This is a genomic window from Bacillus cereus group sp. BfR-BA-01311 (genome assembly GCF_022664295.1).
GTDB classification, from domain to species: domain Bacteria; phylum Bacillota; class Bacilli; order Bacillales; family Bacillaceae_G; genus Bacillus_A; species Bacillus_A cereus.
Genome location: NZ_JAKUHC010000019.1, coordinates 1 through 57,671 on the forward strand (window position 1 = coordinate 1; position 57,671 = coordinate 57,671).

The window sequence follows — 57,671 nt, forward strand, 5'->3', positions numbered from 1 at the left end:
AATGATTGTCCTTTTCTTGCCATAAAAAAATCCCCTCCAGATAAAACAGTATTGAGTCCATCATATCAGATGGACTCTTTTTTTACTGTCTACCTATAGGGGATAATACCACATATAAGAGAGGCTTTTTTACTTTTTAATTAATGTACCTAATTCTTCTGTAATAGCTTGCATTTCACTAATGCTGAATGTTTCACGTTTCATAACATGATCATAAATGTCACGTAAATCTTCGTACATTTCTTCGTTAAAACTAGCAGCTCTCATCGCTCCAGCATTAACCATACGTAATTTTTCTTTAATAGCTTCGACCATGTATTCAACGTTTTCTTCTGACTTTACGGATAAATCCACCGAAGTGTCCCCCTTTAAAATAACATAAGGCTATCTTAACATTTTTTATCATTTTCGTTAATGAATCTTTTCAATCCTATTAAATTAGTAGGGATTTCCTTTATATTTCATAATTGGTTGTTTATACTATAAGTATATATGAAGAAATGCACCAAGAAGGGAAGAAACAAAAACATGGTTCAAGTATTGTTTGTTTGTCTTGGGAACATTTGCCGTTCTCCAATGGCAGAAGCGATTTTTCGAGATCTTGTCGTAAAAGAGGGACTCGAAGAGAAAATTGTCATTGATTCTGCAGGAACTGGAGATTGGCATGTTGGCCATCCGCCACATAAAGGAACACAAAAAATTTTAAAAGAAAATGCAGTCACTTTTGAAGGAATTAAAGCAAGGCAAGTAGAAAAAGAAGACTTAACAAAGTTTGATTATATTATTGCCATGGACAACAAGAATATAGCAGATTTAAAAAGTTTAGGTAAAACTGGAGGCTATATTGGTAGGCTGTCCGATTTTGTTCCAGACGGTGGCTGGACAGACGTTCCCGACCCTTACTATACAGGGAATTTCCAAGAAGTATATGACCTTGTAACAGAAGGGTGTGCAAAGCTATTAGCTTTCATTCGAAATGAACAAGGAATATGAGGAAGCTTAGAAAGAAATACTTTCTAACATAAGAAATGAAAGGGTGAAGGAATATGGCAAAGAAAAATAATATTGCTCGAAACATTGCGATTGGTGTAGCTGCAGGTGTAGCTGTATCTATGTTGAAGAAAGAAAATCGTGAAAAAGTAAAAAATACAGCAGAAAAAGCAAAAACAAAGATGATTGAAATTGGCGAAAATGCAAAGATCAAAGAAAAAGTGCAAACTGTTACAGATAAAGGACGCGAACTTGCTGATTTCAATGTGGTAAAAGCGAAAGTAGCAGAAATTAAAAAATTAACGCCATCTGTTGTAGAGACGTTAAAAGAAACGAAAGAAATTTTTAGTAAGAAAAAAGTTGAGCCAGAAGAAAAGCCAGAAACGATTGAAATTCAAGCTGTATCTCCAAAGGTAGATGAGCTGAAAGCAGAAGAAGAGCCAGTAGTTGCTGAAGATGGTGGTATGAAAGAAGCGCGTGAATTATTTATAAAAGACTCAAATGCAGTGGAAAAAAAAACTGAAGCGTACATTGAGTTAAAGCAAGATAAAGAAGAGAAGAAAAGCGTTTAAACATATATGAGAAAAATTTTAGAAAAGGTGAGAAGAAATCGTACTTATTCGTTTGGTAAAGATTTATATGACCGGACGATGCGCGATGATGTAGCGGGCTTGGCAGCACAGCTCGCTTATTTCTTCTTGCTTGCAATTTTTCCTGGGCTCGTTTTCTTAATTACGCTTCTTGGATTTATTCCCATTCAAACAGAGGATGTGCTTAGTTTATTAGAGGTTTATGTACCAGATGATGCAATGAACTTAATTGAGGTAAATGTAGATAAAGTTGTAAACCAGCAAAATGGTGGTTTATTATCATTTGGTTTATTATCCATGTTATGGTTTGCCTCAAATGGTGTTAATGCGGTTATGAATGCTTTTAACCGCGCTTATGACGTGAAGGAAACACGTTCTTTTATTACAACAAGAGCGTTATCAATTGTGTTTACATTAGCTATTATTTTTATGATTGTCTTTGCGTTAATTGTTCCGGTATTCGGACAAGTTATTGGAGCAGCAGTGTTTAAAGCACTCGGTTTATCAGATAGTTTTTCTTTCGTATGGAGCATTACACGATTAGTAGCGAGTTTCTTCGTGCTATTTGCTTTGTTTAGTTTCTTATATACATTTGCACCAGATCGAAAGTTAAAAAGAAGAGAAGTTATTTCAGGGGCGTTATTTGCTACTGTAGGATGGATTGTGGTATCGTACTCATTTGCTTATTATGTAGATAAGTTTGCGAATTACGCCAATACATATGGTGGTCTCGGTGGTATCATTATTTTAATGTTATGGTTTTACTTAACTGGATGGGTAATTTTACTTGGCGGTGAAATTAATGGTTTACTCCACCATTATAGAACCGGTGACAATAATTCCCGTAATGAATAATGAGCTCTTGTTCCATAATAAAAAGGAACAGGGGGGATATTTCATGAGTAATAATAAAAAGAACCATAATAATAAAAGTAATAATAAACAAAAGAGCAGTTCGCATCCAAAGCATAAAACGAGTAGCAGTGCGAACGGTCATAATAGCTATCATTAAAAAAAACGGGTCCTCTATGAGGGACCCGTTTTATTTGCTTCCTTTTAATAATCGTAAGCCATTCAAAATGACAAGAATCGTACTTCCTTCATGGCCAATAACACCGAATGGAAGAGCTAAAAATTGCAAGAAGTTTGAACAAATTAGCATGGCAATAACGGCTAGCGAAAAGATTACGTTTTGCTTCACAATACGATTCATTCGTTTTGATAGACGGATTGCTTGAGAAAGACGAGATAGTTCGTTCTTCATCAGTACAACATCCGCAGTTTCTAAAGCTACATCTGTTCCTTCTCCCATTGCGACACCAATGCTAGCAGTAGCTAGTGCAGGTGCATCATTTATACCGTCTCCGACCATTGCTACTGTACCGTATTTTTCTTTTAATTTTTTAATCGTTTCAACTTTTGTTTCTGGTAAGCATGATGCGTAATATTCCTTTATATTACTTTCAGAGGCAATTGCTTTTGCCGTTTCTTCATTATCTCCAGTAATCATAATTGCTTCGACACCAATGCTTTGTAAATCACGAATAGCAGCTATTGTTTCTTGGCGAAGCGTATCTTTTAAAGCGATAAGTCCAAGAATGCCTCCCTCATCACTAATATAAACGACAGTTTTACCTTCCTTTTCAAGTGAGGCAGAAATACCATTATGAAATGTTTTTGTTTCTTCACCGATAAAATCAGCTTTACCTATTTTATAAGCGTTGTTTTCGAATATTCCTTTTAGCCCAAAACCAGTTACATCTTCAACCTTTTCTGGTTTTTTTAATGTAATGTCGTACGCATGTTGTGCATATTTAACAATAGATTCAGCCAAAGGATGTGTAGAGTGACTTTCAATTGATGCTGTAATAGAAAGTACTTCTTTTTCTGTCATATTTTCTCGAACATATATATCTGTTACGGTAGGTTTTCCTTCTGTTAATGTTCCTGTTTTATCAAAGGCGATTGCTTTTACTGAAGCGAGGCGTTCTAAATGTATGCCACCTTTAAAGAGAATTCCATTTCTTGCTCCGTTAGAAATTGCAGATAACGTTGCTGGTGTAATGGCAGCAACGAGCGCACAAGGAGATGCGACTACAAGTAAGATCATAGCGCGATAAAACGTTTCATTCCAGCTCCAGTCAAGTAAGAAATGAGGAACGAACATCATAAGCGCAACAACGAGTAGTACACCTTTTACGTATGTTCCTTCAAACTTTTCGATGAATAGTTGTGATGGTGATTTTTCACTTTGTGCACTTTGTACGAGACGGATAATCTTTTGGAATAATGTTTGATCGCTCGGCTTCGTAATTTTAACTTCGATAGCACCACGTAAATTTACAGTACCTGCAAATACTTCATCGCCATGTCTTTTCTCATTTGGAATAGGTTCTCCCGTGATTGCTGCTTCATCAATATTTGTTTCACCGTTATGAATCGTACCGTCAGCAGGAACACGTTCACCTGGTTTAATTAAAATAATGTCGTTAATTTGTAACTCTCCAACAGGAATACGTTCCTCTGTTCCGTTGGAAATGCGTAATGCTTCTTCGGGTTGTAAGTCAAGAAGAGCGGAAATTTCTTTTTGGCTCTTACTTAATGTATAAGATTCCATAGCACCGCTGAGCGCAAAGATGAAGATTAAAATAGCCCCTTCTGCCCAGTAGCCAATAATTGCAGCACCGATAGCTGCAAAGAGCATTAGCATTTCAACATTTAGCTCTTTTTCTTCAATCGTATCTTCAATTCCTTCTTTCGCTTTTGCATATCCACCAACTATATAAGCAAGGATATAGCAAGTAATACCTGCATTCATTGCATCGTTCTTTGTGAATAGCCAGCCAGCTAAAATAAAAATACCAGATGCCAATGCAAATACAAGTTCATAATGTTTTTTTAATGTATCCCATAAAGAGGGATGAGAAATTGTTTCTTTTGCGTGTAACGTTTTTACTTCTGAGTTCATTACTACTCGCTCCTTCCGAATTCTTATTGAGAAAAATAATCAAAATCGAAACCCCTATAAAACGACGAAAGCTGCCATCCATAATGGATAGCAGCATTTCTGTTGAATCTGTTTTTAATAGTTATTATGTTGTAATTATTCTATAGTATATCATATGTTTTTATGAGATGGTACGGTTTTGTTTCAAGTATAAACGGAAAACTTGTGTTTTCGCAATTCCTTTGGTATATATGAATATTGTTCATAAAAAGGTCGGAAAGGAAGACAACAAGTGAAGACAGAGAAATTTTTTACCCATCCGATTGGCGTATTTATTGCTGCAATAGTAGCAACTTTTTTATGGGGAAGCGCATTTCCTTTTATTAAGTTAAGTTATGCTGAACTTGGAATTCAACCACAAGAAGTTGGAGAACAAATATTATTTGCCGGTTATCGTTTCTTGTTATCTGGAGTCATGCTCTTATTATTCTTTAAAGTGTTAGGAAAAGATATGAGCTTCAAAAAAGGAACGGGGAAACAGTTAATACAAATTGGTTTATTCCAAACGTTTCTTCAATATATCTGTTTTTACATTGGAATGAGTTATAGTTCAGGAATTGAAGGAGCTATCATTTCAGGGACATCATCATTCTTTCAAATTTTACTCGCCCATTTTTTATATAAAGATGATGCTCTCAATATAAGAAAAATAATTGGGGTATCGATTGGTTTTTGTGGCGTCGTTTTAGTAAATGTGCCGAGTGATGGTAGCTTATCATTTCATTTTGGAATCGGAAGCTTATTACTTCTTAGTGCAGCAATGCTGTATTCATATGGAAACATATTAGCAAAAGAAGGTAGTAAAACATTAGATGTTGGCTATATGACAGCATACCAAATGATGTTTGGTTCTATAGGATTATTATGTATAGGGGCTTTACAAGTTGGAGTCATGCCATTTACATTTAGTCTACATGCACTACTTATGCTGATTTATTTATCTTTCTTATCTGCAGCTGGTTTTTGCATTTGGAATACAATTATGAAGTACAACAAGGTTGGAAAAGTATCTATGTATATGTTCTTTATACCCGTATTTGGTGTGTTATTATCGAGCATGATTTTAGGTGAAGCAATTCATTCATTTGTGCTACTCGGTTTAGCATGTGTAGCCGCGGGAATTATTGTGGTAAATCGGACGCCAGCTAAGCAAAAAATAGAGAAAGAAAAACAAGTAGCATAGAAAGCAGAAAAGCGATTACAATGGAAGAACAGTACTGTTCTTCTTTTTTTATAGAAAAAGGATAATAGACTAAGTGTAACGAAAAAAGATACAAAAAGCATTTATTGAGGAGAACATATTATGAATCTACTTTACGTGGTGTTAATTGGGCAAATACTTCTTTTTTTAATTGGTGCAATTTATGCAATGCGGCAGACAAAAAGAACGAAAGATAATATGCCGTTACCTTTAGCAATCCGTCTTATTCTTAGTTTTTCTTTAACAGGTAGTGCAATTTGGATATGGTTACAAGATCCATCTGTAGAGTATAGTACGTGGGTTGCACTTGGTATGACTTTATCGACTGTGGGAGATTTGTTTATGGCTGGGCTGATTCCAATTGGTCACAGGTTAATTGGAGGGATGGTTACTTTCGCTCTTGCTCATTGTTTTTATGTAAAAGCATTTTTGCAAACAGGAATTTCGTGGAATGGTTTTTGGATTGGTTTACTCGTATATGGGCTCTTTCTAATTGTAGGATGGTTCTTCTTTATCCGAAATGATAAACAGGATAAATTGTTTACGATAGGAGCTTTAATTTACGGATTGTGGGTTGGAGGAATGGCTTGCTTTGCATTCGCCTTATATTATGAAAATACAGGAATATGGTGGATACCAGCGTTTGGTGGTTTACTGTTTGTGATTTCTGATTTTATTATTGGCGTGACAGATATCGGAGGGCGTAAATTGAAGTATGAGCCACTTTGGATTTGGTTTACATATGTAGCTGCTCAAATGTGTATTGTATATGTGGGATTATAAAAAGATACTCTCAAAATAGCGGATAGACTATTTTGAGAGTATCTTTTTTGCTTGTTTAATTTGATCAGTATTACCATTTTGAAATTTCTAATATTATAATTTTATAATTCAGAATTTTGTAGAAAAATATCGGTTGTATTATTTATAATAAAAGTAAAAAGATGATGAGATGGTGAAATGATGCAAAAGAAAAAACGTTGGCGTGAATTCTTTGGAACTATTGCAATTGCATGTTTATTGGTGTTTTTGGCGAAAATTTTTGTGTTTTTCCCTACGACTGTAAAAGGAGCATCTATGAGGCCAACGTTGCAAGATGGAGATAAGGTAATTGTTAATAAGTTAGCAAAACAATTTGAAAGCTATGGGAGAGAAGACATTATTGTTGTGAAAACAGATAATTTTTATGTCAAAAGAGTGATTGGATTATCTGGAGATATAATTGAGATGAGAAATGATCAATTATATGTAAATTCTGAAGTGAAAGATGAAGAGTATTTGGATAGTAATAAAAAACAAGCAGAAAAAAAACTTATGAATTTAACAGAGGACTTTGGACCGATTACAGTTCCTAAAAATAAGATTTTTGTTATGGGAGATAATCGCTTAATAAGTAAAGATAGTAGAAATGGTTTAGGTTTTATTGATAGAGAAGATGTGTTAGGAAAGTTAGCAGGCATTTATTATCCGTTTGAACATATGAAAATAATAAAGTAAAAAACCAAGCAAATTTTAGTTTGCTTGGTTTTTTTGTTAAACAGTAGGAGATTCGTTAGATACGAACATATCTTCATGTTTCTTTGTAGTACTTAAAACGAATTTATGTTGTAGCAATTGTAGTTTAAATAACGCCAAAGGATCATGATATGTTTCTGGATTGCTTCTTAGCGTTGCTAATGTTTGCTCGTCTTCCTTTATCTCAAGTTGAGCTGCATCTACATTTTGTTTCAATATATTAAGTGGATCTTTGAAGAACATCATGATATCACGTTCTAATGCACCTTCAAATACTTCAAATTGAAGGAAGAATTGTTTTGAAATTGTGTGAGCAATTTCTGTATAGTCTTCTGTTTCAATATATTGTTTATATTTGTTGGCGAGCATAGATTGGTTTTTTTGCATATTACCAAATAATTTTCCGGCACTTTTTAAGAAAAACTGTGTCGGTGTAAAGCGTAATAAAATATTGATGTTCGTTACTGTAATTCGATTTGTCATTCGTACAACATCTCGATTCCAATCATCTAATAATTTGAAATCGCAAGGAAGTTTCATACGTTCTTCTTTATATAATTTATTAAACGTTTCACTCATTTCATCTAAATAAGCTTGAGCTTGAATAAATTCATTATGTGCTGTTTCAATCCATTCTTGAATAGACCCAGTAAATTTAGGAAGAAGTACCTGTTGTACATGCTTTTGAACTCGTTCATTCATTGCAGCATTTAATTCTTCATGAACTAATTTGAAATCACTATCTTCTTGAACAAGATCAGAGCAGCTCTGTAATAATTCAGGAATTTGAGAATGTATATCTCGTGTAATTTCTTCTTTCGTTAAAAGATAGGATTCGGTAATAGAACGAATTTTATCTTTTTCAAGAGCAGTAAGGTTATTAATAAATCCAGTAAGTTTCACTGAGATGTGTTTATTCCAGCGTACGGATTTTACTAATGTATTTTCTAATTCCACACGTTCATTTATGAGATAAGCAATTGTCTTTTGCGTAAACCATATTAGCTTTTCTATACGTTCTTTTTCTATATCGCGTTTTGCAAGATTAGAAAGAATAGATTCTGTTACATCTCCAAGTTGCTGGCTACTCTCTTGCGAAGGAGAGTATGGGAAGAATTGTGCATCTGGAAAATGTACTTTAAGTTTACTAATTAGTTTTTCATCAGTAGTCGTATTATTTGTGTGTGATACGAAGTGAATTTGTAAGTTTGGTACTTGTTCACGTAAATAAATTAACGTATCAATTTCTTGACTATGCAATGGTGAAGAAGAATTTAATACGTATACAAGGCTATCTGCTGCTTGTAAGTATTCAAAGTATGCATTGTTTTTATCCAATTGTCCTTGAATAGATGGTGTAATAAGAAATGTAAACTTATTTTTTCTTAAAAACCTACTTGGTAGCTTAATTTCTATACATTTTTTCTCAAGTTCTGACTGAGCAGATGTAGCCGTTATTTGATGGAATTCATCAAGGTTAGGGATATTTCTTATATCTAACTCGGTAAATTCTGTTATTTCAGTTTGACTAGCGTCTTTAAATAGAATAGGAGTTGTTAAAGTTTCAGTTAAGATGTTCTCTCCCAATATTGAATTAACAAATGATGTTTTATCATGGTCACTAGTTCCAGCTATTAGTATTGGTGTGACATTTAAATCACATAGTTCATGGACGAGTAGCGTAAATTGATGACTTAAATCTACATCATTTTTCTCAGCCCATACAGCGATTGTTTCGAATAAATGAGAAACTGTTTCCATATTTACATCTGCTTCAGCTGATGTATTAGAAAGTAAGGATCCAGCACTTTTTACGAGTAATGATTCTAAAGTTGTAGGTGAGACTTCATTCCATGCTAACACTGCTGCAGAGACAACTAGAGAATCTTTTGCTTTCGTTAAACTGAACCAATTTGTTAATAAATTTGGTACAAGTCCGTTTAATTCATGCATAAAATGATTTCCGGTAATTAATGCAAAGTATGTTTCTTGGTAGCGAGTAGAGATTTCATTCCAATCGTCATTATTGTCTGTTTCAATATGCAAGAATAAATGATTAATACTTTGAATCCAAGGAAGGTATAAGGATTCATGTTGATAGCTATTCCAAAGAGCAATAACAAGTTCTTTAAATTGAGCTTGATCAACAGCATATAGAGCTTTTAAAGACTCATAGAAATATTCAGGCTTAATATTTTTTGTAAATCCTTTGTTTATGTAAGTTATTAACGTATCAAACCAGTGTAAAGATTGTGTTCGGATACCTTCTTGAACAGCTAGTTCGATAGCGTTGTTCCAATCTTCTTGTTTTTCATAGAAAGAACGTGCAATTGCAGTAATATTTGGGTAGTCCGGTTGGAATGCAACAGCTTCACTAATCGTCTTAAAAGCGAGTCCTAAACGATCTTGTTCGATATAAAGAGAAAGAAGTTGTAAGGAAACCTCCATCGTAAGAGTCGTATCTTCCGTTTGAATAGATTGATAAATTTCTTCTGCCTTTGGTAAGAATCCTAGTTCAAAATAAGCATCTGCAATATTTTTTGTCGCCCAAAGTGCAAGAGCATTATTTACTTTTTCCCATTTAAATATAGCTGCTTCAAAATCTTTATTTTGATAATAAAATTCACCTTGAGCAAATCGAATATTAGAAATGTTGGAGAATTCATTTTTAGATTCATTTATATATGCTTCACCGAGTACTTCCGATGCAGGAGTAGAAGTTTCTTCTGTTAAAAATGTTTTATAGTAAACTTTTTGAATAAATTGATTTTCAATGGTCATGTTCGTTCCCCCCTGTATAATTTAGAAAAATGATGTTGTATGTAAAAGGGTGTATGTTCTTTTAATAGGTAGAAGTTGCATTATATAGACCAAACTATGTTTTTGCTAGATATATCATTTTTCTTGAGAGTTAAACCGTTGCGAAAAGTAACTTTCCTTTATTGTAACAAAAAAACACGCATATGAATTTTTATTTTTTATCGGGTTATTTGCGGGCAATAAGAATCTAATCTCAAAATTGGTGAATGTAAGTGAGTTATGTGGAGTCGGGATGTCTGTAAAAGCAAGATTGGCATAGGTTAATAATTAGTAGAGGATGAACAAAACTCCCACTGAGTAAAGTTTTTCTTTATCTCTGTTAAAGGAAAGAATAGAAGTAGAGTTCATTATAAAAACAATGTATAGTGAATATGTATACCATGTTTGCCTTAAAGATAGAAAGGGTACAATGTGGAATAACGACCGTGCATAGGATGTGTCTTCCGAATGGAACAACATATTGGCGAGTTAATCGCGCATTATGGCTATTTTGGAATTGTTATAGCTTTGGCTGGTGGGATTGTCGGATTACCGATACCAGACGAGTTTTTATTGACCTTTGTTGGTTATAATGTTTCAAAAGGAGTTATGTCAGGAACTGCTGCTTTTTTAAGTGGGCTGGCTGGTGCGATGTTAGGGATCACGTTAAGCTACATATTAGGTTTAAAACTTGGGCTCCCTGTTTTAAAGAAATATGGGCCGAAAATTAGAATTAAAGAACATCACATTGAAAAAACACATATTTTATTTGAAAAATATGGGCCATTTCTTTTAATGATTGGTTATTTTATACCGGGCGTACGTCATTTAACAGCATATTTTGCTGGGGTATCAAATTTGACACTTTGGCGTTTTTGTTTGTACGCTTACGGTGGTGCGCTCATTTGGATAAGTGTTTTTATTGGGCTTGGCTGGAAGTTAGGCGAGAAGTGGCGCTTCGTTGAGTATAGTTTACATCATTATGGAATATGGATTTTATTAATTTCAGCCGTTGTTACATGTGTTGTATGGTTGTACATAAAGAAAAAGAAAAACCGCTAATAGCGGTTTTTTTAGCTGAAAGCAATAAATAATACACCAGCTGTAATAAAGACTACACCAACACCGGTCATAAAGTTTAACTTTTCACCGAGGATAATCATAGCGAGAATGATAGAAAATACGACGCTTAATTTATCGACAGGAGCTACTTGTGAAACCTTTCCTGTTTTGAGGGCAAGAAAATAAAATAGCCATGAAGAAGCACCTGCAATCCCACTTAATGTGATAAATAGCAGTGCTTTTTTATTTAGCAGTACGTCACCGATATTTTGAAATTTACCTTGTATGATAATAACGCCTATCATAAATAATGCCATAATAATAGATCGAATTGTTGTTGCAACGTTTGCATCGATGCCGTCTAAACCAAACTTTCCAAAAATCGATACAAGGGCAGCAGCAATTGCTGATAATAGTGCAAATAAGAGCCACGAACTCATAGTAAAATTCCTCCAATCTTACAGTATTATACATGAAAATGATTCTCATGTATAAAGTTGAAGCAATTGAGCTTATAGGAAGCACGACTTCAACTTAACTTCTTGCTCCACCTGAATTTTAAGGTGGGAGTTTTACTGCCTGTAAATAGTGGGCTAAATAGCGAAATAATCCCCACCTTATATTTTTAATAAGGTGGGGATTATTATACTACTCTGCAATTTCCTCATATAAAAAGTACGTTACATTATAAATATGTTCTACTTCATCGTCTGTCATAAACAGTAATTCGTCACGCTCAATCCCTTTTTTCTTTTCAATAAACTCAATCATGTTTTTGCGTTCTTCTCTCTTCATCAATTTTATTTCTCCTCTCAATCTGTTTTAATACAGTTTATTTAAGTTAATGCTATTATATAACAGAATCTTTAGAAAGTTCCACCTATTTTATTGTTTTTTTCAAAAGAACTTTTCGACAAAACAAGCCCACCTAAGGGGGGCTTGTTTTATTTTATAGTCGTAAAAACTCAGGCTCCGTCGTACCGGCACCATCGATGTAATAAATTGTGTCGGGGTTGATTTTTATCAATACGTAATTAGGGTCTTCAGGGCCGAGTAACCAACGTTTTAAGCTATTATTCCAAAACTTGTTTTTTAATGTCGAGTCTTCCTCAATTGAAGCCAATCCTTCAACTTCAATATAATCTTCATCTAATTTTTTCCCTTCTCGTCCGAGTAGTACATGGACATTAGGATTTTGTTCAATATCTGTTATCTTTTTTGATTGTCGATCTGTTGCAACATACAGTACAAAATCTTCATGGAAAAACATCATAAAGGCGCTATGAGGTTTCTCATTTCGTACTGTAGATAATACACCAGTACGTTGACCTTGAATAATAGTTGCGATTTTTTCTTTTAAGTGCATAATTTTAACCCCTTTTCACAATTTATAATTCTGTCTGTTTAAACAAGATAATTTAAATATCTTTCATACTGTTTTCTTCAATCCGATTTTTTAAACGTAATTGTGATGAAATCGGACAAGTTAGGAGAAGAATAATAATAATATTGAGGAGAAATACATACGATGGAAGGATGAAAAACATGTTTAATAAAATATTTCTTATAGTAGCGCTTATAGGTGTGCCACTATCTGTACTTGGAAAAACACTTCATTGGCCAGAAACAATTATGTTCGCTGTGTATTGTGTTACGATTATCGCATTAGCTGGTTTTATGGGTAGAGCAACAGAGAGTCTAGCAATTGTTTCTGGTCCTAGAATAGGCGGATTATTAAATGCTACTTTCGGTAATGCTGTTGAACTTATCATTTCAATTTTTGCACTTCAAGCAGGGTTAATTGAAGTGGTGTTAGCTTCTTTAACGGGATCTGTACTTGGAAATTTATTATTAGTAGGAGGGTTATCCTTCTTTGTTGGAGGTCTTAAATACAAAAGACAAAGTTTTAATGTATATGATGCAAGGCATAATTCAGCTTTATTAATATTTGCTGTTGTTGTGGCCTTTGTTATTCCAGAGATCTTTTCAATGAAGATGGACGCTGGCAAGACGTATCAATTAAGTATAGGTGTTTCTATTATTATGATTATCATGTACCTTGCTGCATTACTATTTAAGTTAGTTACGCACCGTGGTGTATATCAACATAAAAGTGACGAAGTAGCGCATGAAGAAGAGCCAGAGTGGTCGAAAGGGAAGGCGCTACTTATTTTAGCGATAGCAACACTAGCGGTAGCTTATGTGTCAGAGGCACTCGTGCATACTTTTGAAACTGTTGCAAAGTCATTTGGCTGGTCAGAGTTATTTATAGGGGTTATTATCGTTGCAATTGTTGGGAATGCAGCGGAACATGCGTCTGCAATTATTATGGCTTATAAAAATAAAGTAAATATTGCAGTTGAAATTGCAATAGGCTCTACATTACAAATCGCCATGTTTGTTGCTCCTGTATTAGTATTACTATCTATGTTCTTCGCGCAAAGGATGCCTTTAGTATTTACCATACCAGAACTTGTGTCTATGATTACAGCCGTTTTCTTAACGATTGCGATTTCCAATGATGGAGATACAAACTGGTTTGAAGGAGGCACTTTACTAGCAGCGTATGTCATTATGGGAATTGGTTTTTATTTATTATGAAAAATAGGCATAACAATTGCGCTCAGAGAAAACAATAAACGAAGTAGTATATATACCTACATAGGAAGGAGCCAGACAGGTGAAACGAGTATACAGCATATGTCTTTCAACTATGGTCTCGTTTATTTTATTATTTCCTAACATGAGTTTTGCAAAGACAACAGTAGGAACAAAAATGCCTTCATCTGTTTTAAATATTTCAAAAGACAATACATTTCCAAATGATGCGCAAGATTTGCCACGTTTACAACCAAGTAAATTTGCTCAAGAGCTATTGAAAACGGCTAATATTAAAATTGAAAATCCAGACTTAATTCGGATGTTTAATGAAACGACAATTTCAAATGCGCCACTTGCAGTAGGGTATCGGGCAAAAATTTATTTAGGTCAATGGGCCTTACATTATGAATCAGTAGACACATCGATTAATTGGGAATATAAACAAGTGAATCGAAATGTGTATGATAATCGCGGAGGAGACCGTTTATATCCACTTCGCTATAAGCAAGAAACACAAAAGACGGTTGAAGGCGATTTAACAGCAGATATGAAAGATGCTACAGATGTGAAAAAAATGATGCTTCTCAAAGCACTTGAAAAAGTACAATTACCTCTTTCGTTTAAGACAACTATTGGTTATGGTACTGGACATGAGCGTGTGTATAATATTAGTCCGAGTCAACTTGGATATTTATACGCTTATACACCAGCAGTAAATGAAAAGGGAAAAGTAACATTTGGAGAAGTGTATCTTGTATTAAAGGGAAATCAAAAAAGACTTGTTGTGAAAAATATTACTTCTCAAGGAATTGGAGCGGCAATTCCAATTCATGATCATTTGTTTTTTAAATTTATTTCTTCTTCTCACTCGCAATAACATAAAAAACGTCAGCTTATAAGCTGACGTTTTTTTTATAATGTAATGTTTGCTGTTTTTGATAAGAAATCTTCTGTCGGATAGTAGCTGTTTTTTACAAGAACATTTGGTCCAAGACATTTTACTGCAGGACAGTGGCAGCTTAATGATTTTGCTGTTTTTGAAGTGCTCCATTTTTCATACGCTTCTTGTAATGTGTTTGTTTGTATGTTTCCTAGAAGTGGAACATCACCAAAGTCCGTCACAATAATATTTCCATCGAAAATATTTACATTTAAACGAGAACGGCCATCTGGATCATTACGAACAGTTACATTTTTGCTCTCTTGCAATTTTTTAAATGTAGCTATGTCTTTTTCGTCATCGCTACAAGCATAGAAAGGTAAAGTTCCAAATAGCATCCATACATTTTCATCGCGAATTTCTAGTAAATGTTCAATCGCATCACGAATTTCAGCTTTTGTTAAAATCTCTAGATTACTCGCGAAGTCACTTGGATACATTGGATGAACTTCATGACGTTTACAGCCCATCTCTTCGACGATTTGGCGGTGAATATGTTCAATATGTGGTAGAGTTCTTTTGTTTAGCATTGTTTCGGCCGATACAAGTACACCTGCATCTGATAGAGCCTTACTATTTGTAATCATTCTTTCAAATAATTTTGCACGTTGTTCGTAAGTAGGCTTACGCTCCATCATTGCAAATCCGCCTTCAACGAAGTCATCAATTGTTCCCCAGTTATGAGATATATGCAATACGTCTAAATAAGGAATAATCTGTTCGTAACGTGCTAAATCTATAGTTAAGTTAGAGTTGATTTGAGTGCGAACGCCTCGTTCATGGGCATATTTTAAGAGTGGTGTTACATAGTTGTCGACGGATTTTTTTGAAAGCATAGGTTCGCCGCCAGTAATACTTAAAGAACGTAAATGAGGAATCTCATCTAATCGTTTTAATAAAAGATCCATCGGAAGCGGATTTGGGTCTTTCGGCTGTAACGTGTAACCAACAGCGCAATGCTCACAGCGCATGTTGCATAACGTCGTCGTTGTAAATTCAACATTTGTTAATAGTAGTTTGCCGTACTCTTCAAGGTCCATATACGCTTCCCATGGATCGTAAGAAGGAGTAATCGGCTTCATTTTTTGTGATATCGTCATATGAAATACTCCTTTGACTATTGAAATAACAATTTGTCCATTCTCTATAATAGAAGAATATGTGCTTTTTATAAAGTGAAACTTTTTAGCATGGAAAGAGAGAGGGCTTACATTATAGTGGATGACTGTGACAAAATTGATGAAATTTCATGCCCATAGCAATCGTTTTTGCGGTATAATAAAAGCAACTCGAATTAAAAGGAGAGTGCCTTCATGGGAAAAGCAATTCAAGATAAAGATACACAATTAGTATATTTAAAAGAACGTTTAAATATGTTCATTGAAGTAATTGATACAATTGAACCTGAAGAAGTTGAATTAGAAGATGTAGATCGTCTTCTTGCAATGTTAGATGAATTAGAATTAAAATGTGAGCAATTTAAAAAAGACGAATAATATATTAAAAAGGCTACCAATTCCAATTTGGTAGCCTTTTTCTGTTCGGGTAATAGAAGGACGATAGAAAAAGAGGTATAATCAAGTTGTGAAAAATTTCATTTATGCTCTAATAGCGTGAAACAAATAAATAGCTAAAGAGCATAACAATTGAATTTTCAGCTCATAACGTTTTGGTAGCGTTCACAATTGAGGGGGAAGTAACAATGGAAAAGCTTCAAGAAAGCATGTATCAACTAATTGTTGAAACGTCAACGAACTTACCGAAAGATGTTCGTCGTGCGATTCAACAAGCGAAAGAGCGAGAAAATGCAGGGACTCGTTCTGCGATGGCACTTGGCACAATTACAAATAATATTAAAATGGCTGATGATAACATCTCGCCGATTTGCCAAGATACAGGGATGCCAACGTTTAAAATTTATACACCAGTTGGTGTGAATCAATTAAAGTTGAAGGAAGCTATCTATAATGCGCTTGAGCGGGCGACAAAAGATGGTAAACTTCGTCCCAATTCTGTTGATTCTCTTTTTGGAGATAATAGTGGAAATAATTTAGGACCAGGTACACCGGTGATTAAGTTTGAACAATGGGAAAAAGATTATATTGATGCACGTTTAATCCTAAAAGGTGGTGGCTGTGAGAATAAAAATATTCAATATAGCTTACCGTGTGAACTAGAAGGACTTGGACGAGCTGGCCGTGATTTAGAAGGGATTCGTAAATGCCTTCTTCATGCAGTATATCAAGCACAAGGGCAAGGATGTAGCGCTGGTGTAATTGGTGTTGGTATCGGGGGAGACCGCACATCAGGTTATGAATTGGCAAAAAATCAATTATTCCGTACATTAGATGATGTCAATCCAGTACCAGAGTTACAACATCTTGAAGAGTACGTATTAGAAAATGCGAATAAGCTTGGCATTGGTACGATGGGATTTGGCGGAGAAACAACTTTACTTGGTTGTAAAATTGGTGTCTATAATCGTTTGCCAGCTAGTTTCTATGTATCTGTTGCGTATAATTGCTGGGCATATCGTCGCCTTGGTGTGAAAATCCATCCTGAAACAGGAGACATTATGGATTGGCTATATCAAGAAGGTGAAGATACACTTCAGCATGAAGTACAAGAAAAAACAGAGCAACGTGAGATTGTATTACAAGCACCAATTACAGAAGAGCAAATTCGTGAACTTCGCGTTGGTGATGTTGTAACAATTAATGGCATGATGTATACAGGTCGTGACGCAATCCATAAGCATTTAATGGATAATGATTGTCCAGTAGATTTAAATGGACAAATTATTTACCACTGTGGTCCAGTTGTTGTGAAAGATGAAAATGACAATTGGAAAATTAAAGCGGCAGGTCCAACGACAAGTATTCGTGAAGAACCGTACCAAGGCGATATTATGAAGAAATTCGGTATTCGCGCTGTCATTGGAAAAGGCGGTATGGGTGCGAAAACATTAGCGACTTTAGAAGAACACGGCGGTGTATATTTAAACGCAATCGGTGGTGCAGCGCAATATTATGCTGAATGTATTAAAGAAGTGAAAGATGTTGATTTCTTACAATTTGGTATTCCGGAAGCAATGTGGCATTTACGTATCGACGGGTTTAAAGCAGTTGTAACGATGGACTCTCATGGTAATAGCTTACATGCAGATGTTGATAAAACATCACTTGAAAAATTAGCTAGCTTTAAAGAGCCAGTATTTAAGTAAATAAAAAATGCATCTCGAATGATTCGAGATGCATTTTTTTGGTATATATAGAAAAACATGTTCAGCATGAAAGAATGTGTAGCAACAGAAACTACAAGTACGATTATATATGGAAAGGAGACTATTTATGAAATATAAATGGTTATATATCGGTCTCATTTTTTCAATTATGATGGCACTTGTTCCAGTTTCAGCACTGGCTTATACAAATACTCCACATAACTGGGGAATCCCGCGTCCTAAAAATGAAACAGTACCAGATGCAGGAAAGTTATATACAGATTTACTACAAAAAAATGGCGGGTTTTATTTAGGAGATACGAAGAAAAAAGATATTTATTTAACATTTGATAATGGATATGAGAATGGATACACAGGGAAAATATTAGATGTATTAAAAGAGAAAAAAGTACCAGCAACTTTCTTTGTAACGGGGCATTACATTAAAACACAAAAAGATTTATTGTTAAGAATGAAGGATGAAGGACATATTATTGGAAACCATTCTTGGAGTCATCCTGATTTTACAGCGGTAAATGATGAGAAACTTCGTGAAGAATTAACAAGTGTAACGGAAGAAATTAAAAAAGTAACTGGGCAAAAAGAAGTGAAATATGTACGTCCTCCGCGCGGTGTATTTAGTGAAAGAACGTTAGCTCTTACGAAAGAAATGGGCTATTATAATGTATTTTGGTCACTTGCATTTTTGGATTGGAAAGTGGATCAGCAAAGAGGATGGCAATATGCGCATAATAATGTTATGACGATGATTCATCCAGGATCTATTTTATTACTTCATGCAATATCAAAAGATAATGCAGAAGCACTTGCGAAAATCATTGATGATTTGCGCGAGAAAGGGTATCATTTTAAAAGTCTAGATGACTTAGTAAAAGGCAATCAACCGTAAGCATGTATGCTTACGGTTTTCTCATGCTATAATGATGTGTAAAAAGGATGGGGAAACGTATGTGGAGCGAACATGTTACGTTAGAGTATCCGTATCATTTTGAAGAAGTATTAAAACGTTTATCTTTTGATCCTCTTAACGTCATTCAATTAGATGAGAAAGTTATTTATATCCCGCTTTGTATAGACGAGGAACAGGTTGTTGTTCGCTTACAAGGGATTGGTACTGTTCAAAATCCACAGTTTTGGATTTCTAGTCAGGCAGGAGATCCAGAGAAAGTCATGAAACGAATGAGGGCCATTTTTCATTGGAATGAACCGTTTCAAGATATACAAAATCATTTTTTAAACACATCATTACGTCCACTATTTGAAACATATGCTTATACTCCAATTATTTTAGAATTTGATTATTTTGCTTGTCTGCTTCGCTGTATCATTCACCAACAAATAAATTTGAAATTTGCTACTGTGTTAACAGAACAATTTGTGAAACGGTATGGAACAGAGAAGAACGGTGTATTCTTTTTCCCCACTCCGGAAATAGTAGCAAATATTTCAATAGAAGAATTGAGAGAGCAGAAGTTTAGTCAGCGAAAGGCTGAATATATAGTAGGATTAGGTCGAAGTATTGTCAGTGGTACATTAAATTTAGCGAGTATAGAAAATGGGACGGAAGAAGACATTTCAGCACAATTGTTGCCAATTAGGGGAATTGGTGCATGGACAGTGCAAAACTTTTTAATGTTTGGGCTTGGACGGAAAAATATGTTCCCGAAAGCGGACATTGGGATTCAGCGTGCAGTGCAAGGTATATTTCAATTAGATGATAAACCTGATGATGCATTTTTAGAAAAAGTGAAACAAGAGTGTGAACCATACTGCAGTTATGCAGCGTTATATTTATGGAAAAGTATAGAGTAGAGGTGTAATAATGATACAAAAGCAACATGAGAGTAAGTTGGAAGTTGGTCAAACGTTTCCTGTGACAATTAAACGTCTTGGGATTAACGGAGAAGGCGTTGGTTATTTTAAGAGACAAGTTGTTTTTATTCCAGGGGCATTACCAGGAGAAGAAGTTGTTGCAGAAACAACGAAAATTCAGCGTGGCTTCGCTGAAGCGAAAGTGAAAAAAGTTCGTAAAGCTTCACCGCATCGTGTGAAAGCACCGTGTCCAGTATATGAGGAGTGTGGCGGTTGTCAGCTGCAACATTTAGATTATAAAGAACAATTGAATCAAAAGCGTGATATCGTTGTACAAGCATTTGAGAAGTACATGAAAAATAGTATGGAAGAGAAAATTCGCCCAACGCTTGGCATGGAAAATCCATGGCATTATCGTAATAAGAGTCAATTACAAGTGGGGCGTAAAGACGAAAAGGTTATTACAGGGCTGTATAAACAAAACTCACATCAGTTAATTGATATCGCTCACTGTATGATTCAACATAAAGCAACGAATGAAGCGACAAAAGTTGTAAGACGTATTTTAGAAAAATTAAATGTTTCTATTTACAATGAGAAAAAACAAAAAGGTTTAGTACGTACAATTGTAACACGTACTGCAGTTCAAACAGGGGAAGTACAAGTTACACTTATTACAACAAAAGAAGAATTACCAAATAAAGAACAATTTATTGCAGAAGTACAAAAACAGATGCCAGCGGTTAAATCAATTATGCAAAATGTAAACTGGCGTAAAACATCTGTTATTTTTGGCGACAAAACATTTAAATTAGCTGGAAAAGAAGTCATTCAAGAAACACTTGGCGATTTATCATTTGAATTATCAGCACGTGCATTCTTCCAGTTGAATCCAGAGCAAACAGTTGTTTTGTATAATGAAGCGAAAAAAGCAGCTGCGTTAACAGGAAACGAGAAGATTGTGGATGCGTACTGTGGTGTTGGTACAATCGGTCTTTGGCTTGCAAATGATGCAGCGGAAGTACGTGGTATGGATGTAATTCCAGAAGCAATTGCAGATGCAAGAAAAAATGCAAAGCGTCACGGATTTACAAATACGAAATATGAAGCAGGTAAAGCTGAACAATGGTTACCGAAGTGGGTAAAAGAAGGATGGCGTCCAGATGTAATTGTTGTCGACCCACCACGTACAGGTTGCGATGATAAATTACTGGAAACAATTTTAAAAGTGAAGCCGAAACAAGTTGTGTACGTGTCTTGTAATCCTTCTTCATTAGCACGTGATGTACAAGCATTAATGAAGAGCTATGAAGTGGAGTATGTGCAACCAGTTGATATGTTCCCGCATACAGCTCACGTAGAAAATGTAGTGAAGCTTGTTAGAAAGTAAAGTTTATTAATATTCCCTCATGGTATGAGGGAATATTTTCTATGAAGGAGAATATTATGCATAATTATAAATTAACGATTCAGTACGACGGCGCACGTTTTAAAGGATGGCAACGTCTCGGTAATAACGATAATACAATTCAAGGAAAAATCGAAAGTGTCATATCTGAAATGGTCGGAAAAGAAATTGAAATTATCGGTTGTAGTAGAACAGACGCTGGTGTACATGCTTTGAATCAAGTTGCTAACTTTCAAAGTGATGAGAAGTTAGTGGAACATAAAGTGAAAAAATATTTAAATCAATATTTATCTAACGATATTAGCATTACGAATGTGGAAGAAGTACATGATCGTTTCCATGCTCGTTACAATTCTAAAGCAAAAACATATCTGTATAAAATTTGGAATGAAGAGCATACAAATCCATTTATGCGTAAATACAGCATGCATGTGAATAAAAAATTAAATGTGAAAAGCATGAAAGCAGCTGCAAAACATTTAGTTGGTTCACATGACTTTACTGCTTTTTCAAATGCGAAATCAAAGAAAAAATCTATGGTTCGAGAAGTATATACACTTGATGTGATGGAAGAGGCAGGGTTTGTACAAATTAGAGTAAGTGGTAACGGCTTCCTTCATAATATGGTAAGAAAAATTGTCGGGGCATTAATTGAAGTTGGATTAGGACAATTAGATGCTGAAGCAATTCCAAACATTTTAGAGGAAAAGCAGCGCAATCAAATTAATTGTCTTGCTGAGGCAAGTGGGTTGTATTTAGAGAATGTTGAGTTTTAATGGCAAATAAAAAAATCGGGCTAAGTAGCTCGATTTTTTTAGTATTAAGAAGATTTTTCGTTTTTTATACGTAGCTTTAAATTCCAAAAAGCAGCAAGCATAATAGCTGCAAAGGAGCCAAAAATTGTTCCTAATAGCTTTGCATAAGGAGAGCTGCTTACATTGGCATTAATGAATAACATCATACAGAGCATGGCAGGGAAAAAGTATAAGTATTGTAATAACTTTAATTTTTTATCATTACTCATATATATATAGCCCCTTTCTAGCATGTTATATGTTTATTGTAACATATTTTACCAAGTCATTTTTTCACTTGGAGACATGTTTATTTCATATGTGTAAATGCAGTTTTTTAATTCGATATTGTAAGTTTTGCCTACTTAATCCTAAAAATTTTGCAGCTTGTGAGATGTTGCCATGATTCTCTTTAAGAATTTGGTTAATGTAGTTCTTTTCCATTTTTTCTATTGTGTGTTTTAAAGTTTTAGGTGCATCAGTATTGTGATTAGTTAGTGCATGTTGCATATTGAATTCTGTTTTTATTCGTTCGCGAAAGCGAGTAGGAAGATGAAACGCTGTAATGATGGTTTCATCTTCTATCAAGTTCATGGAACCTTCAATTATATGTTCCAACTCCCGTACGTTTCCAGGCCAATCGTATGCATAGAAAAATTCTCTTACATTTACATCTACATCGGTTACGTTGAGCCCGAATTGAGTATTATATTTTTCAATAAAGTGCTGAACAAGAGCTGGAATATCTTCTTTTCTTTCACGTAAAGGCGGAAGACATAAAGTAACGACGCTTAATCGGTAATATAAGTCTTCTCTTAATCGATTATGTGCGATGGCTTCAAAGGGATCTTCATTGATAGTTGCTATAATGCGAACATCAATTTCTTTTTCGTGTGTACCTCCGATTCTTCGTATTGTTTTTTCTTGTATAGCCCGCAGCAACTTAGCTTGAAGTATTGGGCTTAATGAATTGATTTCATCTAATAACAAAGTTCCTCCGTTTGCTTCTTCGAATAAGCCTGATTTATCTATTGCTCCTGTAAAGGCACCTCGATTTGTACCAAATAGTAGGCTTTCCATTAAGGTATCAGGTATAGCGGCACAGTTTTGTGAAATAAAGGGTTTTGTTGAACGCTGACTTTCATTATGGATGCTTTGTGCAAATAGTTCTTTACCAGTGCCTGTTTCTCCTACTAGAAGTATGGAGGAAGATGTACGAATTACTCTTTTTCCTTCTGTAATGATTGATTGAATGGCTTCAGAATCACCAATTATGTGATCAAAGGTAAATTTAGTGCTTTGTTTTCGAGAAGGACCTATTTTTATCGTTTGCTTTAAGTTACTAATTTCTTTTGATATTTCAATAGCGCCTTTAATTTTTCCATTTTCTATTATAGGGAAAGTATCGTTAATCGTTGTAATTTCTTGTCCTTTATTGTTAAAATACGTTTGTTTTATATTTTTCTTTGTTTTTCCAAATTTTAATGCCTCTATAAGAGTACTATTTTTATTTTCCTCAAATGCGAATACTTCTAAAGGACTTTTATATAGCACATCTGAGCGCTCCATTGATTCAATTTCCATCATTTTGCGGTTATAGATAATCGTCTTACTTTCCTCATTAATAATATGAATTCCGATGTCGAGTTCATTGAGTAAAGTTTCATATAGCATATTCATTTCAATGATCTGTTTTAAATTAATTTCTTCTGTACGCATAGATTATCTTCTCCTCATTCCACCCTATGAAGACTGACTTTTTATAATTTTATTAAAATTCTTATAAAATCGCAAAAATTTTTTGCTATTTTCCTTTTAAAATCTCTGAAATGATAGAAAAATTTTGCGGTTATGAAGTTTTTTTTTTGAGAAACCTTCATTTTAAATAGGAATTGGAGATTGGTACGCATTTTGCATAAATAATAATTGATATATCTAAAGGAGGGATATGCAACGTTTCAGTACCAACTAATAAGAAGGAGGAGTGTATAAAGTGAAGACGGTTATAGAATGCGTGTATAGTCCTTGTTACGGGAAAGTAGAGAAGTTATTTGTTACGGAAAGTTCTTACGTATACGAGTGGGAGAAATTAGCATTAATTGAAACAATAGATAAACAGAAAGTAGAAATTAAGATAGGGATCAGTGGTTATATTGAATCATTAGAAGTAGTAGAAGGACAAGCTATTGCTGATCAAAAGTTATTAATAACAGTAAGGGATGACCTTTTAGTAACAGGCAGTGATTAATGTAAGTGACGTGTATTTTTGCTCTTTTAAATCATTATTTTTACGGTGAATAATTTTAAAAACGCTTACATTAAATGGGTTTACAAAGTGAAAAGGGGGGATTTATATGATGAATCAAAATCAAGGATTAAAAAGAGAATTGAAAAGCAGGCACATATTTATGATTGCACTTGGAGGCGTTATTGGTACCGGTCTTTTTTTAGGATCTGGGTATACAATTCATGAAGCTGGGCCTGGAGGAGCGATTGTAGCATATCTTGTTGGAGGATTTGTTATGTATTTAACGATGCTCTGTCTTGGAGAGTTAGCTGTTGCAATGCCTGACGCAGGATCTTATCAAACGTATGCTACGAAGCATATTTCCCCTGCAGCGGGTTATGTAGTTGGATGGATGTCATGGTTAAACTGGTCAGCTACGATAGGGATTGAACTAATTGCAGTTAGTATTTTAATGAAACGATGGTTTCCTGATGTACCTTCATGGATTTGGTGCGTAGTGTTTGCGTTACTCCTCTTTGCTATTAATGCGTTATCTTCAAGAAGTTTTGCGGAAGTTGAATTTTGGTTTGCAAGTATTAAAGTAATTACGATCATTGCATTTATTATTTTGGGCGGGGCAGCAATGTTTGGTTTTCTAGATATGAAAGGAAATGAACCAGCACCGATGTTCTCTAGTTTTACTGATTATGGTGGATTGTTCCCAAATGGATTATCAGCTATTTTAATTACGATGATTGCAGTTAATTTTTCTTTCCAAGGAACGGAACTAGTCGGTATTGCAGCAGGTGAGAGTGAAAATCCAGAGAAAACAATCCCGAAGGCAATTAACAATACAGTTTGGCGTATACTTGTTTTCTTTGTACTATCTATTTTTATTCTTGCTGGACTATTCCCTTGGCAACAAGCAGGAGTAATAGAAAGTCCATTTGTAGTTGTATTTGATAAAATTGGTATTCCTTATGCAGCAGATATTATAAATTTTGTTATCATTACAGCAGTGCTATCCGTTGCGAATTCAGGATTATATGCAACTTCTCGTATGCTATGGTCTATGTCTAATCAAGGAATGATTAGTCCGATTTTTGGTAAGTTATCTAAAAACGGTGTTCCTATTTATGCATTGATTGTAAGTACAATTGTAGGTTGCCTTTCATTACTATCAGGTATTTATGCGGAAGATACAGTTTATTTATGGCTACTTTCTATTGCCGGGTTCGGGGCGATATTAGTTTGGGCATCTATTGCTCTATCTAACTTATTAGCTAGGAGGTCATACATAAAGCAGGGCGGGGATGTGAAAGAATTGAAATTTAAAACACCTCTGTATCCATTCGTACCACTGCTTGCACTAGTATTAAATGTAACAGTAATTATTGGTATGGCCTTTATTCCAGAGCAAAGAATGGCATTGTATTGCGGAATTCCATTTATGATTGTTTGTTTACTGTTTTACCGTGCGACAAGAAATAAGGCACGTAAAGTAGAATATATTGAAAAGACAAATACGACGGAAGTAGAGAGCTTATAATATGAATTAATTTGGAGACTGTAAGATTTGTAAACAGTCTCTTTTTTTGTGAAAATAAAGCTGGAAACATACTATGTATGCAAAGGGGAATTAGCGATGAATCCAGAAGTTTCGCAGTTGTTAAAACAAATAGATTCAAGAAAAGAGGAATTGTTAGAACTTACAAAAACATTAATTCGTTTTGAAACACCAGCACCACCAGCGAGAAATACAAATGAAGCGCAAGAATTTGTTGCAGATTTTTTAAGAAAACGAAATTTTAGTATTGATAAATGGGATGTATATCCGAATGATCCGAACGTTGTCGGAGTTAAAAAAGGAATAAAAAGTGACTCATATAAAAGTCTTATTATTAATGGTCATATGGATGTAGCTGAAGTGTCAGCAGATGAGGCGTGGGAAACGAATCCATTTGATCCATTTATAAAAGATGGCTGGTTAGTTGGACGTGGCGCAGCAGATATGAAAGGTGGGCTGGCTGGAGCGCTATTTGCCATTCAACTTTTACAAGAAGCTGGTATTGAATTACCTGGAGATTTAATCTTTCAATCAGTAATAGGAGAAGAAGTTGGAGAGGCAGGTACACTTCAATGCTGCAGGCGAGGTTACGATGCTGATTTTGCAGTAGTAGTGGATACGAGCGATTTACATATGCAAGGACAAGGCGGTGTCATTACTGGATGGATTACAGTGAAAAGTCCGCAAACGTTTCATGATGCAACGCGCAGACAAATGATCCATGCTGGAGGATGTTTATTTGGAGCGAGTGCGATTGAAAAAATGATGAAAATTGTGCAAAGCTTACAAGAATTAGAGCGCCACTGGGCAGTTATGAAAACATATGAAGGCTATCCATCTGGAACAACAACAATTAATCCAGCTGTTATTGAGGGTGGAAGACATGCAGCTTTTATTGCGGATGAGTGCCGGTTATGGATAACAGTGCACTTTTATCCGAATGAAACACATGAACAAATAATAAAAGAAATTGAAGAGTATATTGGAAAGGTGGCAGCTGCCGATCCATGGTTAAGTGAAAATCCGCCACAATTTAAGTGGGGCGGAGAATCAATGATTGTGGATCGTGGCGAAATTTTCCCTTCTTTAGAAATAGATAGTGAACATACAGCTGTAAAAACGCTTAGCTCAGTACATGAATCAATTCTTTCTAAAAATGCAATTTTAGATATGTCTGCAACGGTAACGGATGGTGGTTGGTTTAGTGAATTTCATATTCCGGCTGTTATTTATGGACCAGGTACATTAGAAGAAGCACATTCTGTAAATGAGAAAGTAGAAGTAGAGCAGTTAATTGAATTTACAAAAGTAATAACAGCATTTATATATGAATGGTGTCATATGAAAAAATAGATTAGTATGTTGAAATCGTACAAGTATGTATACTTGTACGATTTTTTAGTGAACTATTTCAGAGTTAAATAGAAACAACTGAAATAGTTCTTTATTTTTCTATGTCTTTCGTTTTAGTTCCATTAATTTCTCTTTTGCTAATTCAACAGCAATCGCATCATCTAAATAGCCAATTGGAAAGAGATAGTCGGGAATAATATCTGTCGATAAAATGAAATACAGTAATGCGCCACCAAGAACTGCACGCTCTTCTTTTGGAATCGTTTCATTGCAAAATTGTTGATACATATCTGTTAATTGTTCAATGAAAGGGCCAGCACTATCAATTTGTTCTAACTTGCTCGCAAAACTTTCATGAATGCGCTTTTCACCTTCTGTTGTTTGAGCATATCGTTCATAGTTTTCAAGTTCTTGTTTTACGCGAGTTGTAGTGTAGTCGAAATCGAATAAGTTAGAGGATTGCAGAGTTTGCTGAATGGTATCAAGAGATGTGTACATATCCGTCTTTTCTTTATTAATGTGAGGAGAATCAGGATACATTTCATCAAATAACAATTGGGGTGGAACTTGTAGACATTCTGCGAATTTTTGTAGGTGTTTTTGTTTTGGCGGTTGTTTACCATTCATAATTCTTGAGATTGTTGCGGGATCAATATTTGTAAGCATTCCGAGTTGGCGCATAGATAAGGCACGTTCTTTTAAAAGTTTTTTTATTAATCTACTAAGCCGCTCATTTGGATTTTCTTTAGGCATAGCGAAGGCACTCCTTTTTATTGTTGAAAAAATGTTGAGCATTTATTACATGTATATGAAACAGACAGGCACAGTTGCTCAACATTTTCATAAGATGCATGGAAAAGTGAGGAAAAGGGGTGGCTATTTATGAGTACGGCAGGTCTATTTTCAATTTTTTTAATCGGGATTGCTTCTAATTTAGATAATGCAGGTGTTGGGATTGCATATGGCATTCGTAAAATTAGAATTTCGTGGTTCAACAATTTTATCATCGCATTTTTTGGGTTTTTATTTACTTTATTAGCTGGATTTTTTGGGAACTGGATTGCGTTATTTATTTCAGAGTTTACAGCAAACCTGATTGGAGCGATAGTTTTAGGGATAATCGGGGTGTTTATTTTGTGCCAGCCTTTCTTGGGGCAAAGAAATACCGTAGGCTCTAAAGATGGTAATGTACTTATGGGAATTTTACGTGATCCAGAAAAAGCAGATTTTGATGGTTCTAAAACAATTAGTTTTTCAGAAGCAATTGTATTAGGGATTGCGTTGTCTATTAATAATATTGCAGGTGGATTTGATGCTGGGATAACAAATTTAAATCTTTGGCTTACAGCGACTATTTCTGGGGTGTTTAGTTTTATTTGTATTAGTGGTTTTGCGTATGTAGGAAAACGATTTTTAGCAGAATACTTAGGGAAATGGGCGACAATTATCGCAGGAGTATTATTAATTCTTATTGGGATCGATCAGTTGTTGTAAGGAGAGTAGAAAACAAGGTTCGAGTATTTCCTTGGAAATACAGCAAGGGATTGCATATATCGACGTACTTTTCTCCATACTAATACGGATTTCTTTTAAGAAAGGGGGATTTGTATGGGACGCGGGAAAGCATTTGATCATAAGAAAAAAGGGCATGATCATCAACCACCTAAAGGTGCGTTCATTCATAAAGATGTAAATGAACATACTTTGGAAGAGGAAGAGCTACCAGTAAATATTGAGGCGTATAAAAATAGTTTAAAAAAACATTAAAAGCACCTACATAGGTGCTTTTTTACCGTATATCTTCAATTAATTGTTCCGATTCTTCATGCATACTGTACTCACTTAATACTTGAATGCAAAGCCATTTTAATTCCTCAATCGTATGCTCAAGTTCTTCAGGAAGCACGTGATAAATGTCTTCAAGTCCCATCCCGAAATGAATAAGTTCAAGTACTTGATCATCGATGTTCCGATCCATTAATAATTCAAGTACTTCTAAATTGAATATGTATCGGTGAGCTTCGTCGAGTGAAACAACTTTTAACTTCAAGCTTTCTACAATACTCAATATAAAAAGAAGGATTGTTTTTTCAAGAACAGGTTGTTTTCCCATTTGAAATATTAGTTTCATCTTTCACACCTCCACATATAGCGCTAGGTTGTACTATATTATTCAGGAGGGGGGAACAAATATGCATGATATAGAGAAACTTTCAGCACTGTTTTTATAAGAAGATTGATAACTCGCAAAATTGAGGTTTTGGCGAAATAAAAAATCCTGCTAGTATAGCAGGATAACTCGCGATTAAAAAATGCTCCAACCTTCTTGAGCAGAAAGAAGTTCAAGAATTTTAAAACCAGCAATACTATTTCCGTTTGCATCTAAAGCTGGTCCGAAAATACCGATTCCCATGTCTCCTTTTACGCAGCCAAAAATACCACCGGCTACACCGCTTTTTGCAGGAATACCAACACGAATTGCAAATTCACCAGATTCGTTATACATACCACATGTAACCATAAATGTTTTGCAAATTTTTGTAATATGTTTAGGGATGATTTGTTTCTTTTTATATGGATCATATCCATCCATTGCAAAAATTAAGCCGATACGTGCTAAATCGATGCAGTTTACTTCAACTGCGCATTGACGAGTATATAAATCCATAAGTTCTTCAATATCACAATCGATAATTCCGTTTTGTTTCATATAATAACAAAGTGAACGGTTTAGGTAAGCTGTCTCTAGTTCTGAATCGGCAACTTTAGAGGAATAATTAATAGTAGGATTATCTGTTATTTCACGTACAAAATGAAGAATACGTTCCATTTTTTCCTCGTTATCTTTTCCTGCTAACATGCTTGTAATAGCTAATGCTCCTGCATTTATCATTGGATTAAGGGGTTTGGACGGACTTGTCGTTTCTAACTTAATAATAGAATTAAATGGGTCACCCGTTGGTTCCATTCCAACTTTAGAAAATACATATTCTTCACCACGGTCTAAAAGGGCAAGGGCAAGTGTAATTACTTTGGAAATACTTTGAAGAGTAAATAGTGTTTGTGAGTTGCCTGCATGGATATATTCTGTTTCTTTATGGAAAATGGCAATCCCTAAATCGTCTGGATTTGCATTTCCTAGTTCGGGGATATAAGTAGCAAGTTTTCCTTTTTTTGTATATGGTTTTACTTGTTCTAACAACTGTTGTAAGTTGTTTGTTTCAATGCACTGCATAGTACCAACGCTCCTATTTTGAATTAACTAAGTTTACTTTTCCCGATATGCTCGGAAATAAATAATAACATGAAAAAGTGGAATGATAAAACGAAAGTTCAATGTGCTATAATAGGTCTTTCGTTTCGAGTATTCTGTATTTTAAAAAGGAGAATTTTCCTTTTATATAACAGTTTGGAAATAGGAGATTTATCCATAAAAAGTTCGGAAATAAAAACTACACATCTATACAACTATATGTTATTATGGTTATGTAATAGAAAGCGTTTTCTAAAGCGTACTTATAATGATAACGATTTCATAAATTAAATTAGGGGGAATTAAAATGTTGCAGTTTTTACAACGTATTGGTAAAGCTTTAATGCTTCCGATCGCAGTACTACCAGCAGCAGGATTATTGCTTCGTTTAGGGCAACCAGATGTATTTGATATTCCTGTTATGGCACAGGCCGGCGCAGCAGTTTTTGATAACTTAGCACTTATTTTTGCAATTGGTATTGCAATAGGTCTTTCAGTGGATGGTAGTGGTGCAGCAGGTCTTGCAGGTGCAATTGGTTATCTTGTTATGAAAAATAGTATTGATGCACTTAGCAAAGGGTATTCAACTGCTGAATTACAAGGTAAATTAGGTAAAGTCCAAGATTTAATAGGTAATAGCGCAAATGTAGATCCATCTAAGCTTGCGGATACAATGACACAAGTATCTAAGGCTGCTGAATTATCGACTAAAGTAGATATGAAAGTTTTAGGTGGTATTATTGTTGGTGTTATAGCAGGACTTCTTTATAATAAATTCCATAAGATTAAACTTCCAGAATGGTTAGGTTTCTTTGCTGGAAAACGTTTCGTTCCAATTGTTACATCAGTTGTGATGCTGATATTAGGAATTCTATTTGCACAAATTTGGCCAACAATTCAAAATGGTATTGATGCATTAGCTCATGGAATTGTTAATTTAGGTGCAATTGGTTCAGGATTATTTGGTTTATTAAACCGTTTATTAATCCCAATTGGTTTACACCACGTAATGAACACATACTTCTGGTTTGTATTTGGGGACTTTACAAATGCAGCAGGTAATGTTGTTAATGGTGATATTGCTCGTTTCCTTGCAGGTGACAAAACAGCAGGTATGTTTATGACTGGTTTCTTCCCAGTTATGATGTTCGGTTTACCAGCAGCATGTTTCGCAATGATTGCAGCTGCTAAACCAGAAAAGCGTAAAGCAGTTACTGGTATGTTAGCTGGTCTAGCATTAACTTCATTCTTAACTGGTATTACAGAGCCTATTGAATTCTCATTCATGTTCTTATCACCAGTATTATATGGTATTCATGCTGTACTAACAGGTCTTTCTTTATTCATTACAACATCACTTGGCATTCATGATGGTTTCTCATTTAGTGCCGGTGCAATCGATTATGCTTTAAACTTCGGTATTGCAACAAAACCAGTCTTACTAGCAGGTATCGGTTTAATTTACGCAGCAATTTATTTCATAGTATTCTACTTCTTAATTAAGAAGTTCGATTTAAAAACTCCTGGTCGTGAAGATGACGATGAGTTAGTTGAAGATGGTGATGCACCAGTTGCAGGTTCAATTGGTGAAACTTACGTAGCAGCTTTAGGCGGAAAAGAAAACTTAACAGTTATTGATAACTGTGCAACACGTCTACGCTTACAAGTAAAAGATGCTGGTCAAGTAAATGAAGCAGCATTAAAACGTGCTGGTGCAAAAGGTGTTATGAAATTAAGTAATACTAGTGTACAAGTTATCGTAGGTACAAATGTTGAATCTGTTGCCGATGATATGAAAAAACACGTATAAATAATGAGATAAGAGGATGTCCCAAAAGATTGATAACATCAATTTTTTAGAGGATATCCTCTTTTTTTGTTAATAATTTAATGGGAATCTTACTTTTGTAAATTTTCTTTTTCTTTTTTGTGCATATAGGTTGGTAATATGTGCAGTGCGTGATAAAGTAGGGATGATATAGAATGGATTATCCATAATCTACTAAAACGAATCTTTAGTAGAGGAATTAAATTATTGGTGAGTAAGGGGAAAAAAGCAATTATGGATCAGGAAAAAAGTAATGCGAATGGGAAAGCACATCGGCCGATTGTATACATAAAAAGAACAATCATTCTCGTCTTACTATTATCACTTGTATATTTCATGTATACAAAAATTGTTGCGCATAATAAGAAAGAAGAAACTTTAAAAGCGGCAGCAGAAATGAAGAAACAAGAAGAGTTAAAAAAGAAAGAAGAAAAAAAGAAACAAGAAGTACAGAAGCAAAAACAAAAAGAGCAGGAAGAACAAATGAAGCAAGCGCAAGCAGCGGAGAAACCTGCTGAAGGACCACCTCAAGAAATTAATGAAAACGCTCAATTGGACCAGTATTTACAAAACGCAGGATTTAGCGGGACAGCTGTTATTGTGAAGAACGGAAAAGTTCTTCTGAATAAAGGGTACGGTATGGCAAATAAAGAGCAGCAAGTACCGAATAATTCAGAGACGACTTTTTATATTGGTTCTATTTCAAAGGCGTTTGTAGCAACTGCTATTATGCAATTGAAAGATCAAAATAAATTACAAGTAGAAGATACTGTTGCGAAGTATATTCCAGATTTTCCACAAGGTAATAATATTCAGCTAAAACATCTATTAACACATACATCAGGGATTCCCGAATATGAGCAGGGAAAAGAAGATATTTCTCATGAAGAACTGATAAAGCGGATAGGAAATCAAAAGCGTATTGGTGGTCCAGGAGAGAAGTGGAAGTATTCTGATTCGAACTACTCTATACTTGCTTATATTGCAGAGAAGGTAAGTGGGCAGTCACTCGAAGAATATATTAAACAACATATTTTTGCTACTGCCGGTATGAAACATTCTGGCTTTGGCACAGCGTTAGAACAAACAAGATTCCCATCAACGGGTTATAAAATAGTAAATAATAATATGACAACACCTAATATTCCGAGCATGTCACAACTATATGGTTGTGGTGATATATACACAAGTGCGCATGATTTATATTTATTTAACGAAGCACTATTCTCTGGAAAATTAATTTCAAAAGAGAGTTACGATCAAATGTTTACGGGTGGAAAAAAGGATTACGGGTTTGGATGGTACGTAGACCCAGGAAGCTATTCGAATCATGGTGTAATGCCAGGTTGGAATTGCTTAAACGGATTTAGTAAAAATGGTAGTGTATATGTTGTTTTATTATCTAACATTCAAAATAACATTAAATCATTTGGTAAAGTGAATAATGACATTTATTCGATATTGCGGAATATTGAAGTGTAAGAAACTATCCTTTTGGATAGTTTTTTTTATGCTCTGAAACAAATATTTCTTTTAGAAAATGTATGTCTTACCTATCACAAAAATATCCATTTTGTATACATTAAGATGTATGGATGTAAAATTTTATAATCTAAAAATAATAGGAGGAGAAGTGTATGTGTCTGTTCAGAAAATATTGGCATAAATTATCAAGATTGTTTAATAGACAATTAGATTATTTTTTAGATAATAAGTTATTGCCTGCTGTGGAAAGACTTTTATTTTCACAAAACTTCGCGAGATTTATTCAAAGAAACTCTAAGCAAGCTACGGAAGAGGTTATTGAATCAAGTAGATTTCAATCTATTATTTGTAACATTTTAAAAGAATGCAATACATCACCTTTTAAAGAAATTGCAAAGCAGTATTTAGGTAAAAACGTAGAAATTACGGTGACAGTTGGACAATTAACAGGTGTTATTGTAGCAGTTGGTGATGACTTCTTAACATTGCAAGAAGGAATAGGAACAGAGGTTTTATTACCATTTATAAGTATTATATCAATTAAAGAAGCGTAAGAAAGGAGACTTATATATGTTATTTACTGATGAATTACGTAACCATGTTGGCGAACTAGTGCAAGTTGTGACAGCTGTAGAAATCATTGCAGGCGTTCTTTTATCTGTGACGGATGGGGCAGTAATTGTTCGTACTTCTCCTTCTTATGGACCACCAGAAGATGTAGTTGTGCGTATTCCTATTATTGCTTATGTTCGCTTGGAAGGGTAAGAGTGATACAAGTATGAGAGTGTCAGTTGTTATTCCAGTGCATAATGAAGCAAGTACTTTATCAAAAGTTTTAGTAGAGGTAAGACAGCTCGAACCATATGAAGTTATCATAGTAGATAATGGATCTACAGATGGGACGAAGGAAATAGCATTACAGCATAATTGCCGTGTGATTTATTATAGAGATTCTCTTGGTAATGATGTGGGACGGGCAATTGGTGCTAGAGAAGCAAAAGGTGAGATTGTTTTGTTTTTAGATGGTGATATCGTCATGAAAAGTGAAGAATTATACAATTTTATTAAAGGAATACGACAAGGGCATGAGATTGTTTTAAATAATTTAACATGGTCCGTTTACTTGAAGATGAGACCGCATTATACGACGGTTGGAAAATATATGTTAAATCGTTATTTGAACAAGAAAGAGTTTGTTGTAGGATCTTTAATTGCAATACCACATGCGATAAGTCGTAAAGTGATTGAAAAACTGGGGTGGTGGAATTTAGCAGATCCAGCATTATTTCAAGCGATGGCGATGTCTAGAGGAGTAGATATTTCTGATATGGCTTCAGTTGATGTCATCTACACAAATAAAGTTCGACCTGTGCATACTGGTACATCACCTGGCTCTCCTTATCCGAAAGCGACTAGTCGTATTATGGGTGATCATTTGCGAGCTTTACAATACGTAATCGAAACATATGGTAAACGCGGTGGTTTTCCAGAGAACAATAGAGATAGAGAGTTTGTAGGAAAGTATAAACCAGTTTTATTACAAAAGAATAAAGCGAAATATAGTGCCATTATCCCAGTATCAGAAGAGAAAATAACCATAAGGTCTGTTATAAAAGAAGTGAAAGAAGCAGGTGTAGATGAAATTATAGTTGTCGCGAATGGAGCAGATGTTGAGACTGTTAAACAGGCAAAGCTAGAGAATGTTATTGTCGTTGAATTTACGAAGGCGCTTGGACATAATGTAGCACGAGCAATAGGTGCCATGCATGCTACGGCAGATATTTGTTTATTCGTTGATAGTGATCTTGTTATTCCAGCAAAAAAACTCACTCTATTTTTACATGCTGTTGAAGATGGAAATGACGTGGTGTTAAATGATTTACAATGCTTATTAGATATGTTTCATCCAGCAGATCCAATTAGTATGGGAAAATACTTTGTGAATTTGATAGCGAAACGACCAGATTTATGGAATAACTCACTAACTGCTGTACCACATGCCATTCATAAGAAGGTAATAGAGAAAATAGGATATGATTCCCTTATCATTCCGCCATTAGCACAAGTGAAAGCTATTTTAGAAGGATTCTCTATTACAACAGTAGAGTTAGTAGATGTTATAAAAACAAATCGAGTACGTCCAGAGCAACACGAATTTGTAAATGGGCGTATTTCAGCGTTTGATCGTATTTTCGGTGATCAACTTGAAGCGGTTGCGTATTTATTACAATGTACGGACGAACGTGGTGGTTTTACAGATGGAGATAGAGATAGAGATGTAATTCAACAATTGAGAAGGGAAGAAGAGAATACAAATGAATAGTAGTAAAGTAGCTATTATTGGGCTAGGGTATGTTGGCCTTCCTTTAGCAGTCCATTTTGCAGAAAGAGGGCATACAGTACTTGGATTAGATAAAGATATTAGAAAAATAGACTCAATTATAAAAGGAGAAAGTTATATTCCGGATGTTTCTTCTAAAGAGTTACAAAGTTTATTGACGAAAAAAAAATTAACAGTAAATACACCGGATCAAGGCATTGCTGATTTTCAAAATAGTGATTATGTTATTGTCACTGTCCCGACTCCAATTAATGAACAAAGAGAACCAGACTTAAGTGCCCTCATTTCAGCTTCGCATTATATACAACAAAACCTTCAAAAAGGACAAACCTTCATTTTTGAAAGCTCCACATATCCAGGCACACTTGAAGAAGTCATCCTACCTATTATTTCTCAAAATGGTAAAAAGGTAGGGGAAGATTTCTATATCGGATATTCCCCTGAGAGAATTGATCCAGCAAATAGTCAATATTCAGTTCAAGCTATTCCAAAAGTTATTAGTGGACAAACAGAAAAGTGTAAACAAAAGGTACAGGATTTATATAGTACCATTTTTGACGAAGTTGTACCTGTTAGCTCTCCGAAAGTAGCAGAGATGTGCAAGCTATTTGAAAATATTCAGCGCTTAGTTAACATTTCTTTAGTAAATGAACTAAACACACTATGTGAAAGTTTAGGCATTGATTTTTATGAGGCCATTGAAGCGGCATCTACAAAACCATTTGGGTTTACTCCGTATTGGCCAGGGCCAGGGATAGGGGGACACTGTATTCCCGTAGACCCTTTATATTTTCAATGGAGAATAAAAAAGAATGGGGCAATTAGTCAATTAATTGAGGCTGCACATATAATTAATGAAGAAATGCCAGAGAAAATGGTCCGGAAAGTAAAAAGTGTGGTGCAATTACCTGCAACGGTGTTAATTGTAGGGATTGCGTATAAAAAAGATGTAAATGATTTGAGAGAATCACCAGCGTTACCGATTATTCAATTATTAAGAAATCAAGGATACGAGATAGAATATCATGATCCTTATATTTCTTCCGCGGAAATTGGAGATAAGGTGTACCAATCTGTTTCTTTAGATGAAGAAAAAGTTAAAAAAGCGGATTGTATTTTAATTTTAACGGATCATTCTAATATTGATTGGAAGCTTTTTAAAGGAATGGATCGAGTAATAGATACACGCGGGATTGTAAAGAAGGTGAGTAAATGAGTAAGAAATGTTTAATTACAGGTGGGGCCGGATTTATTGGGTCACATTTAGCTGAAGAGTTGATGAGAAGAGGTTATGAGGTCACTGTTGTGGATAACTTTTATAAAGGTAAAAATAAGTACCATAAAGAGTTAATGAAAGAAATCCGTGTTATTCCAATAAGTGTTTTAGATAAAAATTCTATTTATGAATTAGTAGATCAGCATGATGTCGTGTTTCATTTAGCAGCAATTTTAGGTGTGAAAACAACAATGGAAAAAAGTATAGAGCTCATAGAAACGAATTTTGATGGGACGAGAAATATTTTACAAGCAGCGCTAAAAGGAAAGAAGAAAGTAGTTTTTGCTTCTACTTCAGAAGTATATGGTAAGGCTAAGCCGCCTTTCTCTGAAGAGGGAGATCGATTGTACGGGGCAACTTCTAAAATTCGTTGGAGTTATGCGGTTTGTAAAACGTTAGAAGAAACATTATGTTTAGGATACGCATTAGAAGGCTTACCGGTAACGATTGTTCGATATTTTAATATTTATGGTCCAAGAGCGAAAGATGGTCCGTATGCAGGAGTAATTCCGCGATTTATCCGTGCGGCACTGCAAGGAGAAGACATTCTCGTATATGGAGATGGAAAGCAGACACGTTGTTTTACGTATGTAAGTGATGCGGTAGAAGCAACAATTCGGGCAATGGATGAGAAGGTAAATGGTGAGATTATTAATATAGGTTCTGAGAATGAAAAGAGCATAAAAGAAGTAGCAGAAGTAATTAAAAAATTAACGAATTCTTCTTCGAAGATTGTCCAAGTGCCTTTTGAAGAAGTATATCCTCATGGTTTTGAAGAAATTCCAAATAGAAGACCAGATGTAACAAAATTAAAAGAGCTTGTTCAATTTCAGGCGAAAGTAACGTGGGAAAGCGGATTGAAGGAAACAATTAAGTGGTTTCGTGAACAAAACAATGGCTAAGTCATTATCTGTTATTATTCCTGCATGTAATGAGGTCGATACGATTTCAGACGTTATTCAATCGGTAAGACCATTAAATCCAGTAGAAATCATTGTAGTAGCAAACGGTTGTAATGATGGAACAGAAGATGTTGCAGATCGTTTAGGGTGTAAAGTAATCAAGCATACAGAGCTACTAGGGAACGATGTTGGACGTGCAATCGGCGCAAAACATACGATAGGTGATGTATTACTATTTATAGATGGTGATTTTGCTATTCCAACTTCAAAATTAAAATTATTCCTTAATCCGATTTTATACGATCAGGCAGATGTAGTTTTAAATAATTTGGATGCATTATTTTTAAAAAGGCAAAAAACCACTTCTATTACAGTATGGCGCCAAATATTAAATGCAATGTTAGAGCGTGAAGAATTAAAAATGAATTCTTTATTAGATGTACCTCATGCGCTGACGAAAGAAGTCGTTCAAAGCATCGGATATGAAAGTTTTGTTAATCCTATTGTGGCTCATTTACGCCTAGTTCAAAGTAAATGGAGAATTAGTCGTCATTGTGCCATTGACGTTATTACGCCGAATAAATTTCGTCCATTCCAGCATGCTGCATATGGGCCAAATCTTTCCCAATCTGAAAAAAGAATGATAGGTGATCATATAGAAGCAGTAGCAGAACGGATATTAAGCAGTGATGAGCGCGGAGGATATTATGATGGAAATAGGAAAAGGGATAGTGTCTATCATACTTTAAGTTTTGAAGAGTTTTATCAAGGGTGGGGTGTTACATCTGATTTCTATAAAGGAAAGCAACTATCGGTTGTTATTCCCGTACAAGATGAAGAGAAAACAATTGAAAACGTTATAGAAGAGCTTCGCAAAATTGAACCCTTCGAAATTATCGTTGTCGTAAATGGTTCGTCAGATAAAACGAAAAAAATTGCAAAAGACAAAGGGGCAACGACAATTGTATATAAAGAAGCACTCGGAAATGATGTGGGGCGCTCACTTGGAACGTATTTTGCAAAAGGAGAAATTGTGTTATTTATAGACGGCGATTTTGTTATTCCAGCGAGTGAGCTATATCCTTTTGCGAAAGCTATTGCAGATGGAACAGATGTTGCATTAAATGATCTAAATCATTATTTAGATTTAAGAGTACCGCTTCATCTTGTAACTGCATTTAAATATGCATTAAATTTAGCTTGTGATAGAAAAGATCTAGGCGTAGGCTCTCTTATCGCTGTACCGAATGCGTTTAGCCGTAAGTGTTTGAAAGAAATTGGGTATAGATCTTTACTGGCGCCGTGTGTAGCCCAAGTGAAAGCTATTCTTTCAGGATTTGAAGTTGCATGTGTAAGTCGTGTTGAGGTCGATAAGATGAACCGTATTCGTCCCAGTGAACATTTTGCTAAAATAGGTCATCCACCAGCTGTACTTCGAATTATAGGTGATCATATAGAAGGACTAGATCAAATAATTGCATTAACAGACAATCGTGGCGGATTCTATGATGGCAATAGAAAAAGAGATGTTTTATAGAAGTAACAAAAAAAGTGTACAACATGTGTACACTTTTTTGTTCTGTTATAAAAACTATAACAGATTAGGAGATAAGAGTATTACAGCTCTACAATGGGTATTGTTCTTATATTACAAAATAGGACTCGTATATAAGGATACCAAAAAAATACAATTAAGGAAAGGGTTAATTTTAAAGACTTTTAAATGAAGTTAACACTATATATATAGTAGTTTGCTCAATATTTCACAAACATGTCACAACTATTTCGTTCACTTTCGTAAAAAAGTAGTATTCTAAGTGTGTAAGCTGTTATATAAAAAATCTTAGTCCTGTACTAATCAAAAATGGAGGAGATTAGGATGACTCAAGTATTAGAAAATGTTAAAAACGCATGGGAAAACTTTAAAGGTGAAAAATGGAAAGCAGAGATTGATGTTCGCGATTTCATTTTAAATAATGTAAACGTTTTCGAAGGGGACGAATCTTTCTTAGCAGAAGCAACTGAAGCAACGAAACAACTTTGGGATCAAGTAATGGATTTAACAACGAAAGAACGTGAAAACGGTGGCGTTCTTGATATGGATACAAAAATTGTTTCTTCTATTACATCACATGACCCAGGATACTTAAATAAAGATATTGAAAAAGTAGTCGGTTTCCAAACTGATAAACCATTTAAACGTTCTTTACAACCATATGGTGGTATTCGTATGGCAGAACAAGCTTGTGAATCTTATGGATACGAAATGGATAAAGAACTTAGTCGTATTTTTAGAGAGTGGAGAAAAACTCATAACCAAGGTGTATTTGATGCATACACACCAGAAATGAGAAATGCACGTAAATCAGGTGTTATTACTGGTCTTCCAGATGCATACGGACGTGGACGTATTATCGGTGACTATCGCCGAGTAGCGTTATATGGTATTGATCATTTAATTGAAGCGAAAAAAGCTGATTTGAATTTAACTGGTGGTGTAATGAGCGAAGATACGATGCGTTTACGCGAAGAGTTATCTGAGCAAATGCGTGCACTTCAAGAGTTAAAAGAAATGGCTGCTTCTCATGGCTTCGATATTTCTAAGCCAGCAACAAATGCACAAGAAGCATTCCAATGGTTATACTTCGCATACCTTGCAGCGATTAAAGAACAAAACGGAGCTGCAATGAGTCTTGGACGTACTTCTACATTCTTAGATATTTACATTGAAAGAGATTTAGCAAATGGTACTTTAACAGAAGAAGAAGTACAAGAAATTGTCGATCACTTCATTATGAAATTACGTCTTGTGAAATTCGCAAGAACACCTGATTATAATGAATTATTCTCTGGTGACCCAACTTGGGTAACTGAATCTATCGGTGGTATGGCATTAGATGGTCGTCCATTAGTAACAAAGAACTCATTCCGTTTCTTGCATACATTAGATAATTTAGGACCAGCTCCAGAACCAAACTTAACTGTTCTTTGGTCTAAACAATTACCAGAGAACTTTAAAAACTACTGTGCGAAAATGTCTATTAAAACATCAGCAATTCAATATGAGAATGATGACATTATGCGTCCTGAATACGGCGATGATTACGGTATTGCATGTTGCGTATCTGCAATGAGAATCGGTAAACAAATGCAGTTCTTCGGAGCTCGTGCAAACTTAGCGAAAGCATTATTATATGCGATTAACGGTGGCAAAGATGAAAAGTCAAAAGCACAAGTTGGTCCTGAGTACGCACCAATTACTTCTGAAGTATTAAATTATGAAGAAGTTATGCATAAGTTTGATATGACAATGGAATGGTTAGCGGGTCTATATTTAAACACATTAAATGTTATCCATTACATGCATGATAAATATAGCTATGAACGTATTGAAATGGCACTTCATGATACAAACGTTCTTCGTACAATGGCAACAGGTATCGCTGGTCTATCTGTAGTAGCAGATTCATTAAGTGCAATTAAATACGCAAAAGTAAAACCAATTCGTGATGAAAATGGTATTGCAGTTGACTTCGAGATTGAAGGAGATTTCCCTAAATACGGTAACAATGATGATCGTGTAGATGAGATTGCTGTAAATCTTGTAAAAACATTTATGAATAAACTTCGTAAACATAAAACATACAGAAACTCTGTTCATACAATGTCAATCTTAACAATCACATCTAACGTTGTTTACGGTAAGAAAACTGGTAATACTCCAGATGGCCGCCGTACTGGAGAACCATTTGCACCAGGTGCGAACCCAATGCATGGACGCGATACAAAAGGTGCATTAGCTTCATTATTATCTGTGGCTAAATTACCATATGAAGATGCACAAGATGGTATTTCTAATACATTCTCTATTATTCCGAAAGCACTTGGTAAAGAAGATGATGTACAAGTACGTAACTTAGTATCAATGCTTGATGGCTATGCAGTAAAAGAAGGGCACCACTTAAATATTAACGTATTTAACCGTGAAACATTAATGGATGCAATGGAACATCCTGAGAAGTATCCACAATTAACAATTCGTGTATCTGGTTATGCTGTAAACTTTATTAAATTAACTCGTGAACAACAAATTGATGTAATTAACCGTACAATGCATGAAAGCATGTAAATGAAAAAAGGTTTCCCTTCGCTCTTAATATATAGCGAAGGGAGGCTGTTTCAATAAAGGAGGAAGTAACATGGTAAAAGGAAGAATACATTCTGTAGAGTCTTGTGGTACTGTTGATGGCCCGGGGATTCGTTATGTCATATTTACACAAGGGTGTTTATTACGTTGTCAATATTGTCATAATGCTGATACGTGGGAAATCGGTAAAGGTAAAGAAATAACAGTTGAAGAAGTGATGCAGGATGTGACATGTTACCTTCCATTTATTGAAGCTTCCGGAGGCGGTATAACAGTTAGCGGTGGAGAGCCATTATTACAGCTAGACTTTTTAATTGAGTTGTTTAAAAAGTGTAAAGCGGCTGGTATCCATACAACAATCGATTCTTCTGGTGGTTGTTATTCTGAGGAACCAGAATTCCAAAATAAGCTAGATATTTTAATGGATTATACAGATTTAGTTTTATTGGATCTGAAACATATCGATTCCAAAAAGCATCGTAAATTAACAGGGAAACCAAATGAACATATTTTACAATTTGCTCGTTATTTATCGGATAAGAATAAACCGATTTGGGTACGACACGTATTAGTTCCTGGTGTTACGGATAATGAAGAGGATCTACAAAAACTATCTAGCTTTATTCAAAGTCTGTCTAATGTTCAAAAAGTTGAAGTGTTACCATATCATAAGCTTGGTGTATATAAATGGGAGGCGCTTGGACACAAGTATCCACTCGCAAATGTAGAACCACCTACTGAGAAAAATGTAGAACATGCTAAATATATTTTACAAGCGGTCTAATCCAAATATTGGATTAGGCTTTTTGCTTTCTTTACAATAAAATCTAGAGTATATATTGATAAAAGAGTATACTGAAAGTAGAATATCCATAATTTTGTACGGAATAAATGGAGAAATTTACATAATTGTAAAGGGAAATCAAAATAGTAAAAAGAATTAAGAAGTAAAAGAGTGAGTATCATGGAATAGAGAACATTTGTAAGTTATTGCGAAAGCTCTTATAGGAAAGTATAATGTAAAGATATGAGCACAGATAGGATTAAGGGGTCAATCTTATATGCTTTGCATATCCACGACAGGTACATAGCTGAAAGGGAATTATTAGAATCTGTTTATGTAATTTTTAAGGAAAATGTTTTTCCTATTGTCGTATATGCAATATGGAGAAACAAAAAGCTAGGAGTGGATTTGTTTGATAAAAAACCCCAAGGTTTTAATATTAACTGCACATTACGGTAATGGTCATGTGCAAGTAGCAAAAACATTAGAACAAACATTTCGCCAAAAAGGAATTGAAGATGTTATTGTATGCGACTTGTTTGGAGAATCACATCCATTTATAACTGACATTACAAAATATCTATATTTAAAAAGTTATACAATAGGAAAAGAATTATATCGTTTGTTTTATTACGGGGTAGAAAAAATTTATGATAAGAAAATAGCATCTTGGTATGCGAACTTTGGAAGAAAACGTTTGAAAACACTATTACAGGTGGAGAAACCAGATATTGTAATTAATACATTTCCAATTATCGCTGTACCAGAATTGAAGAAACAAACAGGTATTTCAATTCCTGTCTATAACGTATTAACGGATTTTTGCGTGCACAAAATATGGATTCATCGAGAAGTAGATCGTTATTTTGTTGCAACGGATCATGTGAAAGAATTGATGGTTGATATCGGTGTACCTGCGGAACAAATTGTTGAAACAGGAATTCCAATTCGGAGTAGTTTTGAGTTAAAGGTAAATCCAGAAATCATATATACTAAATATCAGTTATGTAAGAATAAAAAGATTTTACTAATTGTAGCAGGTGCTCATGGGGTATTAGGAAATGTAAAAGAACTATGCCAATCATTTATGTCAGTGCCTAATTTACAAGTAGTTGTCGTTTGTGGGAAAAATGAAGCTTTAAAACAGGATTTATTAAGTTTACAGAAGCAAAATTCCGATGCATTAAAAGTGTTTGGGTATGTTGAAAATATTGATGAATTATTCCGTGTTACTTCTTGTATGATTACGAAGCCAGGCGGAATAACATTAAGTGAAGCAGCAGCGTTGCAAGTACCTGTCATTTTATATAAGCCTGTTCCAGGACAAGAAAATGAAAATGCGATGTACTTTGAAAGAAAGGGAGCAGCAGTTGTCATTCGCGATGATAGTGAGGTTTTTGCAAAAACAGAGGCATTATTACAAGATGATGTGAAGCTTCTTCAAATGAAAGAAGCAATGAAAAGCATCTATCTTCCAGAGCCAGCTGGTCATATTGTAGATGCAATTTTGGCAGAAAATCATGCAGAACCGCGTCATATACCTATTAAATCACCTGCTCTTGCACAATCTTTTACTTAATATGAAACCCTCTTTGTATATGTAAAGAGGGTTCTTTATTATTTTCAAAGAAAATTCAGCCAGTTATCCACAAAAGGATTACGCTTTCATTAAACAGTAAAGTCGGAATATTAACAACTATATCCACATTGTCCACAATTTTTAGAAAAATATCCACAATTAAAACAGCTGATATATGCTTTAATATAGAAAAATATTAAATGTTTTTGAAAATTACTAACAATTCTGTTGGTTTTGTGGATAAAGTTGTCCACAGCAAAAAAGCCCCTTATGTATGAAGTGCCCCCCGAAAACGGGACACCAATCAAAACACCTAAACCACTTGTTCCCTAAATTCTTTAGGGGATAGGTGGTTTAATTTTTCTTGAATTCGCACACAATTGTAGTAATGAATGTATTCTAGCACAATCTTTCGCACAGTTGTGTTGGATACTTTTGTTATCTTTTGTGAATAGAAAGCTTCACTTTTCAAATGACCAAAGAAGCTTTCCATGACGGCATTATCATGGCAATTTCCTCTCCGGGACATGCTGGTGATCATGCCGTTTTCTTTGGCGTACGCTTGAAATCCTTTTGCTGTATAAATACTTCCTTGATCCGAGTGAAGAAGTACATCTTTTACTTTTCGCCCTCTCATTGCTTGTTTTAATGTCTTCATCGCCAATGTCAGTGTTTGTGATTCGCTGATGACACAACTAATAATTTCACGATTAAAGGCATCCATAATCGTTGATAAATACAAGGTACGCTCTCCAAATAATAAATAAGTTACATCCGTAAACCACTTTTCATTTGGTCTGGATGCATCGAATTGGCGCTCCAATCGATGAGGGGCTACCATTGGTTCCGTACCATTGATATATTTCTTTTTCTTTCGACGTACTTTTGAAAGAATGTGATTTTGTCTCATGATTCGTAATACTTTTTTATGATTGACACACAGTCCCATTTTTCGAAGAGTAGCGGTCACTCTTCGATATCCATATCGTAATTTATGCCTAAGACAAACATCCTTTACTTTCTCTTCTATATCATCTTTTAGATCTTCCGTTCGTTGTAACCAACGATAAAATGTGGACCGAGGTAATTCTAATACGTTACAAAATTCTTTTACCGTTAGTTTTGTTCTTAAGTCGTTCCATAAAGTAACTACAGTTTCTGGTTTCAACCCCTTTCGATTTCTAGATACTTTCCCCATACAAGTAATTTGGTTTTTAAATGTTTATTTTCTAAGCGTAGCTGTTCTAATTCACTGAGCTCTTTTGGTCCTTTTCCATAAGAATATTGCTTTCCTACAGGTTGTTGAAAACGATACGTTTGATCTGTACGATACCATTTCATCCATGTCTTAATTTGGGAAACATTTTTAATTCCGAGTTTCTCCATAATTGTACGATTTGAATAACCTTCTTTCTTCATTTTAATGACTTTCCACTTTGTTTCTTCTGGGTAATGAACTCTTGTCTTCAAACGAAAAACACCTCCATTGAATTTGCATACTTAGTATGCGAATTCAGGAGGTGTTTTTTTCATGTACCACTATTCGGGTTCACTTCAGTATAAGGGGCTTTTTTGCTTACTTCTATCAATCGAGAAAATTATGTAATGAAAATGAATAATTAGGGGGGGAAACTTCTAATTATTCATTTTCACTTTAAATGCTTTTCGAGCGATATCCTGCTGCACGATCTGCTTTTTGAAATTCGCGTTGATAGAGAACTTCTTGTGTACTAGATAATGTGTTTTTTGCTTTATCACGTTTCTTTTTATCCATTACAAATCACCTCGTGTCTTAAAGTTACTATTTATCGTTTCCAAAGACATGAGGGGATATACGCATATGGAAAATGTTAATGATTGATTATCATTTCAGAAAATTTAGATTATGCTTCTTTTAATTGATGAGCATCTTGGAAGGTTGTATCTCGCATTGTAGCAAGTGTGTATTGATCTTTTGGAATTTCATATAAGTTATATACTTCTTCGTTTGCGTTAATTTCATCATATACGGCTTTTCTTGTTTCGTTTGCTAGATTCACATATTGCAGTTTTTCTGCAGCTTTAATAGAACGAATATTTATTTTACGAATACGCATGAAAATTGTTTCAATATCTAATTCATAGAAAAGTTCACTAAAAAATGAATCTTTTGCCAATTTATTATAGCCTTTTCCATGATATGGTTTGCCAAGCCATGTCCCGAGAAATCCAGCTTTTTCTTGCACATCAAATAAAGTAATTGTTCCGATAGGGTTACCCCATTCATCTAAAATTGTGCGTGAAATTAATTCACCACGCTCTTCAGCTTCAATCGTTTGTTTTGTTAAGAATAAATATTCTTCATAAGAATAAGCCTTTTGACGCACAAAAGGGAAGACAGCTGGATCCACCATTAACTCGTATAGAACGTGGCTGTCGTGTAAGTCGCGTTTTTTCAACATACTAACTCCTCCTCACACGAGGGTAGCATGACGAAAAAACACCCCACCCTCGAAATTTTTATATCAATCTTTAAAAAATTTCGGGGTGGGAATCGAACCCACTAGAACCAGTTTCTAACGCTGGTGGCGCACCATTTGCCTTCCCCATTCATCAATTTGAAAATGATAATCACGACACAAATTGATTATGGTTTCATTCAGTTTATAATCGTATAATACTTTATCTAGTCAAAAAAATAAACTAGTTTTTTTTATTTTTTTTGTAAATTATTTTTCCATCAATCATAGTTAGTACAGGCTTGGCTAAATAATGGAAAGGATGATGAGTCCATAACACGAGATCGGCGTCTTTTCCAACCTCGATGCTTCCAATTCTATCCTCTAAACGCAAATTTCGCGCTGGGAATATGGTAATTCCTTCTAGTGCTGTTTTCTCGTCTAATCCTTCTCTTACTGCGACAGCGGCACAAATATTTAAATATTGAATGGGTGTATAAGGATGATCTGTTGTTATAGAAACTTCCACACCATTTTTAGATAATATATGGTAAGTATCCCATGTCTTGTTTTTTAGTTCGATTTTAGAACGACGTGTCAGAGTGGGACCAACTGAAACCTTCAAATTATGTTTCGAAAGCTCTTCAACAAGAAAGTGTCCTTCTGTACAATGTTCAATACGTAGATCGAGGTTGAATTCCGTTGCAAAGCGTAGCGCAGAACTAATATCATCTGCTCGGTGAGCGTGGATACGTACGGGTATTTCACGACGTAATGCTTTTAAAATAGGAAGCATTCGAAAATCAGCTTCGTGCCCGTAGTGTTGTGCTTCATAGAATGATTCCCGAAGTAACCCCATAATCCCCATACGTGTAATGGATTCTTTTGTTCCATTACTATGGACTTTTTTAGGATTTTCTCCAAAGGCAATCTTTAAACCAGCAGGTTCTTGAATAATCATATGATCAATACAAGTTCCAGCTGTTTTTATTACACAAGTAGTCCCCCCGATAATATTTTGACTGCCAGGCATAACGTGAACGGTTGTAATTCCGTTTTGTACAGCGTCTTGAAAGGCGATATCCAAAGGGTGGATTCCATCTAAAGAACGAATATGTGGTGTTGAAACTTCAGATGTTTCATTGGCATCATTTCCAGCCCAACCAGTGCCTTCATCATAGAGACCAAGGTGAGTATGGACATCAATAAAGCCAGGTAAGAGATGGAGTGCTCGTGCATCTATAACGGTCATATCTTGAGTAGGTTGAATAAAAGGTTTGACCTCGGTAATTCGCTCTCCTGTAACGAGTACATCGCCTTGAAACTTTTGAGATGTAATAGGGTATACAATGGCTTGTTTGAGCAATATTTTCATAGGTACCTCATTTCTGTTACTTTATAATGCTAATGGAAGTTAAGGGAAAGTAACTGAAAGGTTATTTGTATGGTAATGCTTCGGATCCTAGAAAATGAAAGTTTTGAAAGAGCCCATGTAAAATTGTGTTTTAGAAGTACTACATTGTATGCGAAAGTATATTTTGTAATGCATGGTCTATTGCCGGAAATGTGTATTGGTATCCATGTTCAATTGCCTTAATGGGTAATACACGTTGCCCTTCTAGTACAAGTATGCTCATTTCACCTAATAAAGTTTGAATGATAAATGAAGGTACAGGCAACCAATGAGGCTTGTTCATTATAGTTGCAATGTTTTCTCCAAATTCCTTCATTCTTATGGGTGTTGGTGCTGTCATATTAAGAGGACCATCAATTTCTTTTTTGTGTATGATGAAATCCATCATACGGACGACATCGTCTATATGAATCCATGATAACCATTGTTTCCCAGAACCAATGGTGCCGCCGATATAGAATTGATAGGGAAGTAGCATTTTTGGAAGAGCTCCTCCATTTGCACCTAATACGACTCCAAATCTTGCGTAGATTGTTCGTATTCCGAGAGAACGTGCTTTAGATGCTTCTTGTTCCCATGAATATACTGTATTTGCTAAAAAGTCATTTCCAGGAGTCTCATGCTGTTCTGTAAAAGACTCTATTTCAGATGTTCCGTAGTATCCAATAGCACTTGCGTTAATAAATGTGTGTGGCTTTGTATGGAGTCCCTGCAATTGTTTAATGAGTCCTTTTGTTGTTTGAATTCTACTGTTTAAAATGGCTTTCTTTTGTTGCTTTGTCCATCTACTATTAATAGACTCTCCGGCTAGATTAATAACTACATCAATAGAAGAGAGGGGGAAGGTTTGTAAATCTGGTGTCCATTGAACATACTGAAGGTTAGGGTCGGAAGTTTCAGTAGTTTTTTTTCGTGTGAGAATGTAAACAGTATATCCTTTTTGAATAAAAAAAGTAGAAAGGGATTTACCGATAAAGCCTGTACCACCAGAAATTGCGATTTTCACAAGTATTTCCTCCTCATTATATATATTCTTGAAAAGAAAAAATGTTCCTCGACTATGTTAAAATAATAGAGAGGTGAGAGTATGGCTGTCATTACAAAAATAGAAGTACAAAAACGATCGAAAGAACGATTTAATATTTATATTGATAAAGGTCAAGGCGAAGAGTACGGATTTAGTGTGGATCAAGTAATCTTAATAAAACATGGATTACAAAAGGGCTTAGAAATTGATGAAATCGAGTTAGGGAATATTTTGTACAATGAAGAAGTACAAAAAGCATATTTACAAGCAATCTCCTATTTATCCTATCAAATGAGAACAAAACAAGAAATAGAAGATTTTTTACGAAAAAAAGAAGTGGGACAGGCCATCATCTCTGAAGTCGTTTCGAAATTATTACATGACCGATATATTAATGATAAAGAGTATGCTGTTTTATATACGCGAACGCAAAGTAATGTGAATCGAAAAGGTCCAACTGTTATTAAAAGAGAGTTATTAAATAAAGGTGTTCAGGATTTAATTATTACACATAGTTTACAAGAATATCCGAAGGAAAAGCAAATTGAGAATGCCTTGTTTCTCATAGAGAAGAAGAAAAAATCTTATCAAAAACATTCTTTTTTACAAATGAAACTAAAGTTAGATGAGATGCTTGTTCGAAAAGGATATTCTAGAGAAGTAATTCAAATTTGTTTGGAAGAATTGAAAGACGAAAAAGATGACGAAAAGCAACAAGAAGCGTTACACTATCATGGGAATAAATATTATGAGAAATATAAGAAGCATGATGGATGGACATTTGAAAACAAGATGAAACAAGCGTTATATCGAAAAGGATTCTCTATTGATGAAATCGAGATATTTTTGCAAATGAAACGCGAAGAGGAATGAGGAGAATAAGATGAATATGCCAAAACGCTACAGTGAAATGACACCGCATGAGCTAAGGGAAGAAATTGGCGCTTTGAAGGAGCAAGCAGTAAAAGCTGAGCAGCTTGGGATTGTCAATGAATTTGATGTATTAATGAGAAAAATGGCAATGGCTCGTGCTTATATGACGGATATAAACAAGTTCCATATTGGTGAAACATATGAATTAGTAGAAGAACCTGGTGTATTATTTAAAATTACGTATTTCAATGGGGTATTTGCTTGGGGATATAAGCAAAATGATAATGAAGAGATTGGCATACCAATTTCCTTATTGCAAGAAAAATAAAAACCAGAGAGCACATATCTCTCTGGTTTTCATCTTTGGTAGGCGTTAAAGGAGATAGGAGATTCTAAAATTGGCGTTTTTTACATTCATTTGCCAATATAATGAGAGACTGGGTTTGTTGCGTCTGTCCGTTAACTTGCGCTTTCGCATGTTTTGGACGAGTCCACGTATGGTTAAATAATTCAGAACGACTATCTAAGCGATCACGGTAGCTCATCTTTATCACCTCGTGTAGGAAGTTAATTTAATTTGTACTACTCTTCCTGCTGATTTGCAGCACGCATACGTTCTTGTGGGTGCGTGTTAATTGTGCCGTTAGGTCGTTTCGAAGCGAAGCGTGATTTCGCTTTCGGTTGACCGTCGATTTTGCTGTTGTTTTTTGACTCAGACCAAAATTCGGCTTGTTTACCCATTGCGAACGCCCTCCTCATTATCGGTTGATACCTTTTTAAGAAGTATCAATTATAGAATGTGCAAAATTGAAGAAACTATCCTTTAGAAATGAAGGGATAAATAGGTAAAAGGAGATTATAATATGAATGATATTTATGAAACATTAACGAAAGAATTATTAGACAAGAATGACAAGCTTTCTTACGCACAAGCTCGTGCGTGGGTTGAGTTACTATGGGAAGATTTTCAAACAACTTATGCAAAATCAGGTCGTTATCAAGGCGATGAAATGACGGAACAAGTGGTACGATCATGGATTAATAATCATGGTGTACGCCTTCATGAAATGCGGACAAATAATCCGAAGTATAGTCATTTAATTAATCAAGAAGATCATTTGAAACATTAAAAAAAGCGACTTAAGTCGCTTTTTTTAATGTGGAAGTAATTCCAGTTTTTTTCGAAGCTTTTCTTCACTAAAGATCCATCCTGTATAGGAATTAATAATATTTAAATTGTGGTCGAGCTGAACGATTGCAACAAATGGATAATAATCTTTACTTCGATATCGTAAATCAATGAATCGTACTTCATAATAATGGTCATGATCAAAAATATCCCAGCGATATACAGGAGAGAAAGATAGGAAGGCTGAGATGTTTTCATCTTGTTTAGCTGCTCGCATAATATTGTTGTCTGGGAACGGTACCCGATCGAACTTGTCATATATCATGATGTTACCACGGTGCCATCTCGCAACGTAGTAATAATCAGCCGTAACGACTGCTAAATGGTAATGATAAAATCGGTAAGAAGGAGAAATGATAATCTTTTCGACATTTTTGAAACGTTTGTGTACAACGCTTCTTATATTTCTGTGCATCATAATCCGTCCGATATAGTAAACAATCATTAATATATATGCCGCTAAAGCTGTATATCCCTTATGAGAACCGACGAGCATGCAAGCAATTGCAAGTATATGGATAAAGAAAATTACGGTATCGAATGTATTAATTATGCCAAGTGCGACCCATTTTTTTGTGAAAGGTCGTAATGCTTGTGTACCATAGGCGTTGAAAATATCTACAAAGACGTGAAGAAAGACGGCAATAAATGACCAAAGTAGTAGATGAAGATATGGAGCTTCTGAAAAGAAGGCGAAAGAGATGCCACTTATAAGGAATGACCAAAGAATTACCGCGGGAATAGAATGAGTAATCCCACGATGATTTCTTATATATTTAGCGTTATTACGCAATTTTAGAACTGTGTCAATGTCAGGAATGTTGGAACCAGCAATTGTAGCAAGCATAACAGCTTGGGGGCCAATATCACTTTGTGCTATGGCTGGATCTAATGTTGCTAAGCTACCTAAAGTGATACCCATAACAAGGTGAGTGGCTGTGTCCATAGAAATCCACCTCCGTTTTTTATTAATGTAACTCTTTTTATTCGATACCTCAAGTCCTTTGCCTTCTATTTCCTATGTCATCTTACTTAAATTTTTTCCTAAAATCTTTATAATAGTACTTATATGCAAAAAAATGAGGGGGATCAAGTTTGACACTTGAAATACTAAACAATTTTAATATAGAGCAGTTTCAAAATGATTTAATTGGTTGGTTTGAAGAAGAACAGCGTGACTTACCGTGGAGAAAGAATAAAGATCCATACCGTGTTTGGGTTTCTGAAATTATGTTGCAGCAAACAAGAGTAGAAGCTGTAAAACCATATTACGCAAATTTTATGGGGAAGTTTCCTACACTTGAAGCGTTAGCGAACGCAGATGATGAAGAAGTATTAAAAGCATGGGAAGGTTTAGGATATTATTCTAGAGCACGTAATTTACATGCGGCAGTAAAAGAGGTAAAAGAAGTATACGGCGGGGTTGTACCAAGTGATGTAAAGAAAATTGAAAAGTTAAAAGGAGTAGGACCATATACAAAAGGTGCTATTTTAAGTATCGCATATGGTATACCAGAGCCGGCAGTTGATGGAAATGTTATGCGTGTATTATCTCGTATTTTATCAGTATGGGATGATATTGCAAAACCAAAGACTCGAAAAGTTTTTGAAGAGATTGTGCGTGAAATTATTTCAGTAGAAAACCCATCTTATTTTAATCAAGGATTGATGGAATTAGGTGCATTGATTTGTATTCCTAAAAATCCATCGTGCTTACTTTGTCCTGTGCGTGAGCATTGCAGAGGATATGCTGAAGGTGTTCAAAAAGAATTACCAGTAAAAAGTAAAGCGAAAGCTCCTAAAATGGTACCTATTGTTGCAGGCGTACTTCAAACTGAAGACGGTCGTTACGTTATTAATAAACGTCCAAGTACAGGTTTGTTAGCTAACATGTGGGAGTTTCCTAATGCTGAACTTGGAGAAGGTATTCGAAATCAGAAGGAACAGCTTATAGATTATATGAAAGAAAAATTTGAGCTCGAGGTTTCTATTGATGAATACGCAATGAATGTACAACATACGTTTACACATCGTACTTGGGATATATTTGTATTTTACGGAAAAGTAACCGGTAATATTGTTGATACAGATACATTAAAATTTGTATCGAAAGAGGTATTTGAGCAATTACCTTTCTCAAAATCACACCGTACTATTTATGAAAATTGTGTGGAGAAAATTACAATGCAATAAATAAAAAAGTGTTCCCAATCTAGGGAACACTTTTTTAATCGTAAGAAATTTTTGTCCCATGAGTCCAACTAGCTTCACCTTCTTGTAAGCCGCCTCTTGATTCAATTTCTACTACAATTTCTTTGTAAATACTCTGCCCTTCTACATTTAAATAAGGCAGAACCTGTTGTAGTGAGTGATGAAAATAAGCTAATTCATCTTCTTTCCATTCATTTTTTGAAATCATCGTTAGTTCAGTCATATCGCGTCCTATATACATATTTCCACCTCCATTTCTTATAGTTTGAATAAGTAACAAAAGATATATGCGGAAATTATTCAAAAGAAAATTACGGATAGCTTCTAAGTGAATTGGTTACATTATTGATTGTGGAGGTGAGAAAGATGAGTAAAAAACAACAAGGTTATAACAAGGCAACTTCTGGTGCTAGCATTCAAAGTACAAATGCTAGTTATGGTACAGAATTTGCTACTGAAACAAATGTACAAGCAGTAAAACAAGCAAACGCACAATCAGAAGCAAAGAAAGCACAAGCTTCTGGTGCACAAAGTGCAAACGCTAGTTATGGTACAGAATTTGCTACTGAAACAGACGTGCATGCTGTGAAAAAACAAAATGCTAAGTCAGCTGCAAAACAATCACAATCTTCTAGCTCAAATCAGTAATGAAAGAAAAACACTTCTCTAATTCGGGAGAAGTGTTTTCTTTTTGCGTGGATCGTTGTAATGAAAAGAAAGCGAACGACATAACTTCTAATAAGTCAACAAATGTAGTCAAAGGAGAAGGAAGTTAACAATTAGAATTATGTAATTAGGAATAATAACTGATGAATAAGTCCAAAAGGGGGTAAGTAATGAACGATTTTGATAAGTTGGTAGGGGAGCAATTAGAAACGATGGATGAATTGTTAAAGTTACAAGCACATCTAGAGAAGTATCAACAAATTGAAATGAATGAAAAAGATACGTGCGATAAAAAAGAACTGCATTTTATCCGCCAGGAAATATATAGAACAGAAGTAGCGTTGAAGATGTTACATGAGAAATTTGAAGAGCAAACGAATAGTGTAATTCAATCTTTTGCAACTGAAAAAATGATTTCAAATTTAGGATAAGATATATTGTTATCTTTAGGTGAAAAGTCCTTCTTTGTATGGAAATAGAGAAGGGCTTTTTCTATTACATGTCCTCGCTTATAAATAATACAGTACAATCCTTTTATCTCCTAAGAAGCGGTGGGGCATAGTATTCAACGATAAACCTCCTACATATTCAGTTTGAAAAATAGAGTCTTATCCCTTTAGTTTTAAAATTTCGACAAAAAAGTTATAATAGAAAAAAAGTGAATGCCGTTCAAAGGGCATTTGCAGTTGAAAGAAGGGAGCATATATGGGATTTCCCAAAGAAGGAGAAAAAGTACAAATACATAGTTATAAACATAATGGCTCCATTCATAGAATGTGGGAAGAAACAACAATTTTAAAAGGGACACAGAGTCTTGTAATCGGAGCGAATGATCGTACAGTAGTTACAGAATCGGATGGCCGAACATGGATTACTCGTGAACCAGCAATTTGCTATTTTCATGCCAACTATTGGTTTAATGTGATTGGGATGCTTAGGGAAGATGGCGTATATTATTATTGTAATTTAAGCTCACCTTTTGCGTATGATCCTGAAGCATTAAAGTATATTGATTATGATTTAGATATTAAAGTATATCCAGATATGACATATACGCTTCTAGATGAAGATGAGTATGAAAAACATAGTGAAATTATGCAGTATCCACCTGTTATTGATACAATTTTAAAACGAAATGTAGCACATTTAACACAGTGGATTCATCAAAGAAAAGGTCCATTTGCACCAGATTTCGTAGATATGTGGTATGAACGATATTTAATGTACAGAAATTAAAACAAACCTGCAGGGGGCTTCCCGGCAGGTTTGTCCTATTAGAGGGGGGATTATGTGCAAGGCATAAAAAGATATTTACAATTTGTTAAACCATATCGGTGGCTTATTGCTATTACAATTATTATTGGACTAGTTAAGTTCGGTATCCCACTTATTATGCCGTGGTTATTAAAGTATATTATCGATGATGTAATTCAAGGCGCTGGCTCACTTCAAGATAAAACATCTCAATTAATAACAGCGATTGGAATTGCTTTCTTTATTTTTGCGGTATTAAGACCACCGATTGAATATTATCGTCAATATTTCGCCCAACGTATCGCAAATACAATACTGTATGATTTGCGGAAGCATATTTTCGGTCACTTACAAAAGTTAAGTTTACGTTATTACTCCAATACAAAAACAGGGGAGATTATTTCGCGTGTCATCCATGATGTAGAACAAACGAAAGATTTTGTAATTACTGGTTTGATGAACGTCTGGTTAGATACTGCAACAATTGCTATTGCTATCATTGTTATGTTTTCTATGAATATAAAATTAACATTTGTTGCGTTATTGATTTTACCTATTTATGTAATTGCTGTGAAATATTTTTTCGGACGTCTTCGGAAATTGACGAAAGAGCGTTCACAAGCGTTAGCGACGATGCAAGGGTATTTGCATGAACGTATTCAAGGAATGCAAGTGACACGTAGCTTTGCGTTAGAAGAGTACGAGGGGAAGCAGTTTGAAAAAAGAAATAATGAATTTTTAACGAAAGCATTAACCCATACAAGTTGGACGGCAAGAACATTTTCGGCAGTAAATACGTTAACCGATTTAGGTCCGTTACTTGTGATTGGTTTTGCAGCATATGAAGTAATTCAAGGACAGTTAACGCTAGGAACGATGGTAGCTTTTGTTGGATATATGGATAGTTTATATAGTCCGCTTCGCCGCCTTGTTAATTCATCTACAACATTAACACAATCTTTTGCATCGATGGACCGTGTGTTTGAACTGTTAGATGAAAAATACGATATTGTTAATGTGCCAAATGCGGTACAAACGAAAAAATTAAATGGAGAAATTGTATTTGACAATGTTTCTTTTCGTTATAATGTAGATGAAAAAGAGATATTACACAACTTGTCATTAACTATGCAGCCTGGAGAGAAAGTAGCGCTTGTAGGAGCAAGTGGGGGAGGAAAGTCATCTCTTGCTAGTTTGATCCCGCGTTTCTATGATGTTTCTGAAGGCGCGGTTTATGTAGATGGCATAGATGTAAGAAAGTATAATATGAGAAATTTGCGTAGCCATATTGGAATTGTACTGCAAGATAATTTATTGTTTAGCGATACAATTGGAGCTAATATTTTATATGGAAATCCGAAAGCTACAGAGAAAGAAGTGATTGCAGCTGCCAAAGCTGCGCAAATTCATGATTTTATTATAGACTTACCAGATGGTTATAATACTGTCGTTGGAGAACGTGGTGTGAAGCTATCGGGCGGGCAAAGACAACGCGTGGCAATTGCACGAGTGTTTCTAAAGAATCCTTCGGTACTTATATTAGATGAAGCAACTTCAGCATTAGATTTAGAAAATGAAAGGTATATTCAAGAGGCGCTTCAGACGTTAGCTGCTGACCGGACAACGATTATAATTGCACATCGATTAGCGACGATTACGCATGTTGATACGATTATTTACATTGAAGACGGTGAGATTAAAGAGACTGGTTCTCATGAAGAGTTAATGCAAAAAAGAGGATTTTATTACAATTTATATCAACTTCAACATATAACAGAAACAGCTCCTTTAGCATAAAAGGAGCTGTTTTTTTATTCGTCTTCTTTTTTATCATCGATTTGGAGTTCTTTTTCTGGTTTATGGTATGTGTAGAAGCTATCTACAAGCAAATCTA

The 57,671-nt window shown here is 35.0% G+C and carries 62 protein-coding genes and 1 pseudogene (1 of these 63 running past the window's edge); 41 read left to right on the forward strand and 22 right to left on the reverse strand.

Going from position 1 to position 57,671, the window contains the following annotated elements:
• Positions 1 to 129: 129 nt before the first annotated feature.
• Positions 130 to 354: a DUF1128 domain-containing protein gene (locus tag MR136_RS25480; protein ID WP_000366196.1), complete on the reverse strand. Its 225-nt coding sequence runs from the start codon at positions 352 to 354 to the stop codon at positions 130 to 132.
• Between the two features lie 174 nt (positions 355 to 528).
• Between MR136_RS25480 and MR136_RS25485 the strand changes: the two genes are divergently transcribed.
• From MR136_RS25485 to MR136_RS25495, 3 genes are read left to right on the forward strand one after another with little or no spacing between them, the layout of a single operon-like run.
• Complete coding sequence (locus MR136_RS25485) at positions 529 to 993, forward strand: low molecular weight protein-tyrosine-phosphatase (protein ID WP_000250910.1); 465 nt, start codon at positions 529 to 531, stop codon at positions 991 to 993.
• A gap of 53 nt (positions 994 to 1,046) precedes the next feature.
• Positions 1,047 to 1,562: a DUF4075 domain-containing protein gene (locus MR136_RS25490; RefSeq protein WP_001085387.1), complete on the forward strand. Its 516-nt coding sequence runs from the start codon at positions 1,047 to 1,049 to the stop codon at positions 1,560 to 1,562.
• Between the two features lie 6 nt (positions 1,563 to 1,568).
• Positions 1,569 to 2,435: a YihY/virulence factor BrkB family protein gene (locus tag MR136_RS25495; RefSeq protein ID WP_001226536.1), complete on the forward strand. Its 867-nt coding sequence runs from the start codon at positions 1,569 to 1,571 to the stop codon at positions 2,433 to 2,435.
• 187 nt (positions 2,436 to 2,622) lie between these two features.
• Here the strand turns inward: MR136_RS25495 and MR136_RS25500 are convergent, their stop codons facing one another.
• The gene (locus MR136_RS25500; protein WP_006927450.1) at positions 2,623 to 4,548 is read right to left on the reverse strand and encodes a heavy metal translocating P-type ATPase; all 1,926 of its coding nucleotides are present in this window, start codon (positions 4,546 to 4,548) and stop codon (positions 2,623 to 2,625) included.
• 271 nt (positions 4,549 to 4,819) lie between these two features.
• Between MR136_RS25500 and MR136_RS25505 the strand changes: the two genes are divergently transcribed.
• The 3 genes from MR136_RS25505 to lepB all read left to right on the forward strand — a co-directional run bounded on the left by MR136_RS25505 (position 4,820) and on the right by lepB (position 7,285).
• Positions 4,820 to 5,770 carry a DMT family transporter gene (locus tag MR136_RS25505; RefSeq protein ID WP_000845697.1) on the forward strand — a complete coding sequence of 317 codons (951 nt, stop codon included), beginning with the start codon at positions 4,820 to 4,822 and terminating at the stop codon, positions 5,768 to 5,770.
• A 120-nt stretch (positions 5,771 to 5,890) separates the two neighbouring features.
• A complete protein-coding gene (locus MR136_RS25510; RefSeq protein ID WP_001051080.1) occupies positions 5,891 to 6,571 on the forward strand; it encodes a lysoplasmalogenase in 681 nt (226 codons plus the stop codon).
• A gap of 177 nt (positions 6,572 to 6,748) precedes the next feature.
• Positions 6,749 to 7,285, forward strand: coding sequence for a signal peptidase I (lepB, locus tag MR136_RS25515; RefSeq protein WP_000983310.1), 537 nt, complete (start codon positions 6,749 to 6,751; stop codon positions 7,283 to 7,285).
• Between the two features lie 36 nt (positions 7,286 to 7,321).
• Here lepB and MR136_RS25520 read toward each other — a convergent pair whose 3' ends face one another.
• Positions 7,322 to 10,084 (reverse strand): tetratricopeptide repeat protein, encoded by a 2,763-nt coding sequence (locus MR136_RS25520; RefSeq protein ID WP_017673778.1) that lies wholly within the window; start codon positions 10,082 to 10,084, stop codon positions 7,322 to 7,324.
• Positions 10,085 to 10,570: 486 nt separating this feature from the next.
• On the opposite strand from MR136_RS25520, the gene MR136_RS25525 reads away from it, so the two are divergent.
• The gene (locus MR136_RS25525) at positions 10,571 to 11,164 is read left to right on the forward strand and encodes a DedA family protein (RefSeq protein ID WP_103622108.1); all 594 of its coding nucleotides are present in this window, start codon (positions 10,571 to 10,573) and stop codon (positions 11,162 to 11,164) included.
• An 11-nt stretch (positions 11,165 to 11,175) separates the two neighbouring features.
• Here MR136_RS25525 and MR136_RS25530 read toward each other — a convergent pair whose 3' ends face one another.
• From MR136_RS25530 to MR136_RS25540, 3 genes are all read right to left on the reverse strand, one after another.
• On the reverse strand, positions 11,176 to 11,604 hold the full coding sequence (locus tag MR136_RS25530; protein ID WP_000100295.1) for an EamA family transporter: 429 nt from the start codon (positions 11,602 to 11,604) through the stop codon (positions 11,176 to 11,178).
• A 208-nt stretch (positions 11,605 to 11,812) separates the two neighbouring features.
• On the reverse strand, positions 11,813 to 11,959 hold the full coding sequence (locus MR136_RS25535) for a BH0509 family protein (RefSeq protein ID WP_000817786.1): 147 nt from the start codon (positions 11,957 to 11,959) through the stop codon (positions 11,813 to 11,815).
• Positions 11,960 to 12,113: 154 nt separating this feature from the next.
• Positions 12,114 to 12,530, reverse strand: a complete 417-nt coding sequence (locus MR136_RS25540) for a pyridoxamine 5'-phosphate oxidase family protein (RefSeq protein WP_000550220.1) — start codon at positions 12,528 to 12,530, stop codon at positions 12,114 to 12,116.
• A gap of 179 nt (positions 12,531 to 12,709) precedes the next feature.
• Between MR136_RS25540 and cax the strand changes: the two genes are divergently transcribed.
• Positions 12,710 to 13,765, forward strand: a complete 1,056-nt coding sequence (gene cax, locus MR136_RS25545; protein WP_000482137.1) for a calcium/proton exchanger — start codon at positions 12,710 to 12,712, stop codon at positions 13,763 to 13,765.
• Between the two features lie 79 nt (positions 13,766 to 13,844).
• A complete protein-coding gene (locus MR136_RS25550; protein WP_031312282.1) occupies positions 13,845 to 14,642 on the forward strand; it encodes a YfkD famly protein in 798 nt (265 codons plus the stop codon).
• Positions 14,643 to 14,677: 35 nt separating this feature from the next.
• Here MR136_RS25550 and yfkAB read toward each other — a convergent pair whose 3' ends face one another.
• The gene (yfkAB, locus tag MR136_RS25555) at positions 14,678 to 15,805 is read right to left on the reverse strand and encodes a radical SAM/CxCxxxxC motif protein YfkAB (protein WP_000156016.1); all 1,128 of its coding nucleotides are present in this window, start codon (positions 15,803 to 15,805) and stop codon (positions 14,678 to 14,680) included.
• A gap of 213 nt (positions 15,806 to 16,018) precedes the next feature.
• On the opposite strand from yfkAB, the gene MR136_RS25560 reads away from it, so the two are divergent.
• The 6 genes from MR136_RS25560 (at position 16,019) to truA (ending at position 21,945) form a co-directional block, all read left to right on the forward strand.
• On the forward strand, positions 16,019 to 16,201 hold the full coding sequence (locus MR136_RS25560) for an SE1561 family protein (protein WP_000513558.1): 183 nt from the start codon (positions 16,019 to 16,021) through the stop codon (positions 16,199 to 16,201).
• Positions 16,202 to 16,407: 206 nt separating this feature from the next.
• Complete coding sequence (gene fumA / locus MR136_RS25565; RefSeq protein WP_017673797.1) at positions 16,408 to 17,928, forward strand: class I fumarate hydratase; 1,521 nt, start codon at positions 16,408 to 16,410, stop codon at positions 17,926 to 17,928.
• A 127-nt stretch (positions 17,929 to 18,055) separates the two neighbouring features.
• Positions 18,056 to 18,838, forward strand: coding sequence for a delta-lactam-biosynthetic de-N-acetylase (pdaA, locus tag MR136_RS25570; RefSeq protein ID WP_000875956.1), 783 nt, complete (start codon positions 18,056 to 18,058; stop codon positions 18,836 to 18,838).
• Positions 18,839 to 18,897: 59 nt separating this feature from the next.
• Positions 18,898 to 19,761, forward strand: coding sequence for a DNA-3-methyladenine glycosylase family protein (locus MR136_RS25575; protein WP_017673798.1), 864 nt, complete (start codon positions 18,898 to 18,900; stop codon positions 19,759 to 19,761).
• Between the two features lie 10 nt (positions 19,762 to 19,771).
• The gene (gene rlmD / locus MR136_RS25580) at positions 19,772 to 21,151 is read left to right on the forward strand and encodes a 23S rRNA (uracil(1939)-C(5))-methyltransferase RlmD (protein ID WP_000615206.1); all 1,380 of its coding nucleotides are present in this window, start codon (positions 19,772 to 19,774) and stop codon (positions 21,149 to 21,151) included.
• 56 nt (positions 21,152 to 21,207) lie between these two features.
• Positions 21,208 to 21,945 carry a tRNA pseudouridine(38-40) synthase TruA gene (truA, locus tag MR136_RS25585; RefSeq protein WP_242259667.1) on the forward strand — a complete coding sequence of 246 codons (738 nt, stop codon included), beginning with the start codon at positions 21,208 to 21,210 and terminating at the stop codon, positions 21,943 to 21,945.
• A 44-nt stretch (positions 21,946 to 21,989) separates the two neighbouring features.
• On the opposite strand, the gene MR136_RS25590 is transcribed toward truA, so the two are convergent.
• The gene (locus MR136_RS25590) at positions 21,990 to 22,193 is read right to left on the reverse strand and encodes a hypothetical protein (RefSeq protein ID WP_017673799.1); all 204 of its coding nucleotides are present in this window, start codon (positions 22,191 to 22,193) and stop codon (positions 21,990 to 21,992) included.
• 85 nt (positions 22,194 to 22,278) lie between these two features.
• A complete protein-coding gene (locus tag MR136_RS25595; protein WP_061456735.1) occupies positions 22,279 to 23,682 on the reverse strand; it encodes a sigma-54 interaction domain-containing protein in 1,404 nt (467 codons plus the stop codon).
• A 274-nt stretch (positions 23,683 to 23,956) separates the two neighbouring features.
• Between MR136_RS25595 and MR136_RS25600 the strand changes: the two genes are divergently transcribed.
• From MR136_RS25600 to MR136_RS25610, 3 genes are all read left to right on the forward strand, one after another.
• Positions 23,957 to 24,211, forward strand: coding sequence for a biotin/lipoyl attachment domain-containing protein (locus MR136_RS25600; protein WP_000859480.1), 255 nt, complete (start codon positions 23,957 to 23,959; stop codon positions 24,209 to 24,211).
• A gap of 106 nt (positions 24,212 to 24,317) precedes the next feature.
• Positions 24,318 to 25,739 (forward strand): amino acid permease, encoded by a 1,422-nt coding sequence (locus MR136_RS25605; protein ID WP_242259668.1) that lies wholly within the window; start codon positions 24,318 to 24,320, stop codon positions 25,737 to 25,739.
• Positions 25,740 to 25,835: 96 nt separating this feature from the next.
• The gene (locus tag MR136_RS25610; RefSeq protein ID WP_017673801.1) at positions 25,836 to 27,110 is read left to right on the forward strand and encodes an acetylornithine deacetylase; all 1,275 of its coding nucleotides are present in this window, start codon (positions 25,836 to 25,838) and stop codon (positions 27,108 to 27,110) included.
• A gap of 99 nt (positions 27,111 to 27,209) precedes the next feature.
• Here MR136_RS25610 and MR136_RS25615 read toward each other — a convergent pair whose 3' ends face one another.
• The gene (locus MR136_RS25615) at positions 27,210 to 27,863 is read right to left on the reverse strand and encodes a helix-turn-helix domain-containing protein (protein ID WP_001123718.1); all 654 of its coding nucleotides are present in this window, start codon (positions 27,861 to 27,863) and stop codon (positions 27,210 to 27,212) included.
• A gap of 129 nt (positions 27,864 to 27,992) precedes the next feature.
• Between MR136_RS25615 and ytaF the strand changes: the two genes are divergently transcribed.
• Both ytaF and MR136_RS25625 read left to right on the forward strand, forming a co-directional pair.
• Positions 27,993 to 28,604, forward strand: coding sequence for a sporulation membrane protein YtaF (gene ytaF / locus MR136_RS25620; RefSeq protein ID WP_000100723.1), 612 nt, complete (start codon positions 27,993 to 27,995; stop codon positions 28,602 to 28,604).
• 114 nt (positions 28,605 to 28,718) lie between these two features.
• On the forward strand, positions 28,719 to 28,877 hold the full coding sequence (locus MR136_RS25625; RefSeq protein ID WP_000532409.1) for a hypothetical protein: 159 nt from the start codon (positions 28,719 to 28,721) through the stop codon (positions 28,875 to 28,877).
• A 22-nt stretch (positions 28,878 to 28,899) separates the two neighbouring features.
• Here MR136_RS25625 and MR136_RS25630 read toward each other — a convergent pair whose 3' ends face one another.
• Both MR136_RS25630 and glsA read right to left on the reverse strand, forming a co-directional pair.
• A complete protein-coding gene (locus tag MR136_RS25630; protein ID WP_000766604.1) occupies positions 28,900 to 29,241 on the reverse strand; it encodes a DUF3969 family protein in 342 nt (113 codons plus the stop codon).
• Positions 29,242 to 29,415: 174 nt separating this feature from the next.
• Complete coding sequence (gene glsA / locus MR136_RS25635; protein WP_001149850.1) at positions 29,416 to 30,345, reverse strand: glutaminase A; 930 nt, start codon at positions 30,343 to 30,345, stop codon at positions 29,416 to 29,418.
• A 69-nt stretch (positions 30,346 to 30,414) separates the two neighbouring features.
• Between glsA and MR136_RS28715 the strand changes: the two are divergent.
• The 13 genes and pseudogenes from MR136_RS28715 (at position 30,415) to MR136_RS25695 (ending at position 44,705) form a co-directional block, all read left to right on the forward strand.
• Positions 30,415 to 30,529 (forward strand): annotated as a pseudogene (locus tag MR136_RS28715) (transcriptional regulator).
• Between the two features lie 141 nt (positions 30,530 to 30,670).
• On the forward strand, positions 30,671 to 32,173 hold the full coding sequence (gene nagE, locus MR136_RS25640; RefSeq protein WP_000938900.1) for an N-acetylglucosamine-specific PTS transporter subunit IIBC: 1,503 nt from the start codon (positions 30,671 to 30,673) through the stop codon (positions 32,171 to 32,173).
• Between the two features lie 252 nt (positions 32,174 to 32,425).
• A complete protein-coding gene (locus tag MR136_RS25645; protein ID WP_000371852.1) occupies positions 32,426 to 33,673 on the forward strand; it encodes a serine hydrolase domain-containing protein in 1,248 nt (415 codons plus the stop codon).
• Positions 33,674 to 33,828: 155 nt separating this feature from the next.
• Positions 33,829 to 34,230 carry a hypothetical protein gene (locus MR136_RS25650; RefSeq protein WP_000335530.1) on the forward strand — a complete coding sequence of 134 codons (402 nt, stop codon included), beginning with the start codon at positions 33,829 to 33,831 and terminating at the stop codon, positions 34,228 to 34,230.
• Between the two features lie 16 nt (positions 34,231 to 34,246).
• Positions 34,247 to 34,441, forward strand: a complete 195-nt coding sequence (locus tag MR136_RS25655) for an LSm family protein (RefSeq protein WP_000899469.1) — start codon at positions 34,247 to 34,249, stop codon at positions 34,439 to 34,441.
• Positions 34,442 to 34,454: 13 nt separating this feature from the next.
• On the forward strand, positions 34,455 to 35,999 hold the full coding sequence (locus MR136_RS25660; RefSeq protein ID WP_242259669.1) for a glycosyltransferase family 2 protein: 1,545 nt from the start codon (positions 34,455 to 34,457) through the stop codon (positions 35,997 to 35,999).
• Entirely contained in the window at positions 35,992 to 37,233 is a 1,242-nt protein-coding gene (locus MR136_RS25665; protein WP_001088925.1) for a nucleotide sugar dehydrogenase, read from the forward strand. The genes MR136_RS25660 and MR136_RS25665 overlap by 8 nt, the downstream gene beginning before the upstream one ends.
• Positions 37,230 to 38,195: an NAD-dependent epimerase/dehydratase family protein gene (locus MR136_RS25670; protein ID WP_017673805.1), complete on the forward strand. Its 966-nt coding sequence runs from the start codon at positions 37,230 to 37,232 to the stop codon at positions 38,193 to 38,195. The genes MR136_RS25665 and MR136_RS25670 overlap by 4 nt, the downstream gene beginning before the upstream one ends.
• Complete coding sequence (locus MR136_RS25675) at positions 38,188 to 39,732, forward strand: glycosyltransferase family 2 protein (RefSeq protein ID WP_242259671.1); 1,545 nt, start codon at positions 38,188 to 38,190, stop codon at positions 39,730 to 39,732. Before MR136_RS25670 ends, MR136_RS25675 begins: the two co-directional genes overlap by 8 nt.
• Positions 39,701 to 39,922: a hypothetical protein gene (locus tag MR136_RS25680; protein WP_002094217.1), complete on the forward strand. Its 222-nt coding sequence runs from the start codon at positions 39,701 to 39,703 to the stop codon at positions 39,920 to 39,922. The genes MR136_RS25675 and MR136_RS25680 overlap by 32 nt, the downstream gene beginning before the upstream one ends.
• Before the next feature lie 152 nt (positions 39,923 to 40,074).
• Positions 40,075 to 42,324: a formate C-acetyltransferase gene (gene pflB / locus MR136_RS25685; protein WP_000195471.1), complete on the forward strand. Its 2,250-nt coding sequence runs from the start codon at positions 40,075 to 40,077 to the stop codon at positions 42,322 to 42,324.
• 70 nt (positions 42,325 to 42,394) lie between these two features.
• Positions 42,395 to 43,126: a pyruvate formate-lyase-activating protein gene (gene pflA, locus MR136_RS25690; protein ID WP_000238458.1), complete on the forward strand. Its 732-nt coding sequence runs from the start codon at positions 42,395 to 42,397 to the stop codon at positions 43,124 to 43,126.
• A 412-nt stretch (positions 43,127 to 43,538) separates the two neighbouring features.
• Positions 43,539 to 44,705: a diglucosyl diacylglycerol synthase gene (locus MR136_RS25695; protein WP_000594691.1), complete on the forward strand. Its 1,167-nt coding sequence runs from the start codon at positions 43,539 to 43,541 to the stop codon at positions 44,703 to 44,705.
• Between the two features lie 313 nt (positions 44,706 to 45,018).
• On the opposite strand, the gene MR136_RS25700 is transcribed toward MR136_RS25695, so the two are convergent.
• From MR136_RS25700 to MR136_RS25720, 5 genes are all read right to left on the reverse strand, one after another.
• Positions 45,019 to 46,175, reverse strand: a protein-coding gene (locus MR136_RS25700; protein WP_128809306.1) for an IS3 family transposase whose coding sequence is annotated in 2 segments (ribosomal slippage) — positions 45,019 to 45,923 and positions 45,923 to 46,175 — 1,158 coding nt in all. Because the reading frame shifts where the segments join, the coding sequence is not laid out codon by codon here.
• A 184-nt stretch (positions 46,176 to 46,359) separates the two neighbouring features.
• Positions 46,360 to 46,479, reverse strand: coding sequence for a YfhE family protein (locus MR136_RS25705; protein WP_000358482.1), 120 nt, complete (start codon positions 46,477 to 46,479; stop codon positions 46,360 to 46,362).
• Positions 46,480 to 46,588: 109 nt separating this feature from the next.
• A complete protein-coding gene (locus tag MR136_RS25710; RefSeq protein ID WP_000914737.1) occupies positions 46,589 to 47,146 on the reverse strand; it encodes a GNAT family N-acetyltransferase in 558 nt (185 codons plus the stop codon).
• A 241-nt stretch (positions 47,147 to 47,387) separates the two neighbouring features.
• Positions 47,388 to 48,518: an amidohydrolase gene (locus MR136_RS25715; protein ID WP_000698319.1), complete on the reverse strand. Its 1,131-nt coding sequence runs from the start codon at positions 48,516 to 48,518 to the stop codon at positions 47,388 to 47,390.
• Between the two features lie 139 nt (positions 48,519 to 48,657).
• A complete protein-coding gene (locus MR136_RS25720) occupies positions 48,658 to 49,563 on the reverse strand; it encodes a TIGR01777 family oxidoreductase (RefSeq protein ID WP_000684382.1) in 906 nt (301 codons plus the stop codon).
• 81 nt (positions 49,564 to 49,644) lie between these two features.
• Here MR136_RS25720 and recX point away from each other — a divergent pair, with 81 nt between their 5' ends.
• Positions 49,645 to 50,457 (forward strand): recombination regulator RecX, encoded by an 813-nt coding sequence (recX, locus tag MR136_RS25725; protein ID WP_000268502.1) that lies wholly within the window; start codon positions 49,645 to 49,647, stop codon positions 50,455 to 50,457.
• A gap of 10 nt (positions 50,458 to 50,467) precedes the next feature.
• Positions 50,468 to 50,785, forward strand: coding sequence for a YfhH family protein (locus MR136_RS25730; RefSeq protein ID WP_001057020.1), 318 nt, complete (start codon positions 50,468 to 50,470; stop codon positions 50,783 to 50,785).
• Positions 50,786 to 50,849: 64 nt separating this feature from the next.
• On the opposite strand, the gene MR136_RS25735 is transcribed toward MR136_RS25730, so the two are convergent.
• Both MR136_RS25735 and MR136_RS25740 read right to left on the reverse strand, forming a co-directional pair.
• Entirely contained in the window at positions 50,850 to 51,002 is a 153-nt protein-coding gene (locus MR136_RS25735; protein ID WP_000122093.1) for a YpzG family protein, read from the reverse strand.
• A gap of 37 nt (positions 51,003 to 51,039) precedes the next feature.
• A complete protein-coding gene (locus tag MR136_RS25740) occupies positions 51,040 to 51,198 on the reverse strand; it encodes a small, acid-soluble spore protein K (RefSeq protein ID WP_000517891.1) in 159 nt (52 codons plus the stop codon).
• Positions 51,199 to 51,320: 122 nt separating this feature from the next.
• On the opposite strand from MR136_RS25740, the gene MR136_RS25745 reads away from it, so the two are divergent.
• Entirely contained in the window at positions 51,321 to 51,587 is a 267-nt protein-coding gene (locus tag MR136_RS25745) for a YfhJ family protein (RefSeq protein WP_000998166.1), read from the forward strand.
• 24 nt (positions 51,588 to 51,611) lie between these two features.
• Here the strand turns inward: MR136_RS25745 and MR136_RS25750 are convergent, their stop codons facing one another.
• Complete coding sequence (locus tag MR136_RS25750) at positions 51,612 to 52,592, reverse strand: metal-dependent hydrolase (RefSeq protein WP_000379111.1); 981 nt, start codon at positions 52,590 to 52,592, stop codon at positions 51,612 to 51,614.
• A 149-nt stretch (positions 52,593 to 52,741) separates the two neighbouring features.
• On the opposite strand from MR136_RS25750, the gene mutY reads away from it, so the two are divergent.
• On the forward strand, positions 52,742 to 53,839 hold the full coding sequence (gene mutY / locus MR136_RS25755) for an A/G-specific adenine glycosylase (protein ID WP_000171397.1): 1,098 nt from the start codon (positions 52,742 to 52,744) through the stop codon (positions 53,837 to 53,839).
• Between the two features lie 34 nt (positions 53,840 to 53,873).
• Here mutY and MR136_RS25760 read toward each other — a convergent pair whose 3' ends face one another.
• A complete protein-coding gene (locus MR136_RS25760; protein WP_000275436.1) occupies positions 53,874 to 54,098 on the reverse strand; it encodes a hypothetical protein in 225 nt (74 codons plus the stop codon).
• A gap of 125 nt (positions 54,099 to 54,223) precedes the next feature.
• Here MR136_RS25760 and MR136_RS25765 point away from each other — a divergent pair, with 125 nt between their 5' ends.
• The 4 genes from MR136_RS25765 (at position 54,224) to MR136_RS25780 (ending at position 57,574) form a co-directional block, all read left to right on the forward strand.
• A complete protein-coding gene (locus tag MR136_RS25765) occupies positions 54,224 to 54,505 on the forward strand; it encodes a gamma-type small acid-soluble spore protein (RefSeq protein ID WP_000039035.1) in 282 nt (93 codons plus the stop codon).
• 188 nt (positions 54,506 to 54,693) lie between these two features.
• Positions 54,694 to 54,954, forward strand: coding sequence for a YgaB family protein (locus MR136_RS25770; RefSeq protein ID WP_000997575.1), 261 nt, complete (start codon positions 54,694 to 54,696; stop codon positions 54,952 to 54,954).
• A gap of 274 nt (positions 54,955 to 55,228) precedes the next feature.
• Positions 55,229 to 55,759 carry a nucleoside tri-diphosphate phosphatase gene (gene ntdP, locus MR136_RS25775; protein WP_000506622.1) on the forward strand — a complete coding sequence of 177 codons (531 nt, stop codon included), beginning with the start codon at positions 55,229 to 55,231 and terminating at the stop codon, positions 55,757 to 55,759.
• Between the two features lie 54 nt (positions 55,760 to 55,813).
• Complete coding sequence (locus MR136_RS25780; RefSeq protein ID WP_017673810.1) at positions 55,814 to 57,574, forward strand: ABC transporter ATP-binding protein; 1,761 nt, start codon at positions 55,814 to 55,816, stop codon at positions 57,572 to 57,574.
• Between the two features lie 14 nt (positions 57,575 to 57,588).
• Here MR136_RS25780 and MR136_RS25785 read toward each other — a convergent pair whose 3' ends face one another.
• Positions 57,589 to 57,671, reverse strand: partial view of an aromatic acid exporter family protein gene (locus tag MR136_RS25785; protein ID WP_000765787.1) — the 3' end only. Its footprint extends 1,006 nt past the window's final position; 83 of the gene's 1,089 nt are visible here — the last part of the coding sequence; the start codon falls outside the window, past its right edge — the gene reads right to left on this strand; the stop codon is at positions 57,589 to 57,591.

Coding starts and splice junctions, on each gene's coding strand:
- MR136_RS25485 (WP_000250910.1), top strand. CDS start 529: ATGGTTCAAGTATTGTTTGTTTGTCTTGGGAACATTTGCCGTTCTCCA.
- MR136_RS25490 (WP_001085387.1), top strand. CDS start 1,047: ATGGCAAAGAAAAATAATATTGCTCGAAACATTGCGATTGGTGTAGCT.
- MR136_RS25495 (WP_001226536.1), top strand. CDS start 1,569: ATGAGAAAAATTTTAGAAAAGGTGAGAAGAAATCGTACTTATTCGTTT.
- MR136_RS25500 (WP_006927450.1), bottom strand. CDS start 4,548: ATGAACTCAGAAGTAAAAACGTTACACGCAAAAGAAACAATTTCTCAT.
- MR136_RS25510 (WP_001051080.1), top strand. CDS start 5,891: ATGAATCTACTTTACGTGGTGTTAATTGGGCAAATACTTCTTTTTTTA.
- lepB (WP_000983310.1), top strand. CDS start 6,749: ATGATGCAAAAGAAAAAACGTTGGCGTGAATTCTTTGGAACTATTGCA.
- MR136_RS25520 (WP_017673778.1), bottom strand. CDS start 10,084: ATGACCATTGAAAATCAATTTATTCAAAAAGTTTACTATAAAACATTT.
- MR136_RS25525 (WP_103622108.1), top strand. CDS start 10,571: ATGGAACAACATATTGGCGAGTTAATCGCGCATTATGGCTATTTTGGA.
- MR136_RS25530 (WP_000100295.1), bottom strand. CDS start 11,604: ATGAGTTCGTGGCTCTTATTTGCACTATTATCAGCAATTGCTGCTGCC.
- MR136_RS25535 (WP_000817786.1), bottom strand. CDS start 11,959: ATGAAGAGAGAAGAACGCAAAAACATGATTGAGTTTATTGAAAAGAAA.
- MR136_RS25540 (WP_000550220.1), bottom strand. CDS start 12,530: ATGCACTTAAAAGAAAAAATCGCAACTATTATTCAAGGTCAACGTACT.
- cax (WP_000482137.1), top strand. CDS start 12,710: ATGTTTAATAAAATATTTCTTATAGTAGCGCTTATAGGTGTGCCACTA.
- yfkAB (WP_000156016.1), bottom strand. CDS start 15,805: ATGACGATATCACAAAAAATGAAGCCGATTACTCCTTCTTACGATCCA.
- MR136_RS25560 (WP_000513558.1), top strand. CDS start 16,019: ATGGGAAAAGCAATTCAAGATAAAGATACACAATTAGTATATTTAAAA.
- fumA (WP_017673797.1), top strand. CDS start 16,408: ATGGAAAAGCTTCAAGAAAGCATGTATCAACTAATTGTTGAAACGTCA.
- pdaA (WP_000875956.1), top strand. CDS start 18,056: ATGAAATATAAATGGTTATATATCGGTCTCATTTTTTCAATTATGATG.
- MR136_RS25575 (WP_017673798.1), top strand. CDS start 18,898: ATGTGGAGCGAACATGTTACGTTAGAGTATCCGTATCATTTTGAAGAA.
- rlmD (WP_000615206.1), top strand. CDS start 19,772: ATGATACAAAAGCAACATGAGAGTAAGTTGGAAGTTGGTCAAACGTTT.
- truA (WP_242259667.1), top strand. CDS start 21,208: ATGCATAATTATAAATTAACGATTCAGTACGACGGCGCACGTTTTAAA.
- MR136_RS25590 (WP_017673799.1), bottom strand. CDS start 22,193: ATGAGTAATGATAAAAAATTAAAGTTATTACAATACTTATACTTTTTC.
- MR136_RS25595 (WP_061456735.1), bottom strand. CDS start 23,682: ATGCGTACAGAAGAAATTAATTTAAAACAGATCATTGAAATGAATATG.
- MR136_RS25605 (WP_242259668.1), top strand. CDS start 24,318: ATGATGAATCAAAATCAAGGATTAAAAAGAGAATTGAAAAGCAGGCAC.
- MR136_RS25610 (WP_017673801.1), top strand. CDS start 25,836: ATGAATCCAGAAGTTTCGCAGTTGTTAAAACAAATAGATTCAAGAAAA.
- MR136_RS25615 (WP_001123718.1), bottom strand. CDS start 27,863: ATGCCTAAAGAAAATCCAAATGAGCGGCTTAGTAGATTAATAAAAAAA.
- ytaF (WP_000100723.1), top strand. CDS start 27,993: ATGAGTACGGCAGGTCTATTTTCAATTTTTTTAATCGGGATTGCTTCT.
- MR136_RS25625 (WP_000532409.1), top strand. CDS start 28,719: ATGGGACGCGGGAAAGCATTTGATCATAAGAAAAAAGGGCATGATCAT.
- MR136_RS25630 (WP_000766604.1), bottom strand. CDS start 29,241: ATGAAACTAATATTTCAAATGGGAAAACAACCTGTTCTTGAAAAAACA.
- glsA (WP_001149850.1), bottom strand. CDS start 30,345: ATGCAGTGCATTGAAACAAACAACTTACAACAGTTGTTAGAACAAGTA.
- nagE (WP_000938900.1), top strand. CDS start 30,671: ATGTTGCAGTTTTTACAACGTATTGGTAAAGCTTTAATGCTTCCGATC.
- MR136_RS25645 (WP_000371852.1), top strand. CDS start 32,426: ATGGATCAGGAAAAAAGTAATGCGAATGGGAAAGCACATCGGCCGATT.
- MR136_RS25650 (WP_000335530.1), top strand. CDS start 33,829: ATGTGTCTGTTCAGAAAATATTGGCATAAATTATCAAGATTGTTTAAT.
- MR136_RS25655 (WP_000899469.1), top strand. CDS start 34,247: ATGTTATTTACTGATGAATTACGTAACCATGTTGGCGAACTAGTGCAA.
- MR136_RS25660 (WP_242259669.1), top strand. CDS start 34,455: ATGAGAGTGTCAGTTGTTATTCCAGTGCATAATGAAGCAAGTACTTTA.
- MR136_RS25665 (WP_001088925.1), top strand. CDS start 35,992: ATGAATAGTAGTAAAGTAGCTATTATTGGGCTAGGGTATGTTGGCCTT.
- MR136_RS25670 (WP_017673805.1), top strand. CDS start 37,230: ATGAGTAAGAAATGTTTAATTACAGGTGGGGCCGGATTTATTGGGTCA.
- MR136_RS25675 (WP_242259671.1), top strand. CDS start 38,188: ATGGCTAAGTCATTATCTGTTATTATTCCTGCATGTAATGAGGTCGAT.
- MR136_RS25680 (WP_002094217.1), top strand. CDS start 39,701: ATGATGGCAATAGAAAAAGAGATGTTTTATAGAAGTAACAAAAAAAGT.
- pflB (WP_000195471.1), top strand. CDS start 40,075: ATGACTCAAGTATTAGAAAATGTTAAAAACGCATGGGAAAACTTTAAA.
- pflA (WP_000238458.1), top strand. CDS start 42,395: ATGGTAAAAGGAAGAATACATTCTGTAGAGTCTTGTGGTACTGTTGAT.
- MR136_RS25705 (WP_000358482.1), bottom strand. CDS start 46,479: ATGGATAAAAAGAAACGTGATAAAGCAAAAAACACATTATCTAGTACA.
- MR136_RS25710 (WP_000914737.1), bottom strand. CDS start 47,146: ATGTTGAAAAAACGCGACTTACACGACAGCCACGTTCTATACGAGTTA.
- MR136_RS25715 (WP_000698319.1), bottom strand. CDS start 48,518: ATGAAAATATTGCTCAAACAAGCCATTGTATACCCTATTACATCTCAA.
- recX (WP_000268502.1), top strand. CDS start 49,645: ATGGCTGTCATTACAAAAATAGAAGTACAAAAACGATCGAAAGAACGA.
- MR136_RS25730 (WP_001057020.1), top strand. CDS start 50,468: ATGAATATGCCAAAACGCTACAGTGAAATGACACCGCATGAGCTAAGG.
- MR136_RS25735 (WP_000122093.1), bottom strand. CDS start 51,002: ATGAGCTACCGTGATCGCTTAGATAGTCGTTCTGAATTATTTAACCAT.
- MR136_RS25740 (WP_000517891.1), bottom strand. CDS start 51,198: ATGGGTAAACAAGCCGAATTTTGGTCTGAGTCAAAAAACAACAGCAAA.
- MR136_RS25745 (WP_000998166.1), top strand. CDS start 51,321: ATGAATGATATTTATGAAACATTAACGAAAGAATTATTAGACAAGAAT.
- MR136_RS25750 (WP_000379111.1), bottom strand. CDS start 52,592: ATGGACACAGCCACTCACCTTGTTATGGGTATCACTTTAGGTAGCTTA.
- MR136_RS25760 (WP_000275436.1), bottom strand. CDS start 54,098: ATGTATATAGGACGCGATATGACTGAACTAACGATGATTTCAAAAAAT.
- MR136_RS25765 (WP_000039035.1), top strand. CDS start 54,224: ATGAGTAAAAAACAACAAGGTTATAACAAGGCAACTTCTGGTGCTAGC.
- MR136_RS25770 (WP_000997575.1), top strand. CDS start 54,694: ATGAACGATTTTGATAAGTTGGTAGGGGAGCAATTAGAAACGATGGAT.
- ntdP (WP_000506622.1), top strand. CDS start 55,229: ATGGGATTTCCCAAAGAAGGAGAAAAAGTACAAATACATAGTTATAAA.